Genomic DNA, 57259 nt, shown 5'->3' on the forward strand with positions numbered 1-57259 from the left:
TGCCAGCGACAAGCAAACACACCAAAACGGAACCGTCGCGGTCAGACCTTCTCATCCTGATCGTCGCAACTTCTCATCCAGTTTGTCGCGCTACATCCGGCAGTAAAGTGGTCGCGCCGACAGTTCCTGAGCAGCCCAGCATCGGTCCGAAAGCTGCTTGAAAGCTCCTGCCCACGTTTGATTGGAGAACGCCCCACATAGCTGCTTATGTACTACGTCCCGTGTTCGCTGCGTCTGCGCTAGAGATGGGCGAAGAGGTTGAGATCGTCCGTTAAGGGGAAAGTTGGAACGCGGTTAGATGTCCACCGCCTCGCCATGTCGTGACCCCAGGCCGTTCCGTTTCCGGTGCTAATATGCATGAGGCTGCGGTAGCCATTTGCCGTGGCCGCGCGCATGATAGCTGAGGTTCCGCCCTTCTTCCTTCGGACGGCGGCACCAATTCCATCCACCTTCAACCTTGCCCCACCTTCACTGGCGGGGCTTTTGCCGTCCGCCGTGGTGAAAGAAGAGCGCCATCTGATTATACACTCCAGATAGCTCTGGGAATCTGTTCCGAAAACGGAATTGCGGGCGGGTCTTTGTTGCAGCTTATTTTTGGCGCCGATATGAGTTCCAATAGAAAATAATATTACTCGGATTCTGGGCGTCTTCATTGGCGCTTTCGGAGAAAATTTACTCGATCTCTATTTAGATTTCGAGAACGGCCTTGTTTGCGTTCAATTGATGGAGAAATATCATGGCAGCGGAAGTTTTCGACAAAGCAACTGCCGAATCCCGTTCCGTTCCCTTGGACTCCATCGACCTGGACAGTCCCAGCGTCGTCCGGCTGCAACTGAGCCGCGCCGATGTCGCGAATCTCGAGCGGCAAGGTGACGATCTTCTCGTCCGGCTGCGCTCGGGCGAGACCATCCGCATCGTGGATTTCTATGAAGTGGCGGCGGACGGCGCCACGAGCGACCTGGTTCTGCAGGAGTCCGACGGCAGCATGTGGCTGGCGCGCGCCGGCTCCGGTCCGCAATTCTATGAACTCGTCGACTGGGGCGAACTCGTGCCTGGCGCTTCGGTGGCGGCAGAAGCCGGCGGCGCCGGGGAGGGCGTGATATTGCCTGCCCTCGGGCTTCTCGGTGGCGCGGGCCTCATCGCTGCTGCGGCCGGAGGTGGCTCGGAAGACAGCGATGCGGATGCTGACGCTGACGCAGATGCCGATGCTGACGCAGATGCGGATGCCGATGCCGATGCCGATGCCGATGCTGATGCCGACGCAGATGCTGATGCGGATGCCGATGCCGATGCCGATGCTGACGCAGATGCTGATGCCGACGCAGATGCGGATGCTGACGCTGACGCCGATGCTGACGCAGATGCTGACGCGGACGCTGATGCTGACGCGGACGCGGACGCGGACGCGGACGCGGATGCTGACGCAGATGCGGATGCTGACGCAGATGCGGATGCCGACGCTGATGCTGATGCCGACGCAGATGCGGATGCGGATGCTGACGCAGATGCTGATGCTGATGCAGATGCAGATGCTGATGCCGACGCAGATGCGGATGCCGATGCTGACGCCGACGCGGATGCGGATGCTGACGCGGATGCTGACGCGGATGCTGACGCAGATGCTGACGCAGATGCGGATGCCGACGCTGACGCCGATGCCGATGCGGATGCAGATGCCGATGCTGACGCAGATGCGGATGCTGATGCCGACGCGGATGCAGATGCAGATGCAGATGCTGATGCTGATGCAGATGCCGATGCTGACGCAGATGCGGATGCTGATGCCGACGCAGATGCGGATGCCGATGCGGATGCAGATGCCGATGCTGACGCAGATGCGGATGCTGATGCCGACGCGGATGCAGATGCAGATGCAGATGCAGATGCAGATGCTGATGCTGATGCAGATGCAGATGCAGATGCTGATGCTGATGCCGATGCTGACGCAGATGCGGATGCTGATGCCGACGCAGATGCGGATGCCGACGCAGATGCTGATGCTGACGCGGATGCTGACGCGGATGCCGACGCTGACGCCGATGCCGATGCGGATGCAGATGCCGATGCTGACGCAGATGCCGATGCCGATGCTGACGCAGATGCGGATGCTGATGCCGACGCTGATGCCGATGCCGACGCAGATGCGGATGCGGATGCTGATGCTGATGCTGATGCCGACGCAGATGCGGATGCCGATGCTGACGCCGACGCGGATGCGGATGCTGACGCGGATGCTGACGCAGATGCTGACGCAGATGCGGATGCCGACGCTGACGCCGATGCCGATGCGGATGCAGATGCCGATGCTGACGCAGATGCGGATGCTGATGCCGACGCGGATGCAGATGCAGATGCAGATGCTGATGCTGATGCAGATGCCGATGCTGACGCAGATGCGGATGCTGATGCCGACGCAGATGCGGATGCCGATGCGGATGCAGATGCCGATGCTGACGCAGATGCGGATGCTGATGCCGACGCGGATGCAGATGCAGATGCAGATGCAGATGCAGATGCTGATGCTGATGCCGATGCTGACGCAGATGCGGATGCTGATGCCGACGCTGATGCCGATGCCGACGCAGATGCGGATGCTGACGCGGATGCTGACGCGGATGCCGACGCTGACGCCGATGCCGATGCGGATGCAGATGCCGATGCTGACGCAGATGCCGATGCCGATGCTGACGCAGATGCGGATGCTGATGCCGACGCTGATGCCGATGCCGACGCAGATGCGGATGCGGATGCTGATGCTGATGCTGATGCTGATGCTGACGCTGACGCGGATGCCGATACGGAGGCCCCGGAGGCTCCCACCGCGGACGTGGATGACGCGACCGGTGCGACCGTGACCGGCACTGGCGAGCCGAATACGACGGTTACCGTCTATGGGCCTGACGGCACCACCATTCTTGGTACGGGCACGGTGCAACCAGACGGGACCTACAGCGTGACGATCCCGACCCAGGTGAACGGCGAAGATCTCACCGTGACTCTGACCGACGCAGCGGGGAACGAATCGCTGCCGACGCCGGCCGAGGCGCCCGACCTGACGGCCCCTGGAGTGCCGACAGCCGATGTCGACGATGCGACGGGTACGATCGTAACCGGTACCGGTGAGCCCGGTGCGACGGTCACGGTCTATGGTCCGGATGGCACCACGATACTCGGCACCGATACGGTGCAGCCGGGCGGCACCTACAGCGTGACGATCCCGGCCCAGGTGAATGGCGAAGACCTCACCGTGACGCAAACTGACGCAGCGGGGAATGAGTCGCTGCCGACGCCGGCCGAGGCGCCCGACCTGACGGCCCCTGGAGCGCCGACAGCCGATGTCGACGATGCGACGGGTACGATCGTAACCGGTACCGGCGAGCCCGGTGCGACGGTCACGGTTTATGGCCCCGACGGAACGACCGTGCTCGGCACCGATACGGTGCAGCCGGGCGGCACCTACAGCGTGACGATCCCCGCCCAGACCAATGGCGAGGATCTCATCGTGACGCTAACCGACGCGGCGGGGAACGAATCGCTGCCGACGCCGGTCGAGGCGCCCGACCAGTTCGATGCGTTCGACAATGCGGACAGCGCCGGACTCGACCTGGTTCCGGCCACGACCGACGTCGACGTGGGCAGCGCCAACTATCTCCTGCTGGTGTCGCTGGCCACTGTTGACCCTCAGCTCGACCTTGCCGGGCTACAACTCCTCGGTATCGAGCCCGTATCCTTCACGGTCGCACCGGGGCACGAACTCGATGCAACATTCGAATATGGAGGGCTTCTCGATATCGGGGTCATCGCCGACTATCAGGTGGTCCTGCAGAAATTCGTCGATGGTCAATGGGTCGGGGTCGATGGTGACGGGGAGAGCACCTTGCTCGAACTGGGTCTGCTCAACGGCAATCTGTCGGGAAGCGCCAATCTCGATGCCGGCGAATATCGGGCTTTCGTGACCTTCGGCGGCGTGCTTGGCGCCGGCGTGCTCGGGACGCTCGATGTGAGCGGAGTGGATAGCGACTATACCAGCATCACCGATATCGTGGCGCAAACCGCCGAAGGCAATGTGATCCTTGATGCCAACGGCACGGGCGAGGTCGACCTCGCCCCGGCCGGTACGGTCGTCCACAGCGTGACGGTGAATGACGTGACCACCGACGTGACGGCCGACGGGACCATCGTTGACGGCGAATATGGTACGCTCGTGATCGATCTCGACGGCAGCTATGTCTACACGCCCGACGAGGATGCCGCGAACATCGGTGAGGTGGAGACCTTTACCTACACGCTCCAGAATGACGGGGGCGCGCAGGAAAGTGCGACGCTGACGATCGATATCGGCAGTCCCGACGTCACGTCCGGCTTCGCCGCGACAGACGATGCGGCCACCGCGGCGGTGCTGTATGAGAATACCGTCGATGTCGTGGATACGCCGCTCTTCACGCTGAACAACGGGATCGGGGTAATCATTCCCAGCACCGATACCGACTCCGGCGACTTCACGGTCGCGGCGGATACCGTTTCGGACTTGCAGGTCGTGATCGATACCAGCGAGGGCCTGACGGTCCTGCCCAGCTATACCGTCACACTTCGTGACGGAGACGGCAACGTCTTGGGTTCGCCCGTGACCGTCGTTGCGCTCGCGAACGTCCTGGGAATCGGAACCGGGGCGGTGGTCACCTTCGACGACCTGCCCGCCGGCGATTATAATGTTGAGGTCACGAGCACCAATACGCTCGGTTTGGGATATGATTCGGCGGTGTCTCTGACCCAGGAAATCACCAATCTCACCGAGTTCCAGGTCGACGTTGTGAGCGGTGTCGATGGCAATCTTCTGGATAATGACGTGACCGGCTCGCTCTTCACCGCCGTCCTGGTCGACAGCGGCGGCGGATTTGCCGAGATCGGCGATACGCCCGCCACGCTGACCGGGACTTACGGAACGCTGACGGTCGATGAGGGCGGCGGCTACCATTATGAGCCCGATCCGAATCTGGCCTATTTCGATACCGACCAGACTGATGTCTTTACATACCAGATCCGGCATCCGGACGGCGAAGTCGTCCAGGCGGAGCTGACGGTGACCATCGGCGTCAACGATCCGGGCGGGACCTTGCCGTTCATGGCTTCGGCCCTGACGTCGGGGGCCGGCGACACCATAGCGCTCGACGGCTTCGATACCGCAATCGCCAGCGATCGCGGGACTCCTGCCGGGAGCGAGAATTTCGCCTACGACCTTTTCGAAGGACAGGGGGATCTGGTTGAAGTTCTGGAAGGCTATCTTTCAGGCAATCCTAACGAAACAACTGAAAGCGAGGCAGTGTCCATGCTCTCCGGGAAGGAAGAAACATCCGAAATGGATCAAAATTCGCTGCCAATCGAAGATCCTCTCGGTTTCCTGTCCTTCCATGAACCCGACGAACTGAACGGAAATAACCATCCATTAATCTGATACTTCGAACATGTGACGGCAAAGTGTGCTGAATATTCGATGCACTTTCCCGTCGCATTTTTGGTGCATCGGATAATCGTTCGGAGGATGGATGCCGATTCAGGGGCGGTGCCGGCGCGAGGATCGCGTTCGATTGGGTGGCAAGCTCATACTGGCGATAGGCTTGCTTTCGATCCTGTCCGGAGCTTCGACCCCCGATACATCACCGCTTCTTTGGGAAGCCGCCGTCCGCGAGGCGGTTCAATGGCATCCTTCCGTCACCGAATCCGTTGGCCGGCTGCAGGCCCGCGCCGAAGAGATCGACATCGCGAAGGCCGGCTACAAGCCGCAGATCAGCGGCGGGATCGGGTCAAGCTACGATAATGTCACGCAAAGCCGCTGGCGACCGCGTGCCAATCTGTCGGCGTCGCAGATGCTCTTCGATTTCGGCAAGGTTGCGAGTTCGGTTGCCGCCGCGGAGGCGGGGACGCGGATCGGGCGGGCGGAACTGCTCCTCGCGGTGGACAGCCTGATCCGCGACACCAGCTATGCGGTGATCGAAATTCAGCGGGACATGGCTTTGCGGCAGGTGGCGCTCGATCAGCTTGCGAGCATCCAGAGCATCAACGAACTCGTCCATCACCGCTACCGCCTTGGCGCCAGCACCAAATCGGATGCGCTGCAGGCACAGGCGCGCGTGCAGGCGGCCGAAGTCGCCCTTCAGGAGATCGAGGCCGAACGACGCCGCTGGGACAGCAATCTCGCCTACCTGCTCGGGCGGCCGACAGCCCCGGACGTGTCACTGGACCCGCCGCCGGGGCTGCATGGCGCCTGCGCCCGGGGAGAGCCCGACTGGTCCCGGGTGCCCGCCATCATGCAGGCAGAGGCCCAGCGCGACGAGGCGATGGCCGAATTCAGGCGCAGCAAGGCCGAGAGTCTGCCGACGATTTCGCTGGGCGCGGGCGGCGGCGCGGACATTCACGATCCCTTTTCGCGGCGCGCGGAGTATAATTTCGGAATTCAGATTTCGAGCGCGCTCTATAGCGGCGGCGCCAGGCGGGCACGGACGCGAAGCGCCGGCTATAGCCTGGCCGCGGCGGATGCCGCAGAAGCGCGGGTCCGGAACGAGGTCGGCCGCCTTCTCGCCGAAGGCGAACGGCAGGTGACAAGCCTGACGGCGGTGATCGACACGCTCAGAGCGCGGCGGGCCAGCATGGACGAGACGGGGCGCCTCTATCGCCTCCAGTATCTCGATATGGGGACGCGGACGCTCGTCGATCTGCTCAATGCCGAGCAGGAACTGCACCAAGTCCGCTTCGACCTCGTCAACTCCCAATATGACACGCGCCGCCTGCAGATCGATTGCCTCTTCTATTCGGGAGCCCAGCGCGACGTCTTCGGATTGAACGGCATGGCGGTGCGCGGGGTGACGCTGTGATGGAAGACGTCATTTCTCCGGCCCCTGTTTTTCGTCCCGAGCCGTGGATCGAGGCCTTCGGCCTCGTGGCTCGTCATTATCGCCTGCCGGGCCCCGCCGAAGACAGCAAACTCGCGAGCCTGTGGGCGACGGGAGGGGACGAGCCCGAACGGGTTCGCGTCATGGCGCGGCGGGCGGGGCTGCGCGTCCGCTTTGTCCCGGCCGAAGAGGCGAAGATCAGTCCGGAGCGGCTGCCGCTGATCGTGCAATTCGCTAATGGCGATCTCGCCGTCGTAACCGCGATCGACGCATCGGGCGAGGCGAGTGTCGCCATCATGGGAGAGGCGGGACTCGAGAACAGCATCGCGGTCGATAGCCTCCTCGCATCGGCCGCGTGCTGCGTCGTCGCGCGTCCAGCACGGTCGGTGCGAGATGCCCGGGTCGATACCTATATCCGGCCGTTCGAAGAGCATTGGCTGCGCCGCATCATCTTCCAGGACATCCGGTCCTACCCCCATATTCTCATCGCCTCGCTTGCCGCCAATACGCTGGCGCTGGCGGGCGTGCTGTTCTCGATGCAGGTCTATGACCGGGTCATACCGGCGGAATCCTTTCCCACCCTCTACGTTCTTTTCGCGGGCGTCCTGCTTGCGATCGGATTCGATTTTCTGTTTCGCCGCCTGCGGATGCGAATCATCGACATTCTGGGCAAGCGTGCCGACATGCGGATGTCGGATGAGGTGTTCGGCCATGCGCTCAGGGTCCGGAATCGCGACCGGCCCACCTCGACGGGAGCCTTCATCGCGCAGTTGCGCGACCTCGAACAGGTCCGCGAACTGCTGACCTCGACGACTGTCGCGGCGATCGCGGACATTCCCTTCTTCCTGCTGTTCCTCGCGATCTTCTGGTTCATCGCCGGACCGCTGGCGCTGATCCCGCTTTCGGCGCTCGTCCTTCTCGTCGCCCCGGGCCTGCTTGCCCAGCGTCGTCTGCGCGCCCATGCCAATGAAGCGATGCGCGAATCCTCGCTTCGCAACGCGATGCTGGTCGAGGCGGTTCAGGGGCTCGAAGACATCAAGGTCCTGCAGGCCGAACACCGATTCCAGCAGCAATGGAACCATTATAATGCGGCGGCCGCGGAAGCTCAGCTCAGGCTGCGCAGCCTGACGAACAGCCTGACGGTCTGGACGCACAATGTCCAGAACGGCGTCTATGCCGCCACCATCTTCGTTGGCGCGCCCCTGGTGATGGCCGGGGACATCACGACCGGCGTTCTCGTGGCATCGTCGATCCTGGGATCGCGGATGATCGCGCCGATCGCGCAGGTCAGCCAGGTTCTGAACCGGCTCCAGCAGGCGCGGGTGGGCGTCAAGAGCCTCGACCAGATCAGGGCGCTTCCCGTCGACAATCCTGACGAGGAGCATCGCATCCAACTGCCCTCGATCGCGGGCCGCTTCGCGCTCCGTTCCGCTGTGTTCCGCTATGCCGATCCCAATTCCTCCCCCGCCTTGTCGGTCGACGATCTCCACATCAAGGCGGGAGAGAAGGTGGCCGTGCTCGGCCGCAACGGGGCGGGCAAGTCGACCTTGCTGCAAGGCTGCTCCGGGCTGCTTCATCCGGTGTCGGGTGAGGTGCTGCTCGATGGCTTGGCGTTGCACCAGATCGATCCCGCCGACGTGCGGCGTGACGTCGGGCTGCTCAGCCAGGGGAGCCGCCTCTTTCACGGCACGATCCGCGAAAATCTAACGCTCGGTCATCCACAGGCGTCGCTGCAGGAGATCATGCAGGCGCTCGGGATGGTCGGTGCCGACGATTTCATTCAGCGTTCGCGCAGCGGACTGGAACAGGTCATCCTCGAAGGCGGGATCGGGCTCTCGGGCGGCCAGGTCCAGGCGTTGCTGCTGGCGCGGCTGTTGATCCGCGAACCCCGGGTTGTCCTGCTGGACGAGCCCACCGCGTCGATGGACGAGGCGACCGAGCGGCTGTTCATCGAGCGCTTCAAGCATTGGAGCCGCGACAGGACGGTGGTGATCGCGACGCATCGCATGCGGGTGCTCGACCTCGTCGACCGGATCATCGTGATCCACAACGGTGCCGTCGCGCTGGACCAGCCCAAAGCGGCGGCGCTGCGCGCCATGCAGGCGAGGGGCAAGGCGGCATGACGACGCGCGAGACCGCCGATACTTGGCCCTTCGATGATGAACGCGACGGCCGTCTGGTGCCCGCGCGTCGTCTGGTGTGGCTCTTATCCGCCCTCATCGTTGCCGGGCTCGTGTGGGCCTGGTTCGCCGAACTCGACGAGGTCGCCACCGGCAGCGGTCGCGTCGTACCGACGTCGCGCGAACAGGTGATCCAGTCGCTCGAAGGCGGCATCCTGGCCCGGCTGTTCGTTCGGCAGGACGCGATCGTGAAACCGGGCCAAATTCTCGCCCAGCTCGATCCGACCCTCGCCGGCTCTACCGTCGAGGAAAGCGCAGCGAAATATCGCGCGGCGCTGGCGGCCTCGGCACGGCTGCGCGCCGAGGTGAACCAGACGCCGCTCGCCTTTTCCGACGAACTCGACGATTTTCCCGACCTCAGGATGGAACAACAGCGGCTGTACGATGCGCGCCGGAACAGCCTGGCCAGTTCGCTCGGACTGATCGACGAATCGCTTGCGCTCATTCGCAAGGAGGTCGCGATCGGCGAATCGCTGATCGAGGTCGGTGCGGCGAGCCAGGCCGAGGTTCTGCGCCTGAAACGCCAGCGCGCAGACCTGGAGTTGAAGAAGGCGGATCTGCGTTCGCAATATATCGTCGAGGCGCGGCAGGAACTCTCCAAGGCCGACGAGGAGGTCAAAGCACTGGAGCCCGTCGTCCGCGGTCGGGCCGATACGCTGGCCCGCCTTACGCTTCGTTCGCCCGTACGCGGGATCGTCAAGAGCATTGAGGTCTCGACCGTCGGCGGCGTCGTGTCGCCGAACGGGAAAGTCATGGAAATCATTCCGCTCGACGATCAGTTGATGATCGAGGCGCGTATGGCGCCGCGCGACATCGCCTTCATCCACCCGGGGCAGCGCGCGACCGTGAAGATCACCGCCTATGACTATTCGATCTACGGCGGCCTCGACGGCGTGGTCACGACCATCTCGCCCGATACGATCCGCGACGAGGTGAAGCCCGAGATATTCTATTACCGCGTCTTCGTCCGCACAAAGTCCGATGCGCTGGTGAACAAGGCGGGCAAGCGCTTTCCCATCGTGCCGGGCATGGTCGCGACCGTCGATGTTCATACGGGGCAAAAGACCGTGCTCGAATATCTTCTCAAACCGCTCAATCGTGCGCGCGAGGCGCTGCGCGAACGATGATGGCGACGCTCGCCCGGTTCGCGTCCCTGCGCGCGGCTATGCCCGACATCGCGCCGGTGGTGACGAAGGGCGCGCGGCGGTTTGTGCTGTTCGTTGCCTTCACCGATGCGACGCGGCGGGCCGAAGTGTTCACCGTGACGGGCGCGACCGCGGCCGAGGCCTGGGATCGGGCGGCCGCCGAGCTGGCGCGCCGCGAGCCGAAAGCATGCTGGTTGCGCGTCGATCGGGTCGATGCCGTGGAGCGTAGTTCATGGGGGGGGCTGCGGAGCCGTCTCAAGGAGGTCAAGCGCAATTATTTCCGCCTCGGTATTTCGCTCGACGCGGATTTCGAGCACGCCTTTCTGGAAACCGAGATCAACGCCAACGCCATGCTCTATGGTGGACCGAAGCAGGCATCCGCGGTTCTGAACGAAGCGAATTTCTGCATTTATGCCGCGCAGCGCCACGACCTTCGCGGCATGCATTTTGTCGACGAGAGGCCGATCTGGCTATTCACGACGAAGGGAGCCTTCGTCGGCGAGGACGGCGTGGTCCATGCCTTGAACGGCGATGGCCTAGACTCCGGGCGCCGTACGATAGCGAGGCTCGACCCGGAAAGCATATCCGGGCTGATCCGGAACGGCAGCGATTATCTGGCGTCGCAGGTGGGACCGGACGGACGGTTCCATTACGGCTGGCACCCCTGCTTTGATCGGCCGATCCAATCCTATAACAGCCTGCGTCATGCGAGCACGCTCTACGCCATGCTAGAGGCATGGGAGGTCATCGGCGATGCCGTGCTCAAGGCAGCGATCGACCGCGCCCTAGACCATCTCGTGACCCTATTGATCCGCACGGCCGCCCTGCCGAACGGAGAACAGGCGGCGTTTCTTGTCGACGCCGGATCGGAGATCAAGCTTGGCGGCAACGCGGTTTCGATTCTTGCGCTGGTCAAATATCGCGAGCTGACCGGTGACGGGCGCCATGCTGCATTGCTCGACGGCCTCGCCTCCGGGATCGCCCATATGCAGAATCCGGAGACGGGGCGCTTCATCCATGTGCTGACCTATCCCGCGCTCGAGGTGAAACAGGAATTCCGTATCATCTATTACGAGGGCGAAGCAGCTTTCGCGCTGATGCGGCTGTTCGGACTGACGGGCGATGTACGCTGGCTTGCCGCGGTCGAAAAGGCGTTCGGTCATTTCATTCGGGAGCAGCATTGGCAGGCGCACGACCATTGGCTGAGCTATTGCGTCAACGAGCTGACGCTCCATCGACCCGATGAGGCCTATTTCCGGTTCGGCCTCGACAATTTCAGGGATTATCTGGACTTCGTCCTCGAGCGGATTACGACCTTTCCTACGCTGCTGGAACTGATGATGGCGGCGGAGAAGATGATCGCCCGGCTGCGGGCCGATCCCGCGCTGGCCCATCTGCTCGACGGCGTCGATGTTCCGCGATTTTACAAGGCGTTGCATCATCGCGCCCAATATCTGCTCAACGGTCATTTCTGGCCGGAGCTCGCGATGTTCTTTGCCGATCCGCGCAAGATCGCCGGCAGCTTCTTCATCCGACACCATGCGTTCCGGGTCCGGATCGACGACGTCGAGCATTATCTTTCCGGCCTGATCGCCTATCGCAACTATCTGCTCGCCTGCGAAGTCGGTGGTGGTTTCGCCCATGAAGAAGGTGCGGCCAGCGCCGCGCCGCTTCATTGGACAGAGGATGATGTCGTAAAGGCGACGGGCGGGCGATGGGCCGACCCGCTCCTCCACGGCTGGTCGGCGAGCGGCCTTTGTATGCATCCGCCGACGATGCGGGACGGCGACATGGTCGCGCTTCGGCCCGCCGGGGGGACGAGAGGAGTTCCTGCCGCGGCTCTCGCGCGATTGCCATGCCCGCCGGCTGCCTTCATCGCCGCCGCCGGGGACGACGCCGCGAAGGGACTGGCCCCGCGGCTGATCGTCGACGATGTCGGCCATGCGGTACTCGCCTTGGGCGCCTATGCGCGCGAACGGATGGCGTCGAAGGTCCTCGCCGTAACCGGCAGTGCGGGAAAGACGACGACCGTCGCGATGCTCGCTCACGCCCTCGCATCCTATGGTGCGGTCGGCCAAACGCGCCACACTGCCAATCTTCCTCACGGCATTGCATGGAATCTGGCTTCGATCGCGTGGGATGTTCCGCATGTCGTCCTCGAACTCGCGATCGGCCGTATGGCGCAAAATGCGCGGCTGGCGCGACCCGACATTGCGGTGTTCACGAATATCCTGCCGGCACATCTCGAATATCATGGCGATCTGGCCACAATCGCTGCGCGTAAGAGCCGGATATTCGAAGGGATGGAGCGTGGCAGCGTGGCGGTGCTCAACCGCGATATGGCCGAATGGGAACGTGTGCACATGGCGGCCCGGCTTCGCGGGCTTTCCATCCTCCATTATGGGAAGTCCGAGGGCTGCGATTTCCAACTGCTCGCCTATGATCCCGATAGCCGTCAGGTTTCGGCGCTGATCCAGGGCAGGAAGATTCGCTATTTTCTCACGGCTGCCGGGGACCACATGGCGCTCAACAGCTTGGCGGTCCTCGCGGCTGTGGCGGCGACCGGTGGCGATATTCAGCGTGCGATTGCCTCTTTCGCCGAATTTTCGCCTGTCGCCGGGCGCGGTGAGCAATGCGAACTGTCCTTCGGCGTGCGCCGCATAACCCTTATCGACGACGCCTATAATGCCAATCCGGGCTCGATGGCGGCTGCCCTTGCCTTGCTCGGGAGCACGGGAAGAGGTCGCCGCAAGATCGCGGTACTCGGGGAAATGCGGGAGCTTGGTCCGGACGCCATCACCTATCACACCGCGCTGGCGCCTCTGATCGCCGCCTACGGCATCGACCGCGTCCATGCGGTCGGGGAACTTTATGAAGGGTTCTGGCGGTCAATCGCCGACGAACGGCGTGGGCGCCGGACGGCTTCGATCGAGGAATTGAGGGCTGGTTTGATGTCCGAACTGCGTGACGGAGATGTGCTCCTGCTCAAAGGATCGCACGGCACCTTGATGTATGAATTCGTCGACTGGCTGAAGTCCGAGGCCGCCCCGGCTGTCGAGCAGCGCCAAGCGGCACACGCGTTTTAGCCCTGGGACGAATTTCACGAAGCAGATTCAGGCGATCGAAATTGGCGGAGCCAGGGAAGGAGCGATGGATGCGGGATAGACCGGACGATGTTCAGAAAGTCGCCGGCGGTGCGGCGAATCCCGGAGTCCTGCGCGCGGTCGAGGCTATGTCCCGTGCTGCCGCGCGGAACAGCAGCGTTGCGGAAAAACTCCTCGTGGAAGGCGCGCGGCAATTGTTGCAGGCCCGGCTGAAAATGGCCCGGATTGCTCCCCCGGGTCTGCTCCGCGATTCGGCGTGGGACATGATGCTGGAATTGTTCATCAACGGGGAGGAAGGCGGGATTCTGTATGTCAAACAGTTGATGCTGGCATCGGGGGAATCCTCCACGGCTGCGATGCGCCGCATCGACAGGCTTGAAGAAGCTGGATTCCTGGAAAGATTCCCCGATCCGCTCGACCGCCGACGGGTCATCGTGCGGTTGAAGGAGCGGGGACGCTCGGCGATGCTGGCGATGCTGGAGCATGTATTCGAACCGGATACATCGGAGAAACGCCCCGCCGAAACGCCGGGGAATGGCGAATGAGCGGCGCGACATTGTCCGATCCGCCCTGGTTCGTCGCAAGGCGATGATCGTTAAAAGTTGAGCATTGATGGCCGCCGCTTGCGGTTTTTGGTCGCGCTCGCCTGCGTCGATGTCATCGTCCATGCCGATGCGACGGGCGCAAAAGGGGGCTCAAGCTGCCGCCATCGGCCGTTCGCGCGGCGGACTGACGACCAAGCTGCACGCGGCCGTCGATGCCATCGGCTTGCCGATACGCATCCACCCAACGCCAGGACACTATGGAGACTGCCCGCAAGCCGAGGCCCTCCTGTCCGGCTGGCAAGGGGTCGGCCATGTCGCCGATGCTGCTTATGACGCCGATCCGCTGCGCGCCTTCATCGCTGACGATGTTGGCGCAACCGCTCACATCAAGGCCAATCCCAGCCGCACCCAAAAGCCGCCTATCGACTGGAGCCTCTACAAGGAACGGCATCAGGTCGAATGCTTCTTCAACAAACTCAAACGCTTCCGACTGACCTGACCCCCATCTTTCATCCAGCTGCAACTAGAGGCCGAGGGGTGTTGTCGCGCATAAGCGCAGGCGAAGCAACGGGCGGGGTTAACCCCGCCCGTTGCTTTTCGAGTTCGGCGGCGAACGCCGCCGGGGTTGCGTAGCCGAGCGAGGAGTGCGGCCGCTCGGTGTTGTAGTCGTCGACCCATCGGGCGAGGATCGTGCGCGCCTGACCGATCGTGAAGAACAGCGTCTCATTGAGCAGCTCGTCGCGCATGCGACCATTGAAGCTCTCGACGAACCCGTTCTGCGTTGGTCTGCCGGGTGCGATATAATGCCACTCGATCCCGACATCGCCGCACCAGGCCAGCACCGCGTTCGACGTCAGCTCCGTGCCGTTATCGCTGACGATCATCTTCGGCGCACCGCGCCTGGCGATCAGATCGCCCAGCTCGCGCACGACCCGCCGGCCCGAGATCGACGTGTCGATCACCGCCGCCAAGCACTCGCGCGTCACGTCATCGACGATGTTGAGCACCCGGAAGCGTCGCCCGGTGACGAACTGATCGTGGACAAAGTCCAAGCTCCAGCGCTGGTTGGGAAGCGCCAGCACCGGCGCAGGGGCCCGCGCGCCGACGGCGCGCCTTCGTCCCTTCCGGCGGCGCACCGTCAGCCCTTCCTCCCGATAGAGCCGCTGCGTCTTTTTGCGGTTGATGGTGATGCCGTCCCGGCGGAGCAGGATATGCAGGCGGCGATAGCCGAACCGCCGACGCTGCTGCGCCAGCTCACGCAACCGCGACCGCAGGTCGCCATCATCAGCTCGGCACGAGCGATATCGCATGCTCGTGCGATCCGCTCCGACGACAGCACACGCCCGCCGCTCGCTCATCCCCAGCGTCGTCTGAAGATGCGCGACAGCTTCCCGCTTCGCGGCGGGCGTCACCATTTTTTTGAAAGCAGGTCCTTCAGACCCGCGTTGTCGAGCATGGTGTCGGCGAGCAGCCGCTTCAGGCGCGCGTTCTCTTCCTCCAGCGCCCGAAGCCGTCTGGCGTCCGACACCTCCAGCCCGCCGAACTTGGCCTTCCACGCGTAGTAGGTCGCGCTCGACATGCCGTGACGACGGCATAGATCCGTCACCACCGCGCCGGCCTCGGCCTCCTTCAGGATGCCAATAATCTGTTCTTCCGAAAACTGCTTCCGCTTCATCTGTCCGTCCCTTCTTCAGGTCGGACTCTAGCTTCAACTGGTGGAGAAAATGGGGGTCAGGTCACGACGCATCGCCCTGCGCTGCGAGAAAACCCTCCCTGCATTCATGGGCTTCCTACACCTCGCTTGCGCCATGATCTGGATACGGTGAATGCAGACAGCGCCTAGGGGATACGGAGGCAGACTTTGCTTGCATACATGGTTTGTGGACCGTCGCTTTTGCTAACGTGCGTGCCTTATCCCTTCGATGCGGAAACCATGACTGGACTCATGCTTCTCGACGTCCGACGTGCCTGTGGAAAAGCAACTGTCTTGCTCCATGATCGGTGAAAGGGAGGTTTCGCCTTGAAAACCAATGGTTCGTTGTAATGATGAGCCACCATGATATGGGCTGCGCCTGGAGGGGCAAACAGTCGAAAGCGGATGAGCTACGATAATTCACCACAAGGTCCGGGGGCGGTGGTACCAGTGAGTTTGAGCGCGGGCGAGATCGCTTGTCTGGAATGGGTATCCTCCGGCCTTGGCTCAAAGGAAATCGCTCGCAAGCTCGACATATCGCCGCATACCGTCGATGCGCGGTTGAAGGCGGCCTGCAGGAAGCTGGGTACCAAGTCCCGCTTCGTCGCAGCGAAAATCCTCGAGGAGGCCCATGCTTCCGCGGGGGATTTGGTAGCGGAGGCGGGCGATACCAGTTTGGTATATGAAATTTTGGACCTTCCAAGCGATGCCGGCGATGGCGACAAGAGGCCGTCGGCGGGGGAAGGCGACGGCCTCGACGATCTCGAACATGGCGACCTGCAGCAGCCGGAATCGCGACGCGATTCCGGGCCGGGGAGGCATCGGCTCGAGCTTTCGCGTCCGATCGCCAACTTCTTCGGGGGCGAGAACAGGCTTTCGATCTGGCAGCGTATCGCAATCATCCTGATGATCACGATGGGTGCGGGGCTTACCTTCGGCGTCCTCCTGAACGGGTTCGCCGGCGTATCGCAGCTGATGTCGTCTCTGTAAGTGGCCAGTCCGTCGAGGACGGCCGGGGAGTGATGCCATGCTCAAGGAACGTCTCGCGCTCGCAAAAAAGGTCGCAACCCAGGTGCAGGAAACCGAAGCCGCCATCGATGCGGCGATCGCCAAAATGGGCGAACTCGTTACGCTGCTTCCCGAAGCACAGGCGGCGGCAAAATTGTCGCCCGTGGTGAGCGATGCCTCGTTCGGATACCTGCACCTCGCCATTGCCGGACTGTTCGATGGCCGCGCCAATATGGTTGCGCTCCACAACGAGCTTTCGAGCGTCAAGGACAAGATGGGTCTTCGCAACGTCATCGTTGGCACCGGCGATCTCGGCAAGCTGCTACCCCCGAACGGACGGATCGCCAAGGCCGGCAGAATCGCTGCGATCGCTGAAGCTCAGATCGCCTGACACGCTTTTGCGGGGACGTCAAAGCGTGAAAGATCAACATCTGTGATCTGGGGAATCGTCTATCTCGTTTCGCTCCTCGCCGTGCTCATCCATGTGCTGCGCATCGGGGAACGGGAAACGCGCTTTGCGATTTTAACCTTGGTCGCGGGTTCGCTTCTGACATTGGCGAGTCTGGTCATTGCCGATTCGCGCTTCGACGTCTTCAGCCTGCTTGTTGCCACGCTCGACTTTGCGGTGCTGGTCGTTTTTCTGGGCCATGCGCTCGTCAGCCGGCGCTATTGGACGCTGTGCTTGCCTGCTTTCCAGCTCCTCACCTGCACGACGCATGTGATGAAGTTCGTCCTGCCAGACCTTTGGCCGCGCCTCTATTCGGCAGGGCAAGGCTTCTGGGCCTATCCCCAGATGCTGGTCATATTATTGGCCGCAATGTGGGCGAATGCCGATGCGCGGGCGCGGCGGGAAGCGGTTGGACCGGCGATGGATTCGTCCGCGGGCTAGATCGCCTGTCCGTGCCCGACGAATGAAAGGTGCCGCGCTCCTCCATCGACCTCTTCAAGGTCAGTGTTGCCCTGACAACCGCGAATCTCGCCATGATTTGCGAGAGAGACTTTTATGACGGATTGGATCGGGTTCGCCGAACCCCCATCAAATCGTCAGCAAGCCATCGCTTCCGCGGGGCGAAAGCTCGGCCCCGAAGCCCGGGCGCGGCTTGCGCGCGAATGGATTTGGAAGCGTCGCCACCGCGAACATTTTTTCCCATCGGAAATCTTTGCCGATCCGGCGTGGGATATGCTGCTCGATCTCTACGCCGCCCATTATGAAGGAGAGACGGTCACGATATCCAGCCTTTGCATCGCCGGATCGGTGCCGACCACGACCGCTCTTCGTTGGGTTGGGGTCATGAGCGATCGGGGTTGGTTTATCCGCACCAAGGATCGCAAGGATGGCCGTCGCGCTTTCGTTCGCCTGAGCGATCGCGCGATTTCGCAGCTCGATGCCTATTTCGACACCGCATCGGCTTAGCATCTGGCGGCTATGCCGCGGCGGATTGCGATGATGAGGTGTGCTTGATCGTAGAACGCCGCCGCAGAGCGTGCTGGTGCCTGCCAGGGGCGAAACGGTCACCTGCGGGACTTTTTCGATCGCGAGCGGCGGCGGGTCCAGTGCCGGCGCCGAAAATATCAGTGTTGAGATCGGCGATGTATCAACCGCGACGGGGCAGGATTCGGTCGGTATCGGGCGGCGGGCCAATTCGACCGCCAGCGGCGCCTTCACCGTCGGTCCGGACGCCGATGCGACGGCGGTCGACGCCACTGCGCTTGGTCATCTCGCGCAGGCGACGGGCGTCAATTCCGTTGCGTCGGGTGTCAGTGCCAATGCGGTGAGTCCGAGCGCAGTTGCCATCGGTGATGACGCCATTGCAAACAACGACTTCGCGGTGGCAATCGGCGCACAGGCTGGTGACACGCCTCGAAGAGGAGACCCGGATCGGCAAGGGCGGGACCCTGGCGGCGCAGCTGTCGCGGCTCGACCTGATCGTGCTCGACGAGCTCGGTTATCTGCCGTTCGCACGCTCGGGAGGGCAGTTGCTGTTCCACCTCATCAGCAAGCTTTATGAGCGCACCAGCGTCATCATCACCACCAACCTCGCCTTCGGCGAGTGGCCTACCGTCTTCGGCGATCCCAAGATGACTACGGCGCTGCTCGACCGCGTCACCCACCACTGCGATATCATCGAGACGGGCAACGACAGCTGGCGCTTCAAAAACCGCAGCTGACCGCCACCTTCGGCGCCTTCAAAAATCTATCTTGCGCTGCGCGCGCCTCCGGTCGGGCTACGCCCGCCCTCCGCCGCACGCAGCGCAAGGCGATCCTCAACTAACCAACATCATATCCGAAAAGGGGGTCCCTCTTCGACGCCGATAGGGGGTCCCTTTTGAACGCCGTTTGACACACATGAACCCGGCGAGCTCGCGCGCGACGGCCGTGCAGACGACCGTTGTTCGCTTCCCCGTCGCGCTTAGCTTGCGATATCGCGCTGTCAGGCGCGACTGTGCTTTCCATGCGATCTCGCGCACCGCCGGCGACACGCGCTCATGGATATAGAGCTTCTTCACGCCGATTCTTGGCGGATGGCGGTACGTCCATGCACTCTCGACAAGCATATGGCGAACCCGGCTGTTGCCGGCCTTGGTGATTGCGCCGCGGCGGACCGATGCGCCGGTCGATCGTTCACTCGGAACGAGGCCCAGATATCCCATGAGCTGTCGCGGGTTCTCAAACCGCGTGACGTCGCCCACCTCGGCCGCGAAGGTGGCCGCGACGATGAGATCGACACCGCGCAGCGCCCGAAGATTATGCACCAGCGGCTCGAGCGACCATCGCGGCAAGAACTCCTCGATCGCGGCTTCGATACGCTTGATCCGTTCGCTGGCCAACCGGAGCGCATCGACCATCTCCTGCAGGGCGATCTGGTGAGCAGGATGCTCGAACCGCTGCTCCTGGAGCCATCGCATATAGCGCATCGTCCAGCGCGTTTTGCGCGGGAAAATCCGGCCGTGCCTCAGCATGAAGGAGGTGATGTGCTGCCGATGGACGCGCTGCGTCTCGACGGCGGCCAGGCGCGCGCGAACAAGATCGCGCATGGCTTCGTGGCTTTCGTCAGGCACCCACACCGCCGTCAGTTCGCCGGCCCGGAGCAACCGCGCGAGGCCGACCGCATCACGGCGGTTCGTCTTCACCTGGTCGCCGGGGCGTCTCGGAATGAGCGATGGCGCCACAACGATGCAATCATGGCCCATCGCCCGGATCAGACGGTAAAGCCCATAGCCCGTCGGCCCCGCTTCATAGCAGAACGTCAATCGCTCATGCTTGGCCGCAATACGCTTCACGATGCGCCGCATCGACGCCTCGTCGGAATCGAACTCGCCCAAATATCGAATCTCGCCCTGCCGGCCAGCATCGGCAACGGCGATCGCGTTGCGCAGCTTGGCAACATCGATCCCGACGAAAACTTCACCCTCCACCACGGCCCGCTCTCCTGCGATGAGGACAGGCCCGGCCCATCCGAGCGATCCTCGCCACAGCAGTATAAGCGTCGGGTCGCCATCAGTCGCGCAGCGGTCATACGGTCTTACCCTTGTCTTCAAGTGCATCCGACAGATCCCGTTCGCGGCAGGCGAGGATATCGCGCGCTAGCAGCGGGATCAGCTGGTCGCGATGGACAATCCGCCCCGGGTTGGTTGCGAACCGATCGTCGATATGAAACGAAAGCCCGAGAACCTGGTTCAACTTGGCGAACTGTAAGTCATTGCCGACAGCGATGATCAGTTCCCGTCCGCGCAGGCAAAGGCCTGATAGGGAACGAGGTTGGCGTGTCCATTGCCGATGCGTGGGGGACGTTGTCGCTGGTCATCCAGTTAAGCGCCTGGCCGGCGATCACCGCAACCTGCGTGTTGAGCAGCACCATGTCGATATGGGCACCCTGACCCGTGACGTCCCGGCGCCGCAAGGCTCGCGACCGCCGATAGGTTCCGGTGAACAGGTCAGGATAGGCCACGCCGCATTTCTGCGGCGGGCCATCGGGCTCTCCGGTCATCGACATTATGCCGTCCATCCTCTGGATGATGAAATTATATCCGGCGCGGTGGGCGTAAGGGCCGGTTTGACCGAAACCGGTGATCATCCGAGGATTGACCGCAGCCAGGCTTATGATCGAGCCCATATTTCACGAGTCCTGACGTGCGCCCGGCTTTCCTCTAGCCAGGATTACAGCTTTGTTGCGCATGAGCGCAGTGTAAGCAATGGCCGGCGTAGCGGAGCCCGTAGGGCGTAGCTGCGCAGGCTATTGCTTATGCAGTTCGACGGCGAACGCCGCCGGTGTCTCATATCCGAAGGCCGAATGAGGCCTCGACTGGTTGTAACCTTCGGCCCAGGCCGCAATCACTGTGCGGGCATGATCCAGTGGCTCCTTGTCGATCGCCATATCAATGGTCCTTCCTTTTCCATCTTATGGTCTCGCGCACAAAATTAGTGGCAGGCCCCCTTTCCGGGTTGCCCCCGGAATATGCAAAGCCTGTCGACCTGTTCGCTTAGTACTTCAATGGCTCTTGCCGAGTCACCCCGCCCCTTCCGGCTCGATGCGTGCGGCCTCACGCTCTTTGGGCTTGAGCACCAACCCGAATGGTGCATCGCACCGACCGCCTGGTTTTGTGGGCTTTCTGCTCGCAAGAATCGATGGCTTTGCGGTTGTCGACCCGCATCTGTGCGGCATCCACGATGGCGCGCCAGTCTTCTGGGCTACCGGCCTGCATCAACCGGCTGCCCGCGCCCCATAGCGACGGCTCGCCGATGATATGGCGGGCCATATTCTCGGGCATATGCCAGCTCTGCGGCAATGCGCGCAGGAGCACGCCGGGGAGGAACGACCACAGGAGCATTCCCGCGAACAGGCTGCCGCCCGCGGCCCAAAGAAGCCGGCGGCGCTGGTCGCGGATCGTGGCGGCCGTGCCTGTGAGCTGCTCCATCCGGTACGCGGCATTATCGAACCGCCCGCGCGCCTTCTCTATGATGGCGCTGTCCTGTGCGCGGGCCTTTGTCCCGGCCGCCGCGATCTGCGCGGCCATGTCGTCCGGGGTGAGCTGCATCGCCGACGACCGGGCAAAGTCATTGATAGCCACGCGCATCTTTTCGAGCAATGCGGCGATTTCGGTCAGCGTGTCGCTATAGTCGGGCGCGGCATCGCGCTTGGCCACGAGCCCCCTCACGGCGGCTTCGAGCAAGCCGACCTTCTCACCAAGCTCAGCGAACGCCCTCGCGGCGGGGTCGGTTTCGGATGTGGATGGGGAGTTCATGGTATCTTCTCCTATAGGCTCATGCCAAGGCTGCGACCCTTTTCGATGCCGACGCTGCTCGCGAGGTCCTGCGCAAGCTGACGGCCCGTCTCGATCTGGATGCCAAGCTCGGGCTTGCGGGCGCGCAGGACAGACTCCATCTGCGCATCGCGTTCGAGGCTCTTCGCCATGCCCGCCATCTGCTCGGACATCTTGCGGGCGCCGCGATGATCGCCGTCTTGCTGGAGGGCATCGCGTTGCTGGCCAAGCTCGCGCCACCCTTCGACAAAGCGGTCGGCGCGTTTGGCGGGATCGGTGCGAACGTCGGCCTCGTGCTGCATCGCGCGGAGCGCGCCATTGACACGGCCGCGCGACGCTTCGCCGACCAGGCCGGGATCGCGGGCGTAGGCTTCCTCCATATCCCTCGCGGAGTGCCAGCCGGCCCTGTCCAGCGCGTCGCGGGCCTTGTCGAGTTCGGCGCGCTGGTGGGGCAGGATGGGCAGGTCCCTGTCCTGCATCTTCCAGATATCGGAGATGGCGCGAGCATGGCGCTCGACGGCAAATCGCCGGACATGCTCGCGATCGGCCTGCGCTGCCTTCGCCGGGTCGGCGGCGGGCGTCGAGGGACGAAAGTCGGCGAAGATGCCGCGTTGCCGTTCGGGCGCGGCCGGTGCGCCGCGATCCTGCCCGCCGATGGAAAGGCGCAGGCCGTCGAACATGCTGCGGGCCTTCTCGGGCGCTTGACGGACAATCTCGGCGACGCGTTCGCCGAACGCGATGCCGCGTCGCTCGGCGAACGAGCGAGCGGGATCGGCGCGCGCATAATCGCTCGCCATGTCCTTGGCACGCTCACGCGACAGGGTGCGCACGAGCTTGCCCTGATCCTTGAAGTCGTCGCGGCCATAGTGAAGCTGCACGCCGTCACGATGCCGCGACAGCGCGACATAGGCGCCGTGGCGGTCCATGCCCGGCGTTGCCAGCACATGCGTCCGATCGACGGTCATGCCCTGCGCCTTGTGGATCGTCGCGGCGTAGCCATGATCGAGGTCGCGATAGTCTTTGGTGTCGAATGCGACCGAGCGCCCGTCGTCGGTGCGCACCGCCATGTTCCGCTCGCTGACACGTTCGATCGTCGCGAGCGTGCCGTTCTTCACTTCCAGGCTCCGCTCGTTGCGCAGGAACATGACGCGGTCGCCGCTAGCGAACATCCGATCACCGCGCTCGACCTTGAGCGCGACATCATCACCAAGATCGCCGCTTGCCCGCATTGCGTCGCGCGCCGCCTCGTTGAGCTCGCGCACCTCGGCATTAGTGTGGGTGAGGATGATCCGGCTCGCATCTGGACTCGCCTGTCGATCGCGATCCCAACGATCGATCAGCTCGCCGCGTGCAGCCGCGCGCGTGTCGGTGGCATGCACCATATCCCTTGTCGCATAGCCGTCGATCGCGGCGCCGGTTCGCCCCGTCGCCAGATGCCGAGTCGCCTCTTGCTGCCAGCTCTCATGCTGGCGGCGAACCTCGGTGATCTCGACGCCGCCATGTCGTTCGTGGATCGCGCGGAACGCCGCGCCCGCTTCGATCGCCTGCAACTGCTGCGGATCGCCGACCAGCACGACCTTGGCGCCGGCATCGGCGGCGTGCGACATGACGCGTTCCATCTGCCTCGTGCCAACCATGCCCGCCTCGTCGATGACGAGCACGTCGCGTGATGTGAGCAGATCGCGCCCCTGCGCCCAGCCATGTTCGAGGCTGGCGATCGTGCGCGACGCGATGCCCGAACCATTCTCCAGGCCTTCAGCGGCGATGCCCGACAGCGCCGCGCCGCGCACCTCCAGCCCGGCGTGTTCCCAAGCCTCGCGCGCCACGCCGAGCATCGCGCTCTTGCCGGTCCCGGCATAGCCGACGACGATGCCAAGCCCGCGCCCGTCTGTCACACGCTCGAACGCGGCGCGCTGCTCACCCGAAAGCTCCAGACCGCGCTCCGCTGCGCGCGCCAGCGCGCCCTTCCGGTTGCTGTTCAACACACGATGCCGCTCGCGCTGTGCCATGACCTCGGCTGCGCGCTGCAACCGCTGCTCGGTCTCGATCATGTCGTGGCTGGTGAACCGGTCTTCGCCGCGTCCGTCCTGGCCGAGTTCGATCAGATCGGGCGACGATCGCACCGCGCCGAGCACGGCATCGAACTGTTCGCGCCCATCGCTGTGGCGATGCGCGAACATGGCAAGGTCGCGGTTCGCGAAGGTGGCTTGCCCGTGGGTGATCGCATCGAGCGCGACGCGCGGCTCCGCAATGATCCGCTCGCCGTTGCGGCGCGCGATCTCGCGATGTTGCTCAATGCGCTCGGCCTGAAGCCCGCGGCCCTCCATGCGCGATGCGGCGGGGCCGATCTTGTCCTGCGGCTCGAGGCCGATGCCCTGCGCCTCCAGCGACCGATGATCGATGCGCGCTTCGATATCGAGTTCGGCGAGGCGGGTGTTGACATGATCAGCCCAACGCTCGCGCCACTGTTCGACAAGCTCCGTGCGATTCCAGTCGCGAACCTTGGCGCCAAACCCCGCTTCGCCGTCCTTGTCGGTGACGATCTCGCGCATCGTCAGCATGACATGGGCGTGTGGCTTCGCCAGCCCATCGGCACCGATGTCCCAATGGACATTGAGGTCGGCAATCATGCCCAGATCCACAAACTCGGATTGCACAAAGTCGCGGGCGAGTTCGATGCCCTGCGCCTGGTTCATCTCGCGCGGGATCGCGAACTCGACCTCGCGGACAAGCTGGGCATCCTTCCGCTTCTCGGTTGCCTCGACCGCGTTCCAGAGCCTTTCGCGGGCGGCGAATTCCTCCGGCGCATTCTCGGGCAAGAGCACCTCGCTGTGCACAACGCCCGGCTTGTTGGTGAAGTCATGGTCGCGGTCGAGCCGTTCATCGTGCAGGCGCTCGCCAGCGCGATAGGCGGCCGCCGCGACCGCGCTGCGCCCCGCGCCGCGACCGATGACTTTGACCGAGAGATGGAAAATCGCCATTGCGGCAATCCATCTACACTTCAAAGCGGACGTCGGCACGACGTATAAGCGCGCCCTTCTCGAATAAATTCTCGTGCGGGACTGGGTTGTTCCATGCTGTCCCGGCAACACTACTGCATCACCGACGCCGCTCTTCTATCATGGCCGCATTGCCACAGAATGGAGACTTTGCGATGCGCAAACCCCGCGATATCGATTCGGAATTGAAGGCGCTCGAAGCCAAAGCGAAGACCCTCAAGGAACGCCGCGTTCGCCACCTCGGCGAACTCGTCATTGCGACCGGTGCCGATGCGCTTGATGCCGACATGCTCGCCGGCGCATTGCTTGGCGCCGTCGCGGTCAAGGATACAAGCGTGGAGGAGGGCTGGCGCAAGGCAGGCGCGCGCTTCTTTCAGCGCGGCGCAAGCAAAGCTGCGGCGCGATCTGATCGCGGTGCAGCGAATGACACAACGACTGACGGCCATGCGGCATCGGCTTGAAGCGGTGAAAGCACGGACCGGCATGCGCGAATGGCAAGTGAAGCGGCGCGAACGCACGCGGCAACTCATTGAGCTGGGCGGTCTCGTCGTCAAAGCCGAGCTCGTCGATCTCACCGACGACGATCGCGCGATGCTCTATGGCGCCTTCCTGTGGATGGCGAACAAGCTCAGGAGCGGCGAGCGCGCCCATGCCGCAGCGCTGTGGAAGCGGCGCGGGAAGCGCGCGTTCGACGCCGAGAGCTGACGTCTATTTCTTGCGCGGTCGTCCGCCGCGCCCGTTCTTGCCGAGCCCGATCTCCTTCGCGAGCGCGCGGCGCTTCTCGGCATAGTTGGGGGCGACCATCGGATAGTCCGGCGACAGATTCCACTTCGCACGATAATCTTCGGGCGTCATGTCATGGTCCGTCATCAGGTGGCGCCGAAGTGTTTTGAACTTCTTGCCGTCTTCGAGGCAGATGATGTAGTCGGGCTTCGTCGACGCGCGGAGCGATACCGCCGGTTCCTGTTTGGCTTCGGGCTCGTCGGCCTCCCCAAGTCCGGCGAGCGCGTCGTGCACGGTCTTGATGACCAGCGGCAGATCGGACACGGCCACATTATTGTTGCTGACGTGCGCCGCTACAATGTCGGCGGTGAGCGTGACGAGCGCTTCGGCATCTTGCATTTTTTGTTCTCCTTGGACCCGGCGGCATGACCCTTACTATTCTAAGCTACGGACATGCCCGTATCCGGACGCCACTTCAAGTAAGGCGCGCAGTGACTCTGCGGCATCGCGCCAGCGCGCGCCCGATATGATTTTCGACCGCCTTGCAGCTCACCCCGAGTTCGTCGGCAATGTCCCGGTAGGCCATGCCGCGCAGCCGGTGCATCAGGAAGATGCGCCGGGTCTTTCGCGACAAGGGGCGGAGCGCTCGCCAATAAGCGCGCCGCAGTTCCTTTCCCTCGAACCTTCGCTCCTGTTCGGGCGGCGTGACGCCATCGCGTTCCTCGTCGAACGGGTAGAGGACTCCCTGCCGCCTTTGTTGGCGTAACCGGTTGAGCCATATGTTGCGCGCGATCTTCGCCAGATAGGCCCGGGGATATTCGAGCGTCGCGAACCTGCCGCTGCCATAAAGGCGCATGAACGCTTCCTGCGTCAGATCGGCCGCCTCGTCGCGCCCGACCTTCCGCCGGAAAAAGCCATGCACCCGCGCTCGTTCGGCCCGATAGAAGGCGTCGAAGGCGACCGCCGAAGCCGGCGCGGTCACGGCCGCACCCCTTTACGCTCGCGCGGCAAGAGCGGCGCATCGCGCGAAGCGCGATAGAGGGTGATGCCTGCCTCGATACGGTCGAGGATGAAGGTGTCGCGCTCGGCCTTGGCGACGCGGATGTCGGCTCTGGAGTAAAACTCGAGGCCAACCGCGCAGCGATTGCCGAGCTCGTCGTCGATCACGTCACGGGCGCGGGTCCAGCATTCGGCTTCCTTGAACAGCGGATGATTGACGACGATCCAGAATTCGTAATCGGAAAAGTTGATCGTATCATCGTCTTCGTACCAACTCGTCCGCGCATAGGGGCCGATCAGGATGATGCGGCGAATCTCGCCCGGCTCGGGCGCCTGCACCGCATCGGGATCGAAGCAGGCGCGCAAGATGCGCGTGATCCGCTCGACCTCCTGCTGCTTGCGGCGGATCAGATGGCCGACGCGCGCCATCACGACTTCGCGCGCGTAAACGTCGTTCGCTTTGGGGGTATGCATGTTGAGCTCGCACAGCGGCGGTCCGCGCGTCAGCGCGCGAATGTGCAAGCGGTGTCCGCTGTGTGCCGATCGATCGGCTTACAGCAACTGCCCGACCCTCGGCCGGACCTGCATGATGCTGGCAGGACGTTCCTCGGGATGGCCGCCAGTCATTCCATCCCGTGGGCGGGATTATGCCAGAAGCGGGGAGGCCCGGCAAGCCGGGCGGCCGCCCGCGTCTATTCGCGCACGGCCTTTTCGAGCTCCGTGATCCTGTCGGTGCAGACCTGATGGACGACGCGGCCGAGTTCCTCGACACGCTCGCCGAGCCAGGTCAGCTCTTCTTCGCTGATCCGGTAGTGCTTGGAATAGCGGGCCTTGGTGTAAGCCTCTTTCAACTTCTGGAACATTGCGCGTTCGCGGCGATTGGCTTCCGGCCAGATGCCGTAAAGGCGGCGGTCCAGCCCCTCGGCGAGCGAACGCAGGAATGCGATGTTGTGGTTGTACGGCGTGTAATAGGTCAGCGTCAGCAGTAGGCAGGCATAAAGACGCTCGGTGGTCTGGTGCATATCGAAGGCAGCGTCCTTCAAATACCCCTTGTCGATTCCAAACCGGGCAAATTCATACCGCTTCATCGCAGACGGGAATCCGTCCTCAAAATATTCTCTCGCGGTCGCCAAAGCTTGCTCCGAAGTCTTCGGTTTCGGCGTCGCCAATTCACGATCATCAGCCTCGTAAAGCGCGATGCCATCCTTCGCGACCTCCATGAAGAAGACCCGGCCATGCGCGAGCCCATCGTTGACCTCGTGGAGCGAGTGGACGATGAAATTGACCGGCGTGCGCAGCGTCTTTTCGATCGTATACGCCCGGATCAGCCGCTCCTCGGCCTTGGCCCAATAGGCGGCGCGATCAGTCAGTTCCTTCTGGCTGACGATGACGAGAATATCGTAATCGGATTTATACTGGTTGGCAGACGCCCGCGCGTCGACCCAATCATCCCTCGCGTAGCTGCCGAACAGGATGATCTTCAATATGCGGGCGCCCTTGCGGCGCCCGGTCGCATTCTCGGTCGCGGCACCGAACTCGTCGAAGATGATTTCGACGATGCGTTCGAGCTCGCGCTGCTTGGCGGCTGGCAGATGATCGACGTCTGTTCGCATGCGTGCAGGAATCTTCGGGCAATGCCCGTCACTTGGCAAGAACAGATTGCCCGGCGCTCTGCGGGGGGCGTCGATAACCAGTCCATTCCGAGGATCGCCAGCCTATCAGCGCACTTCGGAACTGGCCGACTAGAGACTGTCGGCTTGTAAGGCAGTTCAGGTGAATGAGGACGTACTGCGGAGCCGAACATCCGCCTCGTCGACGGCATGGGCCTTAATCAGCATTTTCGGGTTTAGGTTGAGGTTTAATTCCTTGTAGGGGACGCTATCTTCGAACGATGCCGATCCCGCACTTTCTGCCTCGCGCACTAACCGCTCGGATCGATGGCTCGGAGCGGTTGATCCATCACACCGACCTTCTGGCTCTCCCGGCGAACCTCGTCATTCTTGGTGAAGCGGGAATGGGGAAGTCCCGCCTCCTTGAAGAATTGCAGGGCGAGAGGGTCAAGCTCGTCACCGCGCAGCGTCTCATCAACCATCACGATCCGGTCAAGCTTGTCGCAGGCGTAGATTGTCTTTTGGTCGATGCGCTCGACGAAGCCTCAGCCTTCAGGGAGGGCGAGGCAGTTAGCGGCGCGCTCGCGAAGATCGAGCAATCCGGTGTTGGTCGCTTCATTCTGAGTTGCCGATCCGAAGATTGGCAGGCGGCTACCACTGTTTCCCTGATCAGGGAAACGTTCGGCGCGGCGCCCTTGGAATTACAGTTGCAGCCCTTCGACGAAAGCCAGATCCGCGGATTTCTTACCGGCGAACTCGGATCCGAGGGAGCGGCAGCCGTCTTTGCCGATTACAAGCGCTTGGGCTTCAGCGAATGGCTCGGCAATCCGCAAACGCTGATCATGCTTGCTGAAGTGGTTAGGGCAGGCCAGTCGCCCAAGACGACCGGCGACCTGTTCTCGCGTTATGTCGAGCTGAACTTGCCCGAAGGAAATCAGGCCCGGCGCGAGCGCGGCGCCGAAGTTTCCATGGACGCTCGGCTGGATGTTCTTGGCGCGGCCTTCGCCGCGCTGATCCTGTCGGGCAAGGCGGCGTTGGCGAAGGCCGCTGCGGCTCCGAACGATGGAGACCTTCGCTTGTCGGAACTGGAACCGCTTCCGGGAAATACGGACTGGAATCTCGTCTCGGGCAATCGCCTAATCCGGGCTTATCCCGGCGATCCCAATCGGCTCTTATACGCCCACCGCCGTATCGGCGAATGGCTTGCTGCAAGATGGCTCGCACGTCGGGCAAAATCAGATCAGGCGCGCGAACGGCTTCTGGCAGCGCTCACCGTTCATCATGTCGTTCCTGCCAGCTTGCGTGGGCTTTTCGCGTGGTTGGCGCAGTATCGGGACTTCTCGCTCTCGGTCATTAAGACCGATCCGATGGCGGTGGTCGAATATGGTGATGCCGATGCGCTTCGCGATGATGAGGCGGAAGCGCTCTTCCGCGCGCTGGAAGAGCTTGCGAAGGCAGATCCCTATTTCGCGGGGTGGGGAGATTTTCGCGCCAAGGCCCTCGTTCGCGGACATATGCGCGAGCATTCCATTGATGCCGTGCTCGACCAAAACCGAAACGAACGGCTGCGCCTCTTGCTGGCATCTCAGTTCAAGGGGGAACAACTCCCGGAAGATGTCGTGTCTCAGCTGCGCACTGCGGTGCTAGATGAGGACGCCTTCTACCCATTGCGGGAGGAGCTTTCCAAGGCTGTCATAGGAAATGTGGACGCAGAAGATATTCGGGCTCTGGTGGAAGAGCTTCGTCGGCAAGCGACGAATGACTCAACGAGGCTCGCTTCGAGCCTTATGCTCGAAGCTGGTCTTGACCTGTTCGATGACGAGCAGATCGTGCAGACGATTATGGCCGATTGTGGCAATGCGCTTTGCGCGGTTCCCCAAGAGGGGGAAGATCGCATGTCTGCGAAAACCTGGAGCTATCGGCGGGACGTGCCCGACGCTCGTCTGATCTCATTCCTCGACTGCTTCGCTGATTATGCGGACGCGCTTCTGCCGGAATATCGCAGTATCGAATCAGCCGACGTTATCGGGCTGGGCGATGCGCTCGTCGCACGGCATTTGATGGTTGGTCCAGTTGATCCCGTGCGGCTGATCAGATGGTTGGAGGCATTCGGCGGCCGGGACAGCTATGTTGCGAGCGACGAGAAGACGATCGCTCAATTTCTGCGCGAGAATGACGAGGTCCGGCGCGCCATCCAGATTCACAAACTGGGGCAGATCAAGACGCCGAAGGAGTTTTTCGAGGCCAACTATGCAATGGCCGACGCAAAGCACGACCTCGCATTTACCGATGGTGATCTCGCTGCGTTTCTCGAGAAGCAGGATGCGAGCTTCCCATGGGAAGCCGCAGTGCGATCGATCCGTCACTCCGAAACCGAGGGTGTCGAGACTCGTGCTGCAGCAAGACGCTTTTCCGGTAGCGATGACGAATATCACGCGCTGCTGGAATCCTTGCTCAACCCCGGGAAGCACCCTTGGGAAGTCGAGCAGGAAAAGAAGCGATCCGAGCGGGCGTCCGAGCGCGAGGTGCGCTGGGCCAGTTTCCGGGAGGGCGTAGCCAAGGAACGCAAGCAGGTCGAGCAGGCGCGCTACGGTGTGATCCAGCAGGTCGCGAACGTATACTTTGCGCGATACTCCGATCTTGAAAGTCTCGAAGGTGCGGAGGCGCGCCTGATTGCTTTGTGCGGCGAGGACATGCTTCCGTCGATCCGGATAGGTCTAGAAACCTATCTCGGTATCGCTCCGCTCGAACCGAGCGCTGCCGATGCGGCCGCGAGCTATGCCGAGAACCGGATGTGGAGCGCGCGCTATATTCTGCTGGCAGGCCTTGCAGAGCGGTTTCGTACGACAGGCGCACTGGGCGATCTGACACGCGACCAGTTGGTCGCCGCTCAGCTCCATTCCGCGAATTTTGCGCTCCAGTCCGACGAATGGTCCGATCTTCGAAAGGCCATTTGGGATCGCATCGTTTCCGACAAGGGAGCCTTCGAAGAATATGCCCGCCTCATGGTCGAACCATCGTTCGCCAAGGTCAGCGAGTTCACCACGGGTCTTTATGAGATTTTGCAGGAAGGGCGCGCCGCGCATCCCCATCTCGTCGATAGTCTGGTCGCGGAATGGCTCCACCGTTTTCCCGATATGCACTTCCGTTCCGAGGCCGAGCTCATGGACGTGCTCCTCCGAAAAGGAGATTGGGCTATTCTCGCTCCGCTGATCGAGCAACGGCTTGCAATGAAGGAATTGCACGAGGAACGGCTGCACAATTGGCAGGCCGCCGCGCTGATCACAAATTTTGAAACCATGGCGCCAGCGCTTGCGACAGTGGCTGCGAGCCAGCCGGGGCTTTTCTGGGCGGTGCGATCGCGGATGGGCGCGCGGCGTCCCTATGACGATACGTTCGAGGCGATGTCGCTGGAACTGACGGCTTGGTTGATCGAGCATTTCCGGAAGCGCTTCCCGCTGGTGCATCGCCCCTCGGGCGTAACGATTGGCGAGAGCAATCCGTGGGACGCAACGGAAGCGCTCTCCCGAATGATCGACCGGCTTGGCACCGATCTTTCCGGGCGCGGGGCGGATTTGCTCGAGGCGCTCGCGGGGGTCGAGGATGGCTACCGTGATCGCGTGCTTGCTGTGCTCGCCGAAAACCGCCGGCAACGGGCCGAGCAGGCGCGTTCCACGCTTTCCGTGCAAGCGCTGGCAGATATTTTGACCTCGGGACCACCGCACAACCTGCGCGACCTCCAGGTTCGGGTTCTACAGCTGATCGAACTCGTCGAGGCACAGATAAAGAATAATCCCACGGACACTTGGGTTACCTTCTTTCGCGACGACAAAAAAACTCCGCACAGCGAGGAGCAATGCCGCGACAGGATCATCGAAATCCTCCAGCAGCATGAAGACCAGATCGAATTCAGCCCCGAAAAGCACCTCGGCAATGATCGGGAAGGCGACATCGCCTGCGTCATCGCTGGGCTGCATTTACCGATCGAGGTCAAGGGGCAGTGGCACAGCGAGCTTTGGCGCGCGGCGGACGATCAACTTTTGGCGCAGCAGGCAGCCGACCATAAGGCCGACGGATATGGAATTTTGCTGGTTCTTTGGTTCGGCAACCGCGGCAAGACGCTCACAGGTGCTCCACAAGGGTCCGGCATCTCAAAGCCCGCGACGCCTCGCGAGCTTGAGGAGGCGCTCACAAGCTGCAGTAAGGCCGCGCGCGATGGGAATGTCGTCGTGAAGGTCATCGATCTGTCGCGTGGCTGACGGCGGCAAAGGTCGTAATCGCGCCGCTCCCGAGAGAGTAGAGGCATGGGAATGGGTGCCGCCTCTGCCCGTCCCCGATCTCACGAAATCGGCTGCTGCCGAGGCAGAACCGGAAGCCCTGTTGGCTTCCTTCGATCTGAATGTACATTGGCTGCGCGGCGGTTTTCGGGCCAGCCTGTTCGCGCCAACCGATCAGGTTAGCCAAGCTTACCTGGATGATTTGATCGCGACCGACCTCGTCATCGTTCCGGAGATGACCCGGCGCGGCGTTGCCATTGATGCAGGCAAACTGCTTCGCATTTTCGCGCGCCACAACGGACACAATCTCGATACGCTGCAAAGGAGTCTCGGTTATGATACCCAGTCCTTCAACGATCTCGTCGATCATTTTTGTGCGGCCGGGCTGATCTTTCGCGTTCCCTGTCTGCCCGACGAGGGTCGGCCGGACATCTACTATTTCTGCGATACCGGAGTGCTGCATCGCCTGTTCAATCCCAAGTGGCAGCAGATCGGAAAAGGCCGCAAATATTTTGCCAGAAGTTGGGAAGGGTTCGTAGTCCGGACGATCTGCCAGCGCTACGGATTGGAAGCGGAGGTGTTCGTCTGGCGGGAGGCCGATCTAGACGAGATAGATCTGGTGCTCAGGTGGCCAAATGGTGAGTGCTGGGCGATCGAGATCGGTATTGGGGAAAACAAGAGGCCGTCCAAGGGTTATAAGGGCGGGGTCAGGAAACTCGCGGCGACCGAATTCACCATCATCCATCGAGGAGCCATAGATTGGGTCGATGGCTACGAACGGATGACGCTTGAAGAGCTTTTGACCATCCGGCCCTAGCGTTTCGAGAGTCGGCCTCCACAATCGTAATCCCCGTGCCGGAACGGTAGGCTGCGACGCTCCGTTTCGGCGGGGGGCTAGCTGTGGATCGGCACGCCTAATAAGCGTGCTACCTTGCCGAGACGTCTCCGATGGCGAACGGGGAAACGGCAATCGGCGCCCCAATGGCAAAGCCCTTATCCCCACTGACGCTACCGACTGCGCTACAATGTCGGCCTTCCGGCTCTGTTCGATGTTGGTGGTATGGTCGACATGAGGCGCAAAGCTGAAGCGCGGACTAGCGAGAATGGATTTGCGGGGTGGCGTTCAATAGCTGCTGGCGAACATCGTGCGCTGAATTCCTTCAAACGCGCCAAAATGCGCTGAAACCGTAGTTTCCAGGAGGCGCAGTTCCGCCGATCCTTGGCGCATGACGTCATGCAATGATCTCCTCGCAACCTGGGCGATCCCCAAAAGCGAATCTGCATCGGCAAACGCTCCGTCCACTCGATTCGGCGCGCGTCGCGCGGCCACAGAGGCAAGAGCCGGCTGCCCCAGGCGGCACCAAATCCGTGATTGGGACGGCATGGGAAAAAAATTGTGGCCCCGCCGTCAAACGACAACGGACGCCAGGAAAAGACAAGAGACGACGCCCCACCCTGCGCAGGCTGAGACGCCGCGAGGAGGCAGTTGTTCGGCGCGGCGATATCACCAATTCTAGCCCCAAGGGAGCCCAGCCAACCCCAGCCGAAGGAGTAACCCCCATGCCTGTGCCCGAACGGATCATCCGCCTTCAGACTGTGCTCGCCCGCACCGGGCTCTCACGCTCGACGCTCTATCGCAAGATTGCCGACGGTACGTTTCCAGAGCAGGTGAAGATCAGCGTTCACGGTGCCGGGTGGCACGAGTCCGCGGTCAACCGCTGGATCGCCGATCCGCCCGCCTATCGCGCCGACAACAACAATCGCGATGCGCAGCGGCCCGGTCATGCGAGAGGATGACGCGCCGCGCGATGGCATCGTGGCCGCGAACGATAATGGCGTAGTCGATCCCGCCGCTGTCGATGCGGCGCTGACGCGTATCGCCGAAGCGATCGGTCGCCACATCGCCCGCGAGCATATCCGTGCCCGCAAGGCGGCGAACGACAACGAGCCTCTGAAAAACCCGAAGGCGCCGACGCATTGACCTTAGGGTGTTGGCGCGGGACACTGTCTTACCCGGCTGTGCGGGGCCTTCCCCCGCCATTCGAAAGGAAGCCACGATGATCCGCGCCGCGCTCTATGCCCGCTATTCCTCCGACCAGCAGAATGCCGCGTCGATCGCCGACCAGCAGCGGCTCTGCCGCGAGCGCGCGGAGCGCGAAGGGTGGCAGATCGTCGCGAGCTATGCCGATGCCGCCATCTCGGGCGACAGCATGATCCTGCGGCCGGACGTCCAGAAGCTGCTCGCCGATGCGCAGGGCGGCAAGTTCGACATCGTGGTCGCCGAAGCCCTCGACCGTGTGTCGCGCGATCAGGCCGATATTGCGACCTTGTACAAACATCTCCAGTTCGCACGGGTGCCGCTGATCACGCTCGCCGAAGGCGAAATCTCTGAGCTGCATGTCGGGCTCAAGGGCACGATGAACGCATTGTTCCTCAAAGACCTCGCCAAGAAAACGCATCGCGGCCTGCGCGGGCGGGTCGAGAAGGGCTTCTCCGCCGGCGCGGTCGGCTATGGCTACCGCATGGTCCGGCGCCTCAACAGCGAAGGAGAGCTTGTGCGCGGCGAGCGCGAGGTCGATCCCACGCAAGCGCTTATCGTCGAGCGCATCTTCCGAGAATTTTCCGCTGGCAAAAGCCCCATCGCCATCGCACGCGACCTCAACGTCGAGGGCATTGCGGGGCCGTCGGGAAAGCCGTGGCGCGACACGAGCATCCGGGGCACCCCGCGCCGGGGGGTCGGTGTTCTGAACAATGAGCTCTACGTCGGCGTCCGCGTCTGGAACCACAAACATTATGTGAAAGATCCGACCACCGGCAGGCAGGTCACCCGGCTCAACCCCGAATCCGAGTGGGTACGAAAGGCGGTGCCCGAACTGCGCATCGTCAGCGACGAGCTATGGGACGCGGCCAAGCGCCAACAGGAAGCGCTTGCCGCGCGGAACAAGGGCATCAAGGCAGCGGCGCAGGCGCGGGCGCTGCATGGCAAGCGGCGTCCAGCCTATCTGCTCTCGGGCCTGCTCGAATGCGGTGCGTGCGGCAGTACCTTCGCCATCGTCGTCAGTGACCGCTATGGCTGCGTCGGCCATTATCGCAGCCGCACCTGCTCCAACAGCCGGACGATCCGGCGCGAGGAACTGGAGCGTCGGGCGCTCGCGGGCATCGTCGACCGGCTGGTGTCGGCTGACAAGATCGACGCGGCCGTCGCCGCCTATGCGAACCATATCAACCGCGAGAATCGCGAGCGTCGTATCCAAGCCGATGCCGACAGCCGTGCCCTTGCGAAGATCGACAAGGCTATCGCGGGCATCATGGCGGCGATCGAGGACGGGCTTTATCAGCCCTCCATGAAAACGCGCATGGCTGAACTCGAACGCGAGAAAGCCGAAATCACCGCGCGGCTGGCCGAGGCGCCCGCTGGCATCCCCGATGTCCATCCCGGTGTAGCCGAGATTTACAAGCGCAAGGTCGCGAGGCTCACCGAAACGCTCCACGACCCGCAGGCGCGGCTCGATGCGTCAGCCGACATCCGCTCGCTCGTCGGCAAGATCGTGCTGCATGCGGGTGAGACGCGCGGCGAGGTTCATGCCACCCTGCATGGCTCGCTCATGGGCATTCTCGACTTCGTGAATGACAACGCGCAACCGGGCACCGACCGAGTTATAACAAAGGTGTGCCCGGGTTCGCGGGAATGACAAGGTTATGAAATGTCAGTCGTCGCCCAGGCCCGCTTCCGGTCGTGAACGGGTGCTCGGTTTAGCCGATCCACTCCCCGCTGCCCTTATATTCGTCGCGCACCTGCCCCGACTGGTTGAGCCGCGGATCGGCATAGGTCGGCGGTGCGGGTACGGCTGCGGGCGCGGCGGGCGGCGGGGTACCGATCGCGCGCTCGCTGGCGGCCATCGCGTTCGGCGTCGGCGCCGGGGCGACGTCGGGGAGCGGGGCGCTGTTGCTACCTTCGGGAAGCAGCGCGGTCGGCGCCGCGCCCTTCGCGCGCGCGGCAAGCTGGTCGGCGACCGGCAGATAGGGACCGGGCACCGGCTCGCGGCCCGGATAGGGGGTGCGGAAGGCGTCGGGCATGCCCCAGCGCCCGCGCCAGCGGTGAAAGATATGCGCGCCGACGATGTTGGTCATCACCAGGCTCTTGCCCCAGCGCGGCCAGATCGCGGTGGTGTGATAATGGGTCGCGAGCCCGACGCCCGGAAAGACCTGTCCGCCCAGCGCGGCGGAGGCGATGCGGCTCGCGCGCAGCCAATTGCGCCGCTCCGGCGCGCGCGCCATCGCGCCGTCGCAGGCGAAGGTGAACTGGCACACGCCGGCGCGCTGCGACCCCTGGAACACGACGCCGCACACGCTGTTCGGAAAGCTCGGATGGCGCACCCGGTTGAGCACGACCTGCGCGACGCCGCGCATCCCGTCGTCGCTTTCGGATGCCGCCTCGTAATAGAGGGCGGCGGTCAGGCAATAATGGGCGCGCTCGCGGTCGAGCGCGGTCGCGCCGCGGAACGCATAGGACTTGGCCGGCGGGCCGACGAAGGCTTCGTCGCGCAGCGTCGCGGGATCGACCGGCGGCAGCGCGCTCGCGTCGGCGAAGTCGACGCTGCGCGGATCGGGCAGCGTCGGGTCGATCTTCAGCGCGTCGGCATAGCTGCCCGCGTTCATCACCGCCCAGCGCGCCGGGTCATAGGGCCTGAAATCGAGCGGCACGCTGACGCTGTAGGGGCCGAAACCGCGCGGCCGGAACTGTCCGCCCGCCAACGCGAGCGCGAGGCAAGCGACGATGACCATGCCGAGCAGTCCGGACCAGAAATTGCGCCCCGGCGCCGCCAACCGCGCCGCCGCGGGGTCGATCCAGGCGTGCTGGGCCGTCAGGTTGAGTTCGGGCTTCATGCGCGCATCGTCATCCGTGCCGCCGCGCGCGACCGATTCGCGTGCGGATACGCGGCCAGCTTATGCCGCGAGGTGCGAATAAAAGATTGCGCCGCGAACGAAATGTCCCGCGCCGGGACAGCGACGGGCTACGCCCCGGATTGCGGATGGATATCGGCGTCGAACCACTCGCCGCGCGCCGTTACCGCCATCGGCAGGTCGAACAGGCCGCTCAGCGCCTCGCTCGTCAACAGCTCGGCCTTGGCGCCGTCGCGGAAGAGCTTGCCGCCGCGCAGCATCACGATGCGGCCGATCTCGGGCAATATCTCTTCGATATGGTGGGTGATGAGCAGCATCGTCGTGCCGCCCCGCGCCACCCCGCGCAGCATGTCGAGGAAATGGTGCCGCGCCGCGGGATCGAGCCCCGCGCAGGGCTCGTCGAGCAGTAGCGCGCGCGGCCGGTGCGCGAGGGCGCGGGCGATCAGCACGCGGCGCGCCTCGCCGGTCGACAGGCTCGCCATGCTGCGCCCGATCAGGCGGCTCGCGCCCACCTTTTCGAGCGCGGCGCGCGACACGTCGACCATCTCCTGCGTGACATGCTGGTGCGCCCACAGCCCGCGCGAGGCGAAAAAGCCCGAGACGACGCAGTCGAGCACTTCCAGCGGCGGTTCGGCGTCGAAATCGAGCTGCATCGTCGACGACACGATGCCGAGCAGCCTGCGAAGCTCGAAGACGTTCCAGTTCTCCTGCCCGAAGATGCGGACATCGGCGCCGTAGAGGGGATAGAGCTGGCGCGCGATCAGCTTGACCAGCGTCGACTTGCCCGATCCGTTGGCGCCGAGGATCGCGGCGCTCTCGCCCGCGCCGATGGTCAGCGCGGGCAGGTCGAGAATGCACGTCTCGTCCGCCATGACGCGGACATTGGACAGGGCGAGCAGGGGAGAGTCATCGGCCATGGCGGCGCGTTGAGCATGGTGCGGTACAAGATGAAAGGGGGAATGTCGGTTTTGGGGTGGGGAGTGGTCATACCCCCAGCTTCGTCATTCCCCCTTGCCGACTCTTCGCAACGCGCCTATATGCAGCGCACTTCTTGACATGGTTAGCCAGTTGGGACGTCGGGGCCGCGGGCCGCGGCGGCTTTTTCCGCATGGCTTTCCTGTCATCCGATTTGGGATCATCCTTTGGTCGATTTCGACGCCCTCAACGCGATCATCGCGCCCGAAGCCGAGGCGATGGGCCTGGCGCTCGTGCGCGTCGCCTTCTTTGGCGGCGACAGCGATCCGACCTTGCAGGTGATGGCCGAGCGGCCCGACACGCGCCAGCTCACCATCGACGATTGCGCCGACCTGTCGCGCCGCATCTCCGACCGGCTCGACGCGCTGGAGGAAGCCGGCGAGGACCCGATCGACGGCGCCTATCGGCTCGAGGTGTCGTCGCCCGGCATCGACCGGCCGCTGACGCGCCGCGCCGACTTCGCCGACTGGGCGGGGCACGAGGCGAAGATCGCGCTCAAGGAAAAACGCGACGGGCGCCAGCGCTTCAACGGCGAACTGGTCGGCATCGACCCCAGGGGCGATGTCGTGATGATTTTGGATAAGGAAGGTGTGCAGCATCATCTGCCGTTCGACGCGATCGACACGGCGAAGCTGGTTCTCACCGACAAATTGATTGCCGCAACCGTTCCGCTCTCGACCGAGGGCGCCGACGACATGGAAGAAGAAGGACAGGACTGATGGCCACTGCCATTTCCGCCAACAAGGCCGAACTGCTCGCGATCGCCAATTCGGTCGCCAGCGAGAAGATGATCGACAAGGGGATCGTCATCGAGGCGATCGAGGAAGCGATCCAGCGTGCCGCGCGCGCCCGCTACGGCGCCGAGAACGACATCCGCGCCAAGCTCGACCCGCAGACCGGGGATCTTCGTCTCTGGAGGGTTGTCGAGGTGGTCGAGGCGGTCGACGATTATTTCAAGCAGGTCGATCTCGCCGCCGCGCAGAAGCTGCAGAAGGACGCGAAGATCGGCGATTTCATCGTCGATCCGCTGCCCGCGGTCGATCTGGGCCGCATCGACGCCCAGTCGGCGAAGCAGGTCATTTTCCAGAAGGTGCGCGAGGCCGATCGCGCCCGGCAATATGAGGAATATAAGGACCGCGCGGGCGAGATCATCACCGGCGTCGTCAAGTCGGTCGAGTTCGGCCACATCGTCGTCAACCTCGGCCGCGCCGAGGGCGTGATCCGCCGCGACCAGCAGATTCCGCGCGAACTGATGCGCGTCGGCGACCGCGTCCGCGCGATCATCCTGTCGGTGCGCAGCGAAACGCGCGGGCCGCAGATCTTCCTGTCCCGCGCGCACCCCGACTTCATGAAGAAGCTGTTCGCGCAGGAAGTACCCGAAATCTATGACGGCATCATCGAGATCAAGGCCGCGGCGCGCGATCCGGGCAGCCGCGCGAAGATCGGCGTCATCAGCTATGACGGCAGCATCGACCCCGTCGGCGCCTGCGTCGGCATGAAGGGCAGCCGCGTCCAGGCGGTCGTGCAGGAAATGCAGGGCGAAAAGATCGACATCATCCCCTGGTCCGAAGACACGGCGACCTTCGTCGTCAACGCGCTTCAGCCCGCGACGGTGCAGCGCGTCGTGATCGACGAGGACGACGGGCGCATCGAGGTGGTGGTTCCCGACGACCAGCTCAGCCTCGCCATCGGCCGCCGCGGCCAGAATGTCCGCCTGGCGAGCCAGCTCACCGGCAAGCAGATCGACATCATGACCGAGGCCGACGCGAGCGAGAAGCGCCAGCGCGAATTCGTCGAACGCTCGACGATGTTCCAGGAAGAGCTCGACGTCGACGAGACGCTCGCGCAGCTCCTCGTCGCCGAAGGCTTCGGAGAGCTGGAGGAAGTCGCCTATGTTCCGCTCGAGGAACTGGCGGGCATCGAGGGCTTCGACGAGGAACTGGCCGAAGAGCTGCAGAACCGCGCGACCGAGGCGCTTGAGCGCCGCGAGGCGGCGGCACGCGCCGAGCGCCGCGAGCTCGGCGTCGAGGATGCGCTCGCCGACATGCCGCATCTGACCGAGGCGATGCTGGTCACCCTCGGCAAGGCGGGAATCAAGACGCTCGATGACCTCGCCGACCTGGCGACCGACGAACTGATCGCCAGGAAAAGGCAGGACAATCGCCGTGGCCCCTCGCGCGACCGCGGCGACCGCGCCGAGGATAAGGGTGGCGTTCTGGGCGACTATGGCCTGAACGAAGAGCAGGGCAACGAGATCATCATGGCGGCGCGTGCGCACTGGTTCGACGACGAACCCGAAGCAGCCGCGCCAGCCGAAGCGGAGCCCGCGGCGGAGCCGCAAACCGGGGAGGCCGCCGATGCGGACCCCGCGCAATGACCGGCTAGGCGACACCCACCGCGCGAGCAGGCGCGGCCAACATGCGCCCGAGCGGCGCTGCGTGGTGACCGGCGAAGTGGCGCCGGCCGAACGGCTCGTGCGTCTCGCGCTCGGGCCCGACGGCGCCATCGCGCCCGACGTCCACGGCAAGGCGCCGGGGCGCGGGGCGTGGATCGGCGTGCCGCAGGCGGAGCTCGAAGCCGCGCAGACGAAGGGCAAGCTCAAGGGCGGGCTCGCGCGGGCGCTTCATGGCGGCGACTTCACTGTCCCCGCCGACCTCGGGGCGCGGATCGCGGCGCAATTGCAGCGCGCGACGCTCGACCGGCTGGGGCTGGAGGCGCGCGCCGGCACGCTGATCCTCGGCAACGACCGCATCGAAGAGGCGGCGCGGCGCGGGCGGGTGCATCTGCTGCTCCACGCGGCCGATGCCGGCGAGGACGGGCGGCGCAAGCTGGCCCAGGCGTGGCGCGTCGGCGAGGGTGACGAAGGCTCTTCGCGCGAGGGGCTGGTCTTGCCGGTGGACCGAAACGCCCTATCTATGGCATTGGGGCGCGAGAATGCGGTGCATCTGGCATTGACTGATGCCCGTGCCGCCGACCGGGTGCTCGCGCATTTGAGCCGCTGGCAGTTTTTCACCGGATGGTTTAGGGACGCGGCGAACCGCGGTCCCGATACGGATTCCCGCTCGGCGGGTAATGAGGCGGAGCCTACGGACTCCGCCGCTTCGGACGCGTAGAAGGATATTGGGTTTTCGATGAGTGACGAACAGGACAAGCCGACTCTGACCCGCAAGCCGCTCGGCCTCAAGCGGACGGTCGAGGCTGGCCAGGTGCAGCAGCAATTCAGCCACGGCCGCCGCAATACGGTGGTGGTCGAGGTGAAGCGCCGCCGCGTGCTCGGCCGCCCCGGCGAAGCCGCCCCTGCGCCCGAAGCCGAAGAGGCGAAGGCCGCGCCGACCCCGGCGCCCGCCGCGCCCAAGCCGGCACCGAAGCCCGCCCCTGCGCCGCGCGCGAGCGAGACCGACAGCCTGATGTCGCGTCAGGAACGCCAGGCGCAACTGCTGCGCGAGGCCGAGGAGGACCGCCTTTCCGCGCTCGAGGATGCGCGCCGCCGCGACGAAGCCGCGCGCGCCAGGGCGATCGAAGAGGAAAAGGCGCGTGCCGAAGCGCGCGAGGAAAAGGCGAAGGCCCCCGAGCCGGCGCCCGAACCCGAAGCGCCCGCCGCCGCTGCCCCCGCTCCCGTTGAAGAGCCGGCGAAGACCGAAACCGCGCCGCGCGCCGCCGCGGCCGCCGCGCCGGCCCCGCGCCGCTTCACCCCGGTCGAAGCGCCCAAGCGCCCCGAACCCAAGCGCCCCGAACCCAAGCCGGGCCGTGGCGGTGGCGACAATCGCCGCCAGTCGGGCAAACTGACGGTCACCCGCGCGCTCAACGACGACGAGGGCGCGCGCGCGCGCAGCCTCGCCGCGCTCAAGCGCGCGCGTGAAAAGGAAAAGCGGGCGCACATGCGGCCGTCGTCGGGCCCGCGCGAGAAGCAGGTCCGCGAAGTGATCGTGCCCGACACGATCACGGTGCAGGAACTCGCCAACCGCATGGCCGAAAAGGGCGCGGATCTGGTGAAGGCGCTGTTCAAGATGGGCATGCCGGTCACCGTCAACCAGACGATCGACCAGGACACGGCCGAACTGCTCGTCACCGAATTCGGGCATGAGATCAAGCGCGTCAGTGAAGCCGACGTCGACATCCGCCACGACGAGGATGTCGACGACGCCGCGGCGCTGAAGTCGCGCGCGCCGGTCGTCACGATCATGGGCCATGTCGACCATGGCAAGACCAGCCTGCTCGACGCGCTGCGCGGGGCGAATGTGCAGGCGGGCGAAGCCGGTGGCATCACCCAGCATATCGGCGCCTATCAGGTGAAGGCGAAGGACGGCAGCGCCATCACCTTCCTCGACACGCCGGGCCACGAAGCCTTTACCGAGATGCGCGCGCGCGGGGCGAACGTCACCGATATCGTCATCCTGGTGGTCGCCGCCGACGACGGGCTCAAGCCCCAGTCGATCGAGGCGATCAATCATGCCAAGGCGGCGGGCGTGCCGATCATTGTCGCGATCAACAAGATCGACAAGGACGGCGCCAACCCGCAGCGCGTGCGCGAGCGCCTGCTCGAGCATGAGGTGATCGTCGAGGAAATGGGCGGCGACGTCCAGAATGTCGAAGTGTCCGCACTCAAGAAGCAGAACCTCGACAAGCTGCTCGACGCGATCGCGGTGCAGGCCGAGATCATGGAGCTCAAGGCCAACCCCGACCGCAATGCCGAAGGCACGGTGGTCGAGGCGAAGCTCGACAAGGGCCGCGGCCCCGTGGCGACCATCCTCGTCCGGCGCGGCACGCTGAAGGTCGGCGATATCTTCGTCTGCGGCGCCGAAAGCGGCCGCGTCCGCGCGCTCGTCAACGACAAGGGCCAGCAGATCAAGGAAGCCGGTCCGTCGATGCCGGTCGAGGTCCTGGGCCTTGGCGGCGTGCCGATGGCGGGCGATACGCTGACGGTCGTCGAGAATGAAGCGCGCGCCCGCGAGGTCGCGGCCTATCGCCAGAGCGAAGCGCTCAAGAAGCGGACGGCACAGGCGCCGGTCAGCCTCGAGGGCATGTTCTCGGCGCTTGCCGACAAGGCGAAGGTCATCGAATATCCGGTGGTCATCAAGGGCGACGTGCAGGGGTCGGTCGAAGCGATCGTCAATGCGCTCAACAAGTTGTCGACCGACGAGATTCGTGTCCGCGTGCTCCATTCGGGCGCCGGGGCGATCACCGAAAGCGACGTGACGCTTGCCGCCTCGACCAACGCGCCGATCATCGGCTTCAATGTTCGCCCGAACGCCAAGGCGCGTGAGATCGCGAACCGCGAAAAGGTGCGCTTCCTCTATTATGATGTCATCTATCACCTGACCGAGGAGATCGCGAAGGAGATGGCGGGCGAGCTCGGACCCGAACGCGTCGAGACCGTCATCGGGCGCGCCGAGGTCAAGGAAGTCTTCCCGGCCGGCAAGCGCGACAAGGCTGCGGGCCTGCTGGTGCTCGAAGGTTCGATCCGCAAGGGCCTCCACGCGCGTCTCACGCGTGAGGACGTCATCGTCTCGGCGACGACGATCGCCTCGCTCCGCCGCTTCAAGGACGATGTCGCCGAAGTGCGCGCGGGCTTGGAGTGCGGTGTCGTGCTGGCGGATACGAACGACATCAAGCCGGGCGACCATCTCGAAGTCTTCGAGGTCGAACTGCGCGAACGGACGCTGTAACCTTTGGGGGAATTATCGGCATGCGATAATTCCCCTAGCTTCCGACATAACTTATAGTTATATTCCGGCATGGAAATTCGCTTTTCCAAGTCTGCGATGCGTGCGTTGCTGCGCTCGGATAAAGGCGAGTTGATCCGAAAGAAAATTGCCGATCTGGCGGATGACCCCTTGTCACAGAGCGCCAGTGTCAAGCGATTGCAGGGGCGAACGGAATATCGGCTGCGCGTGCAGGATTGGCGCGTGATTTTTCGCGTCGAAAAAGGGATTCTCTGGATCGACGACATTGGTCCGCGTGGTTCGATTTATTAAGGGATAGGGCAATGACAGTTCAGATTGTCGAAATTGCCGGCCAGAAAATGGTCATGCTTCCCATTGCCGATTACGAACGATTGCTCGATCTTGCCGAGGATCGCGTTGATGCGCAGGCGGCTTCGCGGGCTCAGCAGCGTCGTGAAGCCGGGGAGGAATATCTGTCGGCCGAGATTCTGGATCAGATCATGGCGGGTGAAAATCCGCTATATGTCTGGAGAAAGTTTCGAGGCTTTACACAAAGCGAACTTGGAGCAAAGGCAGGAATCAGCGCGGTTCAGGTATCGCATATCGAAACTGGAAAGCGCGATACGACCAGAAAGAGGTGGCAACTTCTTGCCGATGCCCTTTCGGTTGATGTCGATGATATCATACCGCTGGACTAACATGCGCCACAACGATCAAAACCAGGGCCCCTCGGTCCGCGTCCTGCGCGTCGGCGAGCAGGTGCGCCATGTGCTCAGCGAAATCCTCCAGCGCGGCGACGTCCACGACGATGTGCTTGTGACGCACCCGGTCAGCGTGACCGAGGTTCGCATGTCGCCCGACCTGCGGCACGCGACCGTCTTCGTGAAGTCGCTGCTCGGCCGCGACGAGGAGGCGGTTCTGAAGGCGCTCCGCACCAACACCGCCTATCTCCAGCGCGAGGTCGCGCGCCGCATCCGCATGAAATATGCGGCGAAGCTGAAATTCCTGTCCGACGAAAGCTTCGACGAGGCGAGCCATATCGACAAATTGCTACGCGACCCGAAGGTGGCGCGCGATCTGGGTCCGGCGGAGGATTGATCAGGCCGGCACCAGCCGGGTGTTGATGATGATCCGTACCTTGCGGCCGACGATGAATGAATAGGCGGTCATGCCGAAGTCGCGGCGGTTGATCGTTGTCGTTCCGGTCAGGGCGATGGCTTCGCGCCCCGTCGCGTGCGCCGGCGGGATGGAAAAGGTTACGGCGAGCACCACCGGTTTCGTCACGCCGCGCGCGGTAAGTTCACCTGTTACATTGCCTGTCGTCGCGCCGGTCATCGCCAGCGCATGGCCGGCGAAGCGGACGATCGGATGATGGTCGACATCGAAGAAATGCCTGCCCTTCAGTCGCCTGGTGGTGAGCGTGTCGCTCGCGGTGAGTTGGCGCGCGTCGATCGCGACGTTCAGGTCGATCCGGTCCATCGCGGCGGGCGATAGAGTCACGCTGCCCGATACCGACGGAAAGTGGGCGGTGCGGCTGCCGATACCGAGAAAACCGACCCGTGCATCGACGCCGCTCGCCGCGCTGTCGAGTCGGTAGGCGAGGATTGCGGGGGTGCTGCCGGCCGGCGCCGCGAGCAGGATGGCGGCGACCGCGAGTCCGGTTTGCGCAATGACCCCGATCGGCATGGCATCCGCCTCCCGGCTCGCCGTTCCCGATGCATTATCGCGCGTTTCGCTGGGCAGCGAAAGCGGATTCGCTATTTTCTCTTGATCCCCGCGGCCGCCTCCAGTTCGACCAGTGCGTCTTCCAGATAGTCGATCATCCGCTGCGCGTGCGGCACGCTGCGGCGACAGGCGGTGATGCCGAAGTCGATATTCCTGAAATTCGACACCTGGGTGATGTTCATCGCCATGCCGTCGACGGGGATGCTCGCGGGATACATGCCGTCGAGCCGTGCGCCGTTCCAGTACATCTGCTCGCGCGGTCCGGGGACGTTCGAGATGGTCGCCGAATAGGCGGGGAACTTGTCGGCCGTGCGCGTCAGCGCGGTCAGCATCTGCGGGAAGCTGGTGATCGCGGTATAGAGTTGAATCTGCTGGGCGGTCATCGCGCGGAGCTGCACCTTGGCCGCGTTCATCGACGCCTGGATCGCCGCCATCCGCGCCGCGGGATCGTCGATGTCGGTCGCGAGATTGGCGGTGACCGAGGCGACCGAATTGCCCGAATCGACGTCGCCCTTGGGGCGGATCGACACCGGTGCCATGGCCTTCAAGGGCTTGTCGGGCAGTTCGTTCAGCGATTGCAGATATTTGCGCATCGCCCCCGCGCACATGCCGAGTACCGCGTCGTTGATCGTCCCGTCATAGGCCTTGCCCATCGCGCGGACGCGGTCGAGCGACCAGCTTTGCGCGACGAAGCGGCGGGCGCCGGTGATGTTGCGGTTGAAGCTGGTGCGCGGCACGCCCGCGAACGGCGTGACGAGCCCGTCGCCGCCGATGCCGACCATTGCCGCGACATATTGATTGAGCGCCTTGGTCACCCCGACGCTGTTCCCCCATTGCTCCTTCAGGAAATCGCCGATCGCCGCGATGTCGGTCAGATTGGGGCGCGGCGGCTTCTTCGGTGGCGGGAACTGGCGCTTATAGGCTTCATAGGCCTCGACAGACAGCGGCGAGGCGGCGCGCCGCTCCCTGGGGTCGGCGGACAGCATCGAATTATAGAAATGGATGCTCGCCGCGCCGTCCATCAGCGCATGATGGACCTTCTTGAAGGTCGCGATCTGCCGGTCGGGCAGCCCCGATATCAGCGTGATCTCCCACAGCGGTCGGGTGCGATCGAGCAGCCCGGAATGGAACCGCGAGGCCAGCTCGAACATCTCGCGATAGCGCCCCGGCTTGGGCAGAGCCGCGGCGCGGACGTGGTAATGCATGTCGATGTCGCGGTCGGGCTCGAGCCGGATCGGACCATATTGGCCGAGCGGGGTCAGCTTCAGCACCTCGCTGAACGGGCGCCGCAGCCCTTCCGACTGGCGGAGGAGCGCAAGCTGCTCGTTCAGCCATTCGGTCTCGTCGACATCGTCGGGGAGGGTGTAGAGGTTGATGCCACCGATGTGCATCGGCATCTCGCGGCTTTCCCCCCACAGGAACATCGCGTCGGTCACCGGCATCAGGCGCATCGGCGGTTCTCTCCCCAGCAGGCGGCATCTTTTGTGCGCAGCATGACAGCGGGCGGCGGCGAGTCAAGCGGGGCGGGGAGCGAGCGCAGCTTGAAAAGCGGCGCGTGATTTTCCTCTCTTCGTCACCCCGGATCAAGTCCGGGGTGACGATGAAGATATAGGTAAGCTTTCCGAAGGCCGGATCGCGTCGGCCGCCTCAGGGGGCGCAGAAGGCGATCTCGATCGTTACCGACCCCTGCCGCTCCAGATGATGCGGAACACAGGGCGGGATCAGCATCGTGTCGCCGGTCTTCAACAGGCGCTCGCCCCCGCGTTCGTCGTCCCAGTGGAAGCGGATCGACCCGGCGAGGACCGACAGCAGCCCCCAAGCGCCGTCCTTGAGGTCGTGCCGGCGCAGCAGGCCGGCGGGAATCGTGTCGGCGCCGAACGGACCGATCTGCCGGTAGGCGCGGGCGCCGGAGGGAAGCGGCGGCCCGCGCTCGGCGATCGGCGCCACAGTCAGAAGCCGCCTGTGGCGCGGGCGACGAGGACGGTGATGCCGAGGAAGACCATGCCGATCGGCACCGCGAGAATCTGGGCCCCGACGGCGCGAAGGTTCATCGGCCCCGTTCGGGTTTCGAGGACGCCGCCCACGCGGTCGAGCGGCGAATCATATTCGGGACCCTTCTGGGCGTTGAGGATGCCGGTCGTCCCAAAGACCATCACGACATAGAAGACCGAGATGACGATCATCATGAGGGCCGCGGTATCGCGCCCGGTCGCTACGGCGATGATGAGGAAGAAGAGCGCATAGCAGCCGAACATCACTCGCCATATCCAGCGCGGCAACTGGAATCCGGCCTGGATGCCGCTGGTTTCATAGGGGTCGTTCGGGCGATAGGCAGGGCGGTCGCGCAGCGGATCAGACATCGGGAAGCTCCACTTTCCTGGCTAGAGGATCGCCCTTGTCGCGGTGAACCCAGATGCCGGTGAGCAGGCTTTCCGCGATCATCCGCGCCTTGGCGCCGACATGGGCGACGGCTTCCGGGCTCGGCGCGATGGCGTGCAGCGTCTGGTAGAAAAGCCGCAGCCACTGCTGGAAATGCTCCTGGCCGATCGTCGGGATCGCCAGATGCTTCATCATCGGATTGCCGGTGAAATTGCCGGCGCTGAGCAGGATCGACTGCCAGAAGCGGTTCATCTGGCCAAGGTGCTTCGGCCAGTCGTCGACCCGCGCATCGAAGACCGGGCCGAGCATCGCATCCTCGCGCACCGAGGCATAGAAACGATCGACCAGTTCGGCGATGAAGGGCTCGTCGATGCCCATGGCCAGCGCCTCGGCGCGCCGCTCCTCGCGAGCGGCGATCGCGTGGGGGTGGGCCTGGACCGTTTTCGTCGTCATGTGTTTTCGACTCTATATTGAGTATCTAAAATACCTCTTTAAGCGGGTTGCCGCAAAAAGCAATATCTAATATACCACTTTTATGCGGTTGAGCCTGCACAGCGATTATGCCCTGCGCATCCTGATGGCGCTATCCGCGACCGGCCGGCAGATGTCGGTCGACGAGATCGCGGGCCAGTACGGCATTTCGCGCAACCATCTTGCCAAGGTCGCGCAGCGGCTTCAGGCGCTCGGCTATGTCAGCGCGCAGCGCGGACGCGGCGGCGGGCTGACGCTGGCGCGCGAACCCGACGCGGTGGTCGTCGGCACGGTGGTGCGCGAGTTCGAGAATCTGGAGGGGCTGGTCGAGTGCATGGACCCCGCGACCTCGACCTGCCCGGTGTGCGGCGGCTGCGGCCTGCAGGGCGCGCTCGGCGGGGCGCTCGCGGCCTTCCTGACCCATCTCGACGGCTATCGGCTGACCGATCTGGTGCCCCAGCCGGGGCGCTTCCGCGACCTGCTCGGCGTCGCCTGATTTTGCCCGATTTCCGATTGCGCGGAGTGTTTCGCTCGTAACGAGCGTCGGCCGCTCAATGAGTTTCCCACGAAAGAAGAAGCTTTGACGCTCTTTCTCGCATTGCTGCGATATCGGGCAGTTCATATTCCTCAAACCCGAGGGAAAGTATTAGCCCATCAACGTTCCATACGGTTGTGCAGATTGCCGTCCCTTTGGGACGAGCGGGGTTTGGCGAGATCGGACTGCAATCGGCCACTTGCAGGCGCTGGGGCTGCTCACCCTCCGCACTGGAAGGGATCGTGGCATAATAATCCCAAGCGTAAGGATAGTCGGCAATAGGGAAAGTTTTTGTAAAAGGAGCTTCAAGCGGCTGGTGAGCGGTTTCCCGTCCGCAAGCAATGCGCAGCATCTGTGCTTGGCCATCACCGCAGACATCGTTTGGCGCCTGCACAAGCACCCTATGCGGGGGGATCAATTGCGGATATTGAGCGAAGTCGAGAATGAACGTGAATGAAGAGGTTTTCGACGGCGGTAGCCATGGAATACGTGCGTCGAAAAGCCTTTCTTCAGGTATAACAAATATATGCCCGGCTACTTCATGTGACACCGATGCTCCCGGCGCATATAGAACAGCGCCCGCGAGAGACGTGGCGCAAATCAGTAATGCGGTGAGCTTCCATTTCATTGGGAAGACATGCACCCGTCCGAAGAGGGGCGCAATGGCTGTTTCAAGCGCCCCCAAGCACTACGCCCTTGTCGCAGGAGCTCATCGCAGGCAAAGCGCGAGATATGGCCAAGCTCTATTTCTATTATGCCAGCATGAACGCGGGCAAGTCGACGACGCTGCTGCAGGCGGATTTCAACTATCGCGAGCGCGGCATGGAAACGATGCTGTGGACCGCGGCGCTCGACGACCGCTATGGCGCGGGACAGATCACCAGCCGCATCGGCCTGCTGGCGGAGGCGCATAAATTCGACCCCGACAGCGATCTGTGGGCGGCGGTGCAGGCCGAGCATCGCCAGCGCCCGCTCGCCTGCGTGCTCGTCGACGAGGCGCAATTCCTGTCGCGCGCGCAGGTGCTCGACCTCGCGCGGCTGGCCGACGAGACGAATATGCCGGTGCTCTGCTATGGCCTGCGCACCGATTTCGCGGCGAATCTCTTTCCCGGCTCGGCGACGCTGCTCGGCCTCGCCGATGCGCTCGTCGAGCTGAAGGCGGTGTGCGAGTGCGGGCGCAAGGCGACGATGAACCTGCGCGTCGACGAACAGGGCCGCGCGGTGGTTGAGGGCGCGCAGACCGAGATCGGCGGCAACGACCGCTATGTCGCGATGTGCCGGCGGCATTTCATGGAAAAGCGGCGCGCAGCGGCGGCGGTGCTCGCCGATGCTTGACCGCCTTTACGCCGAGCTCGCCGACGGCGACCTCCGGCTCGTCAAGCTGGCCGAGGCGCACCGCGAGCCGCTGCGCGCCGCCTGCGCCGCCGATGCCGAGGTCTGGCCGATCTATGCGACCAGCTTCGATCCCGATCATTTCGACGCCAGCTTCGCCGCGCTGCTCGCGAATGCGGCGCGCATGCCCTATGCGGTGTTCGCCGGCGATCGGCTGGTCGGCATGACCGCATGGCTGCGTCCCGATGTGTCGGCGCAGACGATCGAGATCGGCAGCAGCTACATCCACCCCGACGTGCGCGGCACCGGGCTCAACGGGCGCCTGAAGCGGCTGATGCTCGATCACGCCTTCGCGGTCGGCATCCGCCGCGTCGAATTCCGCATCGACGAGCGCAACGCGCGCAGCCAGGCGGCGGTCGCCAAGCTCGGCGCCACCAGGGAAGGCGTGCTGCGCGCCGAACGCGTCACCTGGACCGGGCATGTGCGCGATACCGGCCTGTGGTCGCTGCTGGCGGACGAGTGGGACGGATAGGACGGTCGTCATTGCGAGGCGCCGAAGGCGACGCGGCAATCCCCAGCCACGCCATGCCGAATGCCGATGGCTGGAGATTGCTTCGCTGCGCTCGCAATGACGGACTATGGGTCAGCGCAGGTTCAGCCGCCCCGTGCTAACCCTCGCACCATGCTCCGAACCCTCGCCCTCTCCCTGGCCGCCGCGCTGTTGCCCCTTTCGGGCGCGGCGGCCAACGAGCCCGCCAAGGCGCCGCGCCAGATCGGCGCCGAAGCGAGCATCGTTTTCCCGAGCGACACGACGATCCGCAACTGGCGCGCCGATCGCGAGCGCGGCATCTGGGTGCAGGACCGGCGCGGCGACTGGTACTACGGGCTGTTCGCGGGCCTCTGCCGCGACGTCGATTTCGCACAGGCGATCGGCGTCGACACGCGCGGCGCGGCGCGGCTCGACCGCTTCGCGACGCTGATCGTCCGTGGCGAGCGCTGCCCGCTCGTTTCCTTCGTCCATTCGGCCCCGCCGCCGTCGAAGCGCGACAAGGCGAAGGATGTCGCGGCCGACAAGGCCGACAACGCGAAGCCGAATTGACAGGGAACCCCGCGTGGCCCTAGCCGCGGCGGATGAACGGCTGGATCATCCTCGACAAACCCGTGGGGCTAGGCTCGACCCAGGCGGTCGCCGCGGTCAAGCGCGTGTGCCGCGAAGCCGGGCTTGGCAAGGTCAAGACGGGCCACGGCGGGACGCTCGACCCGCTCGCATCGGGCGTGCTGCCGATCGCGCTTGGCGAGGCGACCAAGCTGACCGGCCGTATGCTCGACGCGAGCAAGGTCTATGACTTCACTTGTCGCTTCGGGACCGAGACCGCCGGCCTCGACGCCGAGGGCGAGGTGGTCGCGACCAGCGACGCGCGGCCGACGCTGGCCGAGGTGGAGGCGGTGCTGCCGCGCTTCACCGGCGCGATCGAACAGGTGCCGCCCGCTTTCTCCGCGATCAAGATCGACGGGCAGCGCGCCTACGCCCTGGCCCGCAAGGGCGAAACGGTCGAGATGAAGGCGCGGGCGGTGACGATCTATGCCCTTCGCCACGCCGGACTTGATGAGGAGACGGGGGCAGGGACGCGGCTTGATCGAATCACCTTCACCGCCCATGTCTCGAAGGGCACCTATATCCGCAGCCTTGCGCGCGACATCGCCCATGCACTCGGCACGGTCGGGCATGTCGCCATGTTGCGGCGGACGAAGGCGGGCCCCTTCACCCTGTCGCAAGCGATTTCGCTGGACAAATTGAACGCTTTCGGTCAAGGCGCCGCGCAATCAGATGTGATTCTGCCGCTTGAGGCGGGGCTGGTCGACATCCCGGCTCTGGACCTCTCCCCGGAAGCGGCAGGGGCGATCCGTCAGGGTCGCGTCTGGACCGGGGAAAGCGCGCACGACGGGCTTTATTGGGGACGGGACCGCGACCGGCGACCCGTCGCGCTGATAGAGGCTTCGGCCGGAAGGCTGAAGGTCGTGCGGGGCTTCAATCCATAACAAGATGTTCGAAGGAAAGAGTCCATGTCGATTACCGCCGAGCGCAAGGCCGAACTCATCAAGGAACATGCCCGCGAAAAGGGCGACACCGGTTCGCCGGAAGTGCAGGTCGCGATCCTGACCGACCGCATCAACACGCTGACCGGGCATTTCAAGACCCACGCGAAGGATAATCACAGCCGTCGCGGCCTGTTGATGATGGTCAATAAGCGCCGCAGCCTGCTCGACTATCTGCGGGGAAAGGATGAGGGCCGCTATCAGGCGCTGATCGCGAAGCTGGGTCTTCGCAAGTAAGAATTCGAGGGCGGCTCCGGGTTCGGGGCCGCTTTCATTTTATCCGTTCGGGCTGAGCTTGTCGAAGCCCCGTCCTTTTCCTCGAGAAGGAAGAACGGCCCCCTTCGACGCCGCCTGCGGCGTCGCTCAGGATAGGCTTTCACAAGCTCAGGGCGAACGGAATTGTAGGAACTGTCGCAATCCGGCGACGGTTTCGCAAGCAAGGGGTTAAGAAACGCCCCGACCCGCCCGGGCCGGACTGCCCGGAACTGAAGGCCCCGCCCGGCATAGGGCCCGGCGGGCGAAGGAAACCAGATGTTTGATGTGAAAAAAGTATCGATCGAGTGGGGCGGTGAAACGCTGACGCTCGAAACGGGCAAGGTTGCCCGTCAGGCCGATGGCGCGGTCATCGCGAGCCTGGGCGAGACGGTTGTGCTCTGCGCCGTCACTGCCGCCAAGTCGGTGAAGGACGGGCAGGATTTCTTCCCGCTCACCGTCCACTATCAGGAAAAATATTCGTCGGCCGGCCGTATCCCCGGCGGCTTCTTCAAGCGCGAACGCGGCGCGACCGAAAAGGAAACTTTGGTCAGCCGCCTGATCGACCGTCCGATCCGCCCGCTGTTCCCCGAAGGTTTCTATAACGAGATCAACGCCATCGCTCAGGTGCTGAGCTATGACGGCCATAATGAGCCCGACATCCTCGCGATGGTCGCGGCGTCGGCTGCGCTCACCATTTCGGGCGTGCCCTTCATGGGCCCGATCGGCGCCGCTCGCGTCGGCTATCTCAACGGCGAATATATCCTCAACCCGACCGACGAGCAGGTGGCCGAGGGTGACCTCGACCTCGTCGTCGCCGCGACGCACGACGCGGTGATGATGGTCGAATCCGAAGCGAACGAGCTGTCGGAAGAGGTCATGCTGGGCGCCGTGATGTTCGCGCACGATGCGTGCCGCGAGGTCGTCAGGGCGATCATCAAGCTCGCCGAACAGGCGGCGAAGGAGCCGTGGGAACTGGCGTCGTCGGACGACAATGCCGCGCTCAAGGACAAGCTCAAGAAGCTGATCGGCAAGGATGTTGCCGCCGCCTACAAGCTGACCGACAAGTCGGCGCGCTCGAACGCGCTGAACGCGGCGCGCGCGAAGGCCAAGGAACAGTTCGTCGCCGACGGTCTGGAGCCGCAGGCGGTGATGGCCGGCATCAAGCTGGTCAAGAAGCTGGAGGCCGAGATCGTCCGCACCGCCATCCTCAAGGACGGCAAGCGCATCGACGGCCGCACGACGACGCAGATTCGTCCGATCGAGGCCGAAACCCACTTCCTGCCGCGCGCGCATGGCTCGGCGCTGTTCACCCGCGGCGAGACGCAGACCATCGCGACCTGCACGCTGGGCACCAAGGAAGCCGAGCAGATGATCGACGGGCTCAATGGCCTGTCGTATCAGAATTTCATGCTCCATTATAACTTCCCGCCCTATTCGGTCGGCGAAGTCGGCCGCTTCGGTCCTCCGGGACGCCGCGAGGTCGGTCACGGCAAGCTCGCGTGGCGCGCGCTGCATCCGGTGCTGCCGTCGAAGGAGGATTTCCCCTACACGATCCGCCTGACCAGCGACATCACCGAATCGAACGGCTCGTCGTCGATGGCGACGGTATGCGGCGGTTCGCTGTCGCTGATGGACGCCGGCGTGCCGATCAAGCGCCCGGTTTCGGGCATCGCGATGGGCCTGATCCTCGAAGGCAAGGATTTCGCGATCCTCAGCGACATCCTGGGCGACGAGGACCACCTCGGCGACATGGATTTCAAGGTCGCGGGCACGTCCGAAGGCATCACCACGATGCAGATGGACATCAAGATCGCCGGCATCACGCAGGAAATCTTCGAAAAGGCTCTGGCGCAGGCCAAGGACGGCCGCGCGCACATCCTGGGCGAGATGAACAAGGCGCTCGGCGAGGTTCGCAGCGAATTGTCGGCGCACGCGCCGCGCATCGAGACGATCACGATCGACAAGTCGAAGATCCGCGACGTCATCGGCACCGGCGGCAAGGTGATCCGCGAGATCGTCGCGACCACCGGCGCCAAGGTCGACATCGACGACGAGGGCATCATCAAGATCGCCTCGTCCGACCCGGCGCAGATCGAGGCCGCCAAGGCGTGGATTCTCGGCATCGTCGAGGAGCCCGAGGTCGGCAAGGTCTATAACGGCAAGGTCGTGAACCTCGTCGATTTCGGCGCCTTCGTGAACTTCATGGGCGGCAAGGACGGCCTCGTCCACGTCTCGGAGATCCGGAACGAGCGCGTCGAAAAGGTCGCCGACGTCCTCGCCGAAGGGCAGGAGGTCAAGGTCAAGGTGCTCGAGATCGACCCGCGTGGCAAGGTCCGCCTGTCGATGCGCGTCGTCGATCAGGAAACCGGCGAAGAGCTCGAAGACACCCGCCCGCCGCGCGAACCCCGCGGTGATCGCGGTCCGCGCCGTGAAGGCGGCGACCGTGGCCGCGGCGGTCGCGACCGCGGTCCGCGTCGTGACGGCGAAGGCCGGGGCGACCGTGGTCCCAGGGGCGAAGGGCGCCGCGAACGCAGCGACGACGGTCCGGAAGACCAGGGCCATGTGCCCGACTTCCTGAAGGACTGATCCTTCGAGAAACGAACGGGAAAGGGGCCGCGAAAGCGGCCCCTTTTTTGACGAATGGCAGCTTTTGGGATGGGGGGCGGCCATCCATTCGCCTTCGTCATCCCGGATCAAGTCCGGAATGACGATGTATATGGCGTCTGCACCGCTTGCCAACGGCTGCAAGCAGGGGGTCGCCACGCCTGTCCCATTTGGGGTATGCGACGACCATGATCCCGATGCTCCTGCCGCTCCTCGCCCTCGCCGCGCAGCCCCCCGCCGCCGAACAGCCCGCGACCCCGGCCGCGCCCGATCCGCGGCCCTATGTCGCGCTGGTGACCGATCTCGGCACGATCACCGTGCGGATCGAGGACAGGCGAGCGCCGGTCACCGCGAAGAATTTCCTCCGTTATGTCGACACGAAGCGGATGGACGGGTTCAAATTCTATCGCTCCACCCGGACGTGGGGGCCGGCGAGCCGGCTGATCCAGGCGGGCAACCGCGGCAATGCGGCCCTGAACTTCCCGGCCATCGCGCATGAGCCGACCACGCAGACCGGGCTCACCAATTGCGACGGCGCGCTGTCGATGGCCCGGCTCAATCCGGGCGACGCGACGACCGATTTCTTCCTGCTATTGTCCGACATCAAGGGATTCGACGCCGACGCGCAGGGCGGCGACGGCGCCGGCTTCGCAGTGTTCGGCGAGATCGTCGACGGACGCGATGTGGCGGAGAAAATCTATGCTGCGCCGGTATCGCCGACCGCCGGCGACGGGCCGATGCAGGGCCAGATCCTCGACCCGATGGTGACGATCAGGTCGGCGCGCCGCGTCGCCTCGCCGCCGCTGGCCGAGGCGCCGAAGGGCTGTGTCGTCAACGCCGAATCGGCCGCGCCCGGCGACGCGCCGCAGCCGCAAGGCGACATGCCCTGAACCTCCATCATTTATTTTGCGTTCATCGGCGCTGTGGCTATACCGCCCGCATGACTCATCGCACCTCTCCGCGCGCCGCCCTGCGCATGTTCGCCGCCGCTCTCGTGATGACGCCCATGCTTGCGGCCTGCGCCGGGGGCGGTGGGGTCAAGAAGGACACGCGCTATGTCGCGCGCGACGTCAGCACCCTGTATCGTGCGGCGCAGGACCGGCTCGATCGCGGCCAGTACAAGCTCGCCGCGGCGCTGTTCGACGAGGTCGAGCGCCAGCATCCCTATTCGCCCTGGGCGCGCCGCGCCCAGTTGATGAGCGCTTTTTCCTATTATATGGACCGCGAATATACGCCGGCGACCGCGGCGGCGCAGCGTTTCCTGTCGATCCATCCGGGCAACAAGGACGCCCCCTACGCCTATTATCTGATCGCGCTCTGCTATTATGAGCAGATCAGCGACGTCACCCGCGACCAGAAGATCACCGAGCAGGCCAATGCCGCGCTCGGCGAGGTGATACGCCGCTATCCGGGCAGCCGCTACGCGGCCGACGCGCGGCTCAAGATGGACCTGGTGCAGGACCATCTGGCGGGCAAGGAGATGGAGATCGGCCGCTATTACGAGCGCTCGTCGAGCTGGCTCGCGGCGTCGCTCCGCTTCCGCGAAGTGGTCGACAAGTTCCAGACCACCAGCCACACGCCCGAGGCGCTCTATCGTCTCGTCGAATGCTATCTGGCGCTTGGCGTGCCGGAAGAGGCAAAGAAATCGGCCGCGGTGCTCGGCGCCAACTATCCGGGCAGCAAATGGTACAAGCGCGCCTTCGACCTGATGCAGAAGAACGCGCCGCAGGCCTGACGCATCGCGCGATAGATTCGCATTTTGTTCTGCGATAAGAGCGGGACATGCTGACCGCGCTGTCGATCGCCAATATCGTGCTCATCGAGCGGCTCGACCTCGATTTCGAGGGCGGGCTCGGCGTGCTCACGGGCGAGACGGGGGCGGGCAA

The 57259-nt window shown here is 63.9% G+C and carries 54 protein-coding genes and 6 pseudogenes (1 of these 60 cut by a window edge); 40 read left to right on the forward strand and 20 right to left on the reverse strand.

Annotated features, from left to right (window positions below):
• Positions 1–736 precede the first annotated feature (736 nt).
• The 9 genes and pseudogenes from FHR21_RS21320 to FHR21_RS14925 form a co-directional block, all read left to right on the forward strand.
• Positions 737–1045 (forward strand): annotated as a pseudogene (locus FHR21_RS21320) (BapA/Bap/LapF family prefix-like domain-containing protein); the annotation flags it as partial.
• 112 nt (positions 1046–1157) lie between these two features.
• Positions 1158–2855, forward strand: coding sequence for a hypothetical protein (locus tag FHR21_RS21195; RefSeq protein ID WP_338113174.1), 1698 nt, complete (start codon positions 1158–1160; stop codon positions 2853–2855).
• Complete coding sequence (locus tag FHR21_RS21200) at positions 2828–5452, forward strand: BapA/Bap/LapF family large adhesin (RefSeq protein ID WP_338113175.1); 2625 nt, start codon at positions 2828–2830, stop codon at positions 5450–5452. The genes FHR21_RS21195 and FHR21_RS21200 overlap by 28 nt, the downstream gene beginning before the upstream one ends.
• Positions 5453–5615: 163 nt before the next feature.
• The gene (locus FHR21_RS14900) at positions 5616–6869 is read left to right on the forward strand and encodes a TolC family protein (protein ID WP_246427259.1); all 1254 of its coding nucleotides are present in this window, start codon (positions 5616–5618) and stop codon (positions 6867–6869) included.
• Positions 6869–9010, forward strand: a complete 2142-nt coding sequence (locus tag FHR21_RS14905) for a type I secretion system permease/ATPase (RefSeq protein WP_184099737.1) — start codon at positions 6869–6871, stop codon at positions 9008–9010. The genes FHR21_RS14900 and FHR21_RS14905 overlap by 1 nt, the downstream gene beginning before the upstream one ends.
• Positions 9007–10194, forward strand: coding sequence for an HlyD family type I secretion periplasmic adaptor subunit (locus FHR21_RS14910; protein WP_184099739.1), 1188 nt, complete (start codon positions 9007–9009; stop codon positions 10192–10194). Before FHR21_RS14905 ends, FHR21_RS14910 begins: the two co-directional genes overlap by 4 nt.
• A gap of 38 nt (positions 10195–10232) precedes the next feature.
• The gene (locus FHR21_RS14915) at positions 10233–13298 is read left to right on the forward strand and encodes a UDP-N-acetylmuramoyl-tripeptide--D-alanyl-D-alanine ligase (RefSeq protein ID WP_184099741.1); all 3066 of its coding nucleotides are present in this window, start codon (positions 10233–10235) and stop codon (positions 13296–13298) included.
• A 68-nt stretch (positions 13299–13366) separates the two neighbouring features.
• Positions 13367–13861, forward strand: a complete 495-nt coding sequence (locus tag FHR21_RS21095) for a MarR family transcriptional regulator (protein WP_276569284.1) — start codon at positions 13367–13369, stop codon at positions 13859–13861.
• A 130-nt stretch (positions 13862–13991) separates the two neighbouring features.
• Positions 13992–14360, forward strand: a pseudogene (locus tag FHR21_RS14925) (transposase); the annotation flags it as partial.
• A 10-nt stretch (positions 14361–14370) separates the two neighbouring features.
• Here the strand turns inward: FHR21_RS14925 and FHR21_RS14930 are convergent.
• Positions 14371–15536 (reverse strand): IS3 family transposase gene (locus FHR21_RS14930; protein WP_184099743.1). Its coding sequence is split into 2 segments (ribosomal slippage): positions 14371–15275 and positions 15275–15536, totalling 1167 coding nucleotides; the frame shifts between segments, so codons are not numbered across the junction.
• 58 nt (positions 15537–15594) lie between these two features.
• Between FHR21_RS14930 and FHR21_RS14935 the strand changes: the two are divergent.
• From FHR21_RS14935 to FHR21_RS20925, 7 genes and pseudogenes are all read left to right on the forward strand, one after another.
• Positions 15595–15687, forward strand: a pseudogene (locus tag FHR21_RS14935) (IS5-like element IS711 family transposase); the annotation flags it as partial.
• A 272-nt stretch (positions 15688–15959) separates the two neighbouring features.
• The gene (locus FHR21_RS14940; protein ID WP_221235204.1) at positions 15960–16544 is read left to right on the forward strand and encodes a helix-turn-helix domain-containing protein; all 585 of its coding nucleotides are present in this window, start codon (positions 15960–15962) and stop codon (positions 16542–16544) included.
• A 37-nt stretch (positions 16545–16581) separates the two neighbouring features.
• Positions 16582–16953: a hypothetical protein gene (locus tag FHR21_RS14945; protein WP_184099747.1), complete on the forward strand. Its 372-nt coding sequence runs from the start codon at positions 16582–16584 to the stop codon at positions 16951–16953.
• An 81-nt stretch (positions 16954–17034) separates the two neighbouring features.
• The gene (locus tag FHR21_RS14950) at positions 17035–17451 is read left to right on the forward strand and encodes a hypothetical protein (RefSeq protein WP_184099749.1); all 417 of its coding nucleotides are present in this window, start codon (positions 17035–17037) and stop codon (positions 17449–17451) included.
• Positions 17452–17565: 114 nt separating this feature from the next.
• Positions 17566–17976 (forward strand): helix-turn-helix domain-containing protein, encoded by a 411-nt coding sequence (locus FHR21_RS14955; protein ID WP_184099751.1) that lies wholly within the window; start codon positions 17566–17568, stop codon positions 17974–17976.
• A gap of 76 nt (positions 17977–18052) precedes the next feature.
• Positions 18053–18382, forward strand: a pseudogene (locus tag FHR21_RS21325) (hypothetical protein); the annotation flags it as partial.
• Between the two features lie 7 nt (positions 18383–18389).
• Positions 18390–18731, forward strand: a pseudogene (locus FHR21_RS20925) (ATP-binding protein); the annotation flags it as partial.
• Between the two features lie 96 nt (positions 18732–18827).
• On the opposite strand, the gene FHR21_RS14965 reads toward FHR21_RS20925, so the two are convergent.
• The 6 genes and pseudogenes from FHR21_RS14965 to traA form a co-directional block, all read right to left on the reverse strand.
• Positions 18828–19982 carry an IS110 family RNA-guided transposase gene (locus tag FHR21_RS14965; protein WP_184099755.1) on the reverse strand — a complete coding sequence of 385 codons (1155 nt, stop codon included), beginning with the start codon at positions 19980–19982 and terminating at the stop codon, positions 18828–18830.
• A gap of 94 nt (positions 19983–20076) precedes the next feature.
• Positions 20077–20244: a hypothetical protein gene (locus FHR21_RS20930; protein WP_246427260.1), complete on the reverse strand. Its 168-nt coding sequence runs from the start codon at positions 20242–20244 to the stop codon at positions 20077–20079.
• A gap of 16 nt (positions 20245–20260) precedes the next feature.
• The gene (locus FHR21_RS20935) at positions 20261–20677 is read right to left on the reverse strand and encodes a CoA transferase (protein WP_246427261.1); all 417 of its coding nucleotides are present in this window, start codon (positions 20675–20677) and stop codon (positions 20261–20263) included.
• Positions 20678–20680: 3 nt separating this feature from the next.
• Positions 20681–20917, reverse strand: a pseudogene (locus FHR21_RS14975) (integrase core domain-containing protein); the annotation flags it as partial.
• A gap of 187 nt (positions 20918–21104) precedes the next feature.
• The gene (locus FHR21_RS14980; protein WP_184099757.1) at positions 21105–21806 is read right to left on the reverse strand and encodes a DUF6118 family protein; all 702 of its coding nucleotides are present in this window, start codon (positions 21804–21806) and stop codon (positions 21105–21107) included.
• Positions 21807–21817: 11 nt separating this feature from the next.
• On the reverse strand, positions 21818–24805 hold the full coding sequence (gene traA, locus FHR21_RS14985; protein WP_184099759.1) for a Ti-type conjugative transfer relaxase TraA: 2988 nt from the start codon (positions 24803–24805) through the stop codon (positions 21818–21820).
• A 173-nt stretch (positions 24806–24978) separates the two neighbouring features.
• On the opposite strand from traA, the gene FHR21_RS14990 reads away from it, so the two are divergent.
• Positions 24979–25284 carry a conjugal transfer protein TraD gene (locus tag FHR21_RS14990; protein ID WP_184099979.1) on the forward strand — a complete coding sequence of 102 codons (306 nt, stop codon included), beginning with the start codon at positions 24979–24981 and terminating at the stop codon, positions 25282–25284.
• Between the two features lie 22 nt (positions 25285–25306).
• Positions 25307–25528, forward strand: a complete 222-nt coding sequence (locus FHR21_RS14995; RefSeq protein ID WP_184099981.1) for a conjugal transfer protein TraD — start codon at positions 25307–25309, stop codon at positions 25526–25528.
• Between the two features lie 3 nt (positions 25529–25531).
• Here the strand turns inward: FHR21_RS14995 and FHR21_RS15000 are convergent, their stop codons facing one another.
• The 4 genes from FHR21_RS15000 to FHR21_RS15015 all read right to left on the reverse strand — a co-directional run bounded on the left by FHR21_RS15000 (position 25532) and on the right by FHR21_RS15015 (position 28158).
• Complete coding sequence (locus FHR21_RS15000) at positions 25532–25945, reverse strand: Ros/MucR family transcriptional regulator (protein WP_184099761.1); 414 nt, start codon at positions 25943–25945, stop codon at positions 25532–25534.
• Between the two features lie 76 nt (positions 25946–26021).
• On the reverse strand, positions 26022–26528 hold the full coding sequence (locus tag FHR21_RS15005) for a sigma-70 family RNA polymerase sigma factor (RefSeq protein WP_184099763.1): 507 nt from the start codon (positions 26526–26528) through the stop codon (positions 26022–26024).
• Positions 26525–27019, reverse strand: coding sequence for a hypothetical protein (locus tag FHR21_RS15010; RefSeq protein ID WP_246427262.1), 495 nt, complete (start codon positions 27017–27019; stop codon positions 26525–26527). Before FHR21_RS15010 ends, FHR21_RS15005 begins: the two co-directional genes overlap by 4 nt.
• 218 nt (positions 27020–27237) lie before the next feature.
• A complete protein-coding gene (locus tag FHR21_RS15015; RefSeq protein ID WP_184099765.1) occupies positions 27238–28158 on the reverse strand; it encodes a HEPN domain-containing protein in 921 nt (306 codons plus the stop codon).
• 278 nt (positions 28159–28436) lie between these two features.
• Between FHR21_RS15015 and FHR21_RS15020 the strand changes: the two genes are divergently transcribed.
• Both FHR21_RS15020 and FHR21_RS15025 read left to right on the forward strand, forming a co-directional pair.
• Complete coding sequence (locus FHR21_RS15020) at positions 28437–32414, forward strand: NACHT domain-containing protein (protein ID WP_184099767.1); 3978 nt, start codon at positions 28437–28439, stop codon at positions 32412–32414.
• Positions 32407–33249: a DUF4143 domain-containing protein gene (locus FHR21_RS15025; RefSeq protein ID WP_184099769.1), complete on the forward strand. Its 843-nt coding sequence runs from the start codon at positions 32407–32409 to the stop codon at positions 33247–33249. Before FHR21_RS15020 ends, FHR21_RS15025 begins: the two co-directional genes overlap by 8 nt.
• A gap of 306 nt (positions 33250–33555) precedes the next feature.
• Here the strand turns inward: FHR21_RS15025 and FHR21_RS15030 are convergent, their stop codons facing one another.
• On the reverse strand, positions 33556–33735 hold the full coding sequence (locus FHR21_RS15030) for a hypothetical protein (protein WP_184099771.1): 180 nt from the start codon (positions 33733–33735) through the stop codon (positions 33556–33558).
• 257 nt (positions 33736–33992) lie between these two features.
• On the opposite strand from FHR21_RS15030, the gene FHR21_RS15035 reads away from it, so the two are divergent.
• From FHR21_RS15035 to FHR21_RS15045, 3 genes are all read left to right on the forward strand, one after another.
• Positions 33993–34229 (forward strand): helix-turn-helix transcriptional regulator, encoded by a 237-nt coding sequence (locus FHR21_RS15035; RefSeq protein ID WP_184099773.1) that lies wholly within the window; start codon positions 33993–33995, stop codon positions 34227–34229.
• A complete protein-coding gene (locus tag FHR21_RS15040) occupies positions 34216–34413 on the forward strand; it encodes a hypothetical protein (protein ID WP_184099775.1) in 198 nt (65 codons plus the stop codon). The genes FHR21_RS15035 and FHR21_RS15040 overlap by 14 nt, the downstream gene beginning before the upstream one ends.
• Positions 34414–34489: 76 nt before the next feature.
• Positions 34490–36124, forward strand: coding sequence for a recombinase family protein (locus FHR21_RS15045; protein ID WP_184099777.1), 1635 nt, complete (start codon positions 34490–34492; stop codon positions 36122–36124).
• Positions 36125–36185: 61 nt separating this feature from the next.
• Here FHR21_RS15045 and FHR21_RS15050 read toward each other — a convergent pair whose 3' ends face one another.
• Together FHR21_RS15050 and FHR21_RS15055 are read right to left on the reverse strand one after the other, a co-directional pair.
• The gene (locus tag FHR21_RS15050; RefSeq protein ID WP_184099779.1) at positions 36186–37319 is read right to left on the reverse strand and encodes a cell wall hydrolase; all 1134 of its coding nucleotides are present in this window, start codon (positions 37317–37319) and stop codon (positions 36186–36188) included.
• A gap of 128 nt (positions 37320–37447) precedes the next feature.
• Positions 37448–38254 carry an ABC transporter ATP-binding protein gene (locus FHR21_RS15055; protein WP_184099781.1) on the reverse strand — a complete coding sequence of 269 codons (807 nt, stop codon included), beginning with the start codon at positions 38252–38254 and terminating at the stop codon, positions 37448–37450.
• A gap of 225 nt (positions 38255–38479) precedes the next feature.
• Between FHR21_RS15055 and rimP the strand changes: the two genes are divergently transcribed.
• From rimP to rbfA, 7 genes are all read left to right on the forward strand, one after another.
• Positions 38480–39031 (forward strand): ribosome maturation protein RimP, encoded by a 552-nt coding sequence (gene rimP, locus FHR21_RS15060; RefSeq protein ID WP_184099783.1) that lies wholly within the window; start codon positions 38480–38482, stop codon positions 39029–39031.
• A complete protein-coding gene (gene nusA / locus FHR21_RS15065) occupies positions 39031–40689 on the forward strand; it encodes a transcription termination factor NusA (RefSeq protein WP_184099786.1) in 1659 nt (552 codons plus the stop codon). The genes rimP and nusA overlap by 1 nt, the downstream gene beginning before the upstream one ends.
• Positions 40670–41425, forward strand: coding sequence for a DUF448 domain-containing protein (locus FHR21_RS15070; protein WP_184099788.1), 756 nt, complete (start codon positions 40670–40672; stop codon positions 41423–41425). Before nusA ends, FHR21_RS15070 begins: the two co-directional genes overlap by 20 nt.
• Positions 41426–41443: 18 nt before the next feature.
• A complete protein-coding gene (gene infB / locus FHR21_RS15075) occupies positions 41444–43978 on the forward strand; it encodes a translation initiation factor IF-2 (RefSeq protein WP_184099790.1) in 2535 nt (844 codons plus the stop codon).
• A gap of 69 nt (positions 43979–44047) precedes the next feature.
• Entirely contained in the window at positions 44048–44287 is a 240-nt protein-coding gene (locus FHR21_RS15080; protein ID WP_184099792.1) for a type II toxin-antitoxin system RelE family toxin, read from the forward strand.
• 11 nt (positions 44288–44298) lie between these two features.
• The gene (locus FHR21_RS15085; RefSeq protein ID WP_184099794.1) at positions 44299–44673 is read left to right on the forward strand and encodes a helix-turn-helix transcriptional regulator; all 375 of its coding nucleotides are present in this window, start codon (positions 44299–44301) and stop codon (positions 44671–44673) included.
• Between the two features lies 1 nt (position 44674).
• Positions 44675–45073 carry a 30S ribosome-binding factor RbfA gene (gene rbfA / locus FHR21_RS15090; RefSeq protein ID WP_184099985.1) on the forward strand — a complete coding sequence of 133 codons (399 nt, stop codon included), beginning with the start codon at positions 44675–44677 and terminating at the stop codon, positions 45071–45073.
• Here the strand turns inward: rbfA and FHR21_RS15095 are convergent, their stop codons facing one another.
• From FHR21_RS15095 to FHR21_RS15115, 5 genes are all read right to left on the reverse strand, one after another.
• The gene (locus tag FHR21_RS15095; protein ID WP_184099796.1) at positions 45074–45661 is read right to left on the reverse strand and encodes a YceI family protein; all 588 of its coding nucleotides are present in this window, start codon (positions 45659–45661) and stop codon (positions 45074–45076) included.
• Between the two features lie 71 nt (positions 45662–45732).
• Positions 45733–47151 carry a WS/DGAT/MGAT family O-acyltransferase gene (locus tag FHR21_RS15100; RefSeq protein ID WP_184099798.1) on the reverse strand — a complete coding sequence of 473 codons (1419 nt, stop codon included), beginning with the start codon at positions 47149–47151 and terminating at the stop codon, positions 45733–45735.
• 196 nt (positions 47152–47347) lie between these two features.
• The gene (locus FHR21_RS15105; RefSeq protein ID WP_184099800.1) at positions 47348–47647 is read right to left on the reverse strand and encodes a TehB-like domain-containing protein; all 300 of its coding nucleotides are present in this window, start codon (positions 47645–47647) and stop codon (positions 47348–47350) included.
• A gap of 2 nt (positions 47648–47649) precedes the next feature.
• Positions 47650–48060 (reverse strand): hypothetical protein, encoded by a 411-nt coding sequence (locus FHR21_RS15110; RefSeq protein ID WP_184099802.1) that lies wholly within the window; start codon positions 48058–48060, stop codon positions 47650–47652.
• On the reverse strand, positions 48053–48532 hold the full coding sequence (locus FHR21_RS15115; RefSeq protein ID WP_184099804.1) for a group III truncated hemoglobin: 480 nt from the start codon (positions 48530–48532) through the stop codon (positions 48053–48055). The genes FHR21_RS15110 and FHR21_RS15115 overlap by 8 nt, the downstream gene beginning before the upstream one ends.
• An 82-nt stretch (positions 48533–48614) precedes the next feature.
• Here FHR21_RS15115 and FHR21_RS15120 point away from each other — a divergent pair, with 82 nt between their 5' ends.
• Positions 48615–49046, forward strand: coding sequence for an RrF2 family transcriptional regulator (locus tag FHR21_RS15120; RefSeq protein ID WP_184099806.1), 432 nt, complete (start codon positions 48615–48617; stop codon positions 49044–49046).
• 55 nt (positions 49047–49101) lie between these two features.
• Here the strand turns inward: FHR21_RS15120 and FHR21_RS15125 are convergent, their stop codons facing one another.
• The gene (locus FHR21_RS15125) at positions 49102–49713 is read right to left on the reverse strand and encodes a hypothetical protein (protein ID WP_184099808.1); all 612 of its coding nucleotides are present in this window, start codon (positions 49711–49713) and stop codon (positions 49102–49104) included.
• 104 nt (positions 49714–49817) lie between these two features.
• Here FHR21_RS15125 and FHR21_RS15130 point away from each other — a divergent pair, with 104 nt between their 5' ends.
• The 9 genes from FHR21_RS15130 to recN all read left to right on the forward strand — a co-directional run.
• A complete protein-coding gene (locus FHR21_RS15130) occupies positions 49818–50420 on the forward strand; it encodes a thymidine kinase (RefSeq protein WP_184099810.1) in 603 nt (200 codons plus the stop codon).
• Positions 50413–50949, forward strand: coding sequence for a GNAT family N-acetyltransferase (locus FHR21_RS15135; protein WP_184099812.1), 537 nt, complete (start codon positions 50413–50415; stop codon positions 50947–50949). The genes FHR21_RS15130 and FHR21_RS15135 overlap by 8 nt, the downstream gene beginning before the upstream one ends.
• A 150-nt stretch (positions 50950–51099) precedes the next feature.
• Positions 51100–51516, forward strand: coding sequence for a DUF6491 family protein (locus FHR21_RS15140; RefSeq protein WP_221235205.1), 417 nt, complete (start codon positions 51100–51102; stop codon positions 51514–51516).
• Between the two features lie 32 nt (positions 51517–51548).
• On the forward strand, positions 51549–52457 hold the full coding sequence (gene truB, locus FHR21_RS15145) for a tRNA pseudouridine(55) synthase TruB (protein WP_184099814.1): 909 nt from the start codon (positions 51549–51551) through the stop codon (positions 52455–52457).
• A gap of 24 nt (positions 52458–52481) precedes the next feature.
• Positions 52482–52751 carry a 30S ribosomal protein S15 gene (gene rpsO, locus FHR21_RS15150; RefSeq protein ID WP_184099816.1) on the forward strand — a complete coding sequence of 90 codons (270 nt, stop codon included), beginning with the start codon at positions 52482–52484 and terminating at the stop codon, positions 52749–52751.
• Between the two features lie 294 nt (positions 52752–53045).
• Positions 53046–55355, forward strand: coding sequence for a polyribonucleotide nucleotidyltransferase (pnp, locus tag FHR21_RS15155; protein WP_184099818.1), 2310 nt, complete (start codon positions 53046–53048; stop codon positions 55353–55355).
• Positions 55356–55561: 206 nt separating this feature from the next.
• Positions 55562–56263, forward strand: a complete 702-nt coding sequence (locus tag FHR21_RS15160; RefSeq protein ID WP_184099820.1) for a peptidylprolyl isomerase — start codon at positions 55562–55564, stop codon at positions 56261–56263.
• 50 nt (positions 56264–56313) lie between these two features.
• A complete protein-coding gene (locus FHR21_RS15165; RefSeq protein WP_184099822.1) occupies positions 56314–57108 on the forward strand; it encodes an outer membrane protein assembly factor BamD in 795 nt (264 codons plus the stop codon).
• A gap of 47 nt (positions 57109–57155) precedes the next feature.
• A protein-coding gene (recN, locus tag FHR21_RS15170) for a DNA repair protein RecN (RefSeq protein WP_184099824.1) crosses the window boundary here: on the forward strand, positions 57156–57259 show its beginning. The gene runs 1564 nt beyond the window's last position; the window shows 104 of its 1668 coding nt (coding positions 1–104); its start codon is at positions 57156–57158; the stop codon falls past the right edge of the window.

Origin of the sequence: Sphingopyxis panaciterrulae, from assembly GCF_014199295.1 — a bacterium.
GTDB lineage: Bacteria > Pseudomonadota > Alphaproteobacteria > Sphingomonadales > Sphingomonadaceae > Sphingopyxis > Sphingopyxis panaciterrulae.

Coding starts and splice junctions, on each gene's coding strand:
- FHR21_RS14995 (WP_184099981.1), top strand. CDS start 25,307: ATGCGCGAATGGCAAGTGAAGCGGCGCGAACGCACGCGGCAACTCATT.
- FHR21_RS15070 (WP_184099788.1), top strand. CDS start 40,670: ATGCGGACCCCGCGCAATGACCGGCTAGGCGACACCCACCGCGCGAGC.
- FHR21_RS14940 (WP_221235204.1), top strand. CDS start 15,960: ATGAGCTACGATAATTCACCACAAGGTCCGGGGGCGGTGGTACCAGTG.
- pnp (WP_184099818.1), top strand. CDS start 53,046: ATGTTTGATGTGAAAAAAGTATCGATCGAGTGGGGCGGTGAAACGCTG.
- FHR21_RS14955 (WP_184099751.1), top strand. CDS start 17,566: ATGACGGATTGGATCGGGTTCGCCGAACCCCCATCAAATCGTCAGCAA.
- rpsO (WP_184099816.1), top strand. CDS start 52,482: ATGTCGATTACCGCCGAGCGCAAGGCCGAACTCATCAAGGAACATGCC.
- FHR21_RS15040 (WP_184099775.1), top strand. CDS start 34,216: ATGCGAGAGGATGACGCGCCGCGCGATGGCATCGTGGCCGCGAACGAT.
- FHR21_RS15110 (WP_184099802.1), bottom strand. CDS start 48,060: ATGTCTGATCCGCTGCGCGACCGCCCTGCCTATCGCCCGAACGACCCC.
- traA (WP_184099759.1), bottom strand. CDS start 24,805: ATGGCGATTTTCCATCTCTCGGTCAAAGTCATCGGTCGCGGCGCGGGG.
- FHR21_RS15160 (WP_184099820.1), top strand. CDS start 55,562: ATGATCCCGATGCTCCTGCCGCTCCTCGCCCTCGCCGCGCAGCCCCCC.
- FHR21_RS15020 (WP_184099767.1), top strand. CDS start 28,437: ATGCCGATCCCGCACTTTCTGCCTCGCGCACTAACCGCTCGGATCGAT.
- truB (WP_184099814.1), top strand. CDS start 51,549: ATGAACGGCTGGATCATCCTCGACAAACCCGTGGGGCTAGGCTCGACC.
- FHR21_RS15135 (WP_184099812.1), top strand. CDS start 50,413: ATGCTTGACCGCCTTTACGCCGAGCTCGCCGACGGCGACCTCCGGCTC.
- FHR21_RS15120 (WP_184099806.1), top strand. CDS start 48,615: ATGCGGTTGAGCCTGCACAGCGATTATGCCCTGCGCATCCTGATGGCG.
- FHR21_RS15010 (WP_246427262.1), bottom strand. CDS start 27,019: ATGCATACCCCCAAAGCGAACGACGTTTACGCGCGCGAAGTCGTGATG.
- FHR21_RS15095 (WP_184099796.1), bottom strand. CDS start 45,661: ATGCCGATCGGGGTCATTGCGCAAACCGGACTCGCGGTCGCCGCCATC.
- FHR21_RS15115 (WP_184099804.1), bottom strand. CDS start 48,532: ATGACGACGAAAACGGTCCAGGCCCACCCCCACGCGATCGCCGCTCGC.
- FHR21_RS15055 (WP_184099781.1), bottom strand. CDS start 38,254: ATGGCCGATGACTCTCCCCTGCTCGCCCTGTCCAATGTCCGCGTCATG.
- FHR21_RS14990 (WP_184099979.1), top strand. CDS start 24,979: ATGCGCAAACCCCGCGATATCGATTCGGAATTGAAGGCGCTCGAAGCC.
- FHR21_RS14945 (WP_184099747.1), top strand. CDS start 16,582: ATGCTCAAGGAACGTCTCGCGCTCGCAAAAAAGGTCGCAACCCAGGTG.
- FHR21_RS14910 (WP_184099739.1), top strand. CDS start 9,007: ATGACGACGCGCGAGACCGCCGATACTTGGCCCTTCGATGATGAACGC.
- FHR21_RS21095 (WP_276569284.1), top strand. CDS start 13,367: ATGCGGGATAGACCGGACGATGTTCAGAAAGTCGCCGGCGGTGCGGCG.
- FHR21_RS15100 (WP_184099798.1), bottom strand. CDS start 47,151: ATGCGCCTGATGCCGGTGACCGACGCGATGTTCCTGTGGGGGGAAAGC.
- FHR21_RS14915 (WP_184099741.1), top strand. CDS start 10,233: ATGCCCGACATCGCGCCGGTGGTGACGAAGGGCGCGCGGCGGTTTGTG.
- FHR21_RS15125 (WP_184099808.1), bottom strand. CDS start 49,713: ATGAAATGGAAGCTCACCGCATTACTGATTTGCGCCACGTCTCTCGCG.
- nusA (WP_184099786.1), top strand. CDS start 39,031: ATGGCCACTGCCATTTCCGCCAACAAGGCCGAACTGCTCGCGATCGCC.
- FHR21_RS15045 (WP_184099777.1), top strand. CDS start 34,490: ATGATCCGCGCCGCGCTCTATGCCCGCTATTCCTCCGACCAGCAGAAT.
- FHR21_RS15140 (WP_221235205.1), top strand. CDS start 51,100: ATGCTCCGAACCCTCGCCCTCTCCCTGGCCGCCGCGCTGTTGCCCCTT.
- FHR21_RS14980 (WP_184099757.1), bottom strand. CDS start 21,806: ATGAACTCCCCATCCACATCCGAAACCGACCCCGCCGCGAGGGCGTTC.
- FHR21_RS15035 (WP_184099773.1), top strand. CDS start 33,993: ATGCCTGTGCCCGAACGGATCATCCGCCTTCAGACTGTGCTCGCCCGC.
- FHR21_RS20935 (WP_246427261.1), bottom strand. CDS start 20,677: ATGGGCTCGATCATAAGCCTGGCTGCGGTCAATCCTCGGATGATCACC.
- FHR21_RS15080 (WP_184099792.1), top strand. CDS start 44,048: ATGGAAATTCGCTTTTCCAAGTCTGCGATGCGTGCGTTGCTGCGCTCG.
- FHR21_RS15000 (WP_184099761.1), bottom strand. CDS start 25,945: ATGCAAGATGCCGAAGCGCTCGTCACGCTCACCGCCGACATTGTAGCG.
- rbfA (WP_184099985.1), top strand. CDS start 44,675: ATGCGCCACAACGATCAAAACCAGGGCCCCTCGGTCCGCGTCCTGCGC.
- infB (WP_184099790.1), top strand. CDS start 41,444: ATGAGTGACGAACAGGACAAGCCGACTCTGACCCGCAAGCCGCTCGGC.
- FHR21_RS15050 (WP_184099779.1), bottom strand. CDS start 37,319: ATGAAGCCCGAACTCAACCTGACGGCCCAGCACGCCTGGATCGACCCC.
- FHR21_RS15130 (WP_184099810.1), top strand. CDS start 49,818: ATGGCCAAGCTCTATTTCTATTATGCCAGCATGAACGCGGGCAAGTCG.
- FHR21_RS15015 (WP_184099765.1), bottom strand. CDS start 28,158: ATGCGAACAGACGTCGATCATCTGCCAGCCGCCAAGCAGCGCGAGCTC.
- FHR21_RS15165 (WP_184099822.1), top strand. CDS start 56,314: ATGACTCATCGCACCTCTCCGCGCGCCGCCCTGCGCATGTTCGCCGCC.
- FHR21_RS14905 (WP_184099737.1), top strand. CDS start 6,869: ATGGAAGACGTCATTTCTCCGGCCCCTGTTTTTCGTCCCGAGCCGTGG.
- FHR21_RS15085 (WP_184099794.1), top strand. CDS start 44,299: ATGACAGTTCAGATTGTCGAAATTGCCGGCCAGAAAATGGTCATGCTT.